The 55,154-nt window shown below is 68.9% G+C and carries 63 protein-coding genes and 1 tRNA gene (2 of these 64 running past the window's edge); 32 read left to right on the top strand and 32 right to left on the bottom strand.

From position 1 onward, the window contains the following. The 18 genes from AB0B72_RS25785 to AB0B72_RS25700 form a co-directional block, all read right to left on the bottom strand. On the bottom strand, positions 1–729 hold the beginning of the coding sequence (locus tag AB0B72_RS25785; RefSeq protein WP_367741515.1) for a sugar ABC transporter ATP-binding protein. It extends 924 nt beyond the left edge of the window; only the first 729 of its 1,653 coding nucleotides appear in the window; its start codon is at positions 727–729; its stop codon lies beyond the left edge, outside the window. 61 nt (positions 730–790) lie between these two features. Continuing rightward, on the bottom strand, positions 791–1,852 hold the full coding sequence (locus tag AB0B72_RS25780) for an ABC transporter substrate-binding protein (RefSeq protein WP_367741514.1): 1,062 nt from the start codon (positions 1,850–1,852) through the stop codon (positions 791–793). Positions 1,853–2,093: 241 nt separating this feature from the next. Next, positions 2,094–2,897, bottom strand: coding sequence for a DeoR/GlpR family DNA-binding transcription regulator (locus AB0B72_RS25775; protein ID WP_367741512.1), 804 nt, complete (start codon positions 2,895–2,897; stop codon positions 2,094–2,096). Next, positions 2,890–4,380 carry a rhamnulokinase family protein gene (locus tag AB0B72_RS25770; RefSeq protein ID WP_367741511.1) on the bottom strand — a complete coding sequence of 497 codons (1,491 nt, stop codon included), beginning with the start codon at positions 4,378–4,380 and terminating at the stop codon, positions 2,890–2,892. The genes AB0B72_RS25775 and AB0B72_RS25770 overlap by 8 nt, the downstream gene beginning before the upstream one ends. Before the next feature lie 45 nt (positions 4,381–4,425). Beyond that, a complete protein-coding gene (locus tag AB0B72_RS25765; RefSeq protein WP_367741510.1) occupies positions 4,426–5,430 on the bottom strand; it encodes an RNA polymerase subunit sigma-70 in 1,005 nt (334 codons plus the stop codon). A 25-nt stretch (positions 5,431–5,455) separates the two neighbouring features. Then, on the bottom strand, positions 5,456–6,247 hold the full coding sequence (locus AB0B72_RS25760; protein ID WP_367741509.1) for an SDR family NAD(P)-dependent oxidoreductase: 792 nt from the start codon (positions 6,245–6,247) through the stop codon (positions 5,456–5,458). Between the two features lie 84 nt (positions 6,248–6,331). Then, positions 6,332–6,901 (bottom strand): RDD family protein, encoded by a 570-nt coding sequence (locus AB0B72_RS25755; protein WP_367741508.1) that lies wholly within the window; start codon positions 6,899–6,901, stop codon positions 6,332–6,334. 295 nt (positions 6,902–7,196) lie between these two features. Further along, positions 7,197–8,039 (bottom strand): helix-turn-helix transcriptional regulator, encoded by an 843-nt coding sequence (locus AB0B72_RS25750; RefSeq protein ID WP_367741507.1) that lies wholly within the window; start codon positions 8,037–8,039, stop codon positions 7,197–7,199. A gap of 104 nt (positions 8,040–8,143) precedes the next feature. Beyond that, positions 8,144–9,742: an ABC transporter substrate-binding protein gene (locus AB0B72_RS25745; RefSeq protein ID WP_367741506.1), complete on the bottom strand. Its 1,599-nt coding sequence runs from the start codon at positions 9,740–9,742 to the stop codon at positions 8,144–8,146. A gap of 13 nt (positions 9,743–9,755) precedes the next feature. Further along, on the bottom strand, positions 9,756–10,556 hold the full coding sequence (locus tag AB0B72_RS25740; RefSeq protein ID WP_367741505.1) for an alpha/beta fold hydrolase: 801 nt from the start codon (positions 10,554–10,556) through the stop codon (positions 9,756–9,758). Between the two features lie 12 nt (positions 10,557–10,568). Beyond that, on the bottom strand, positions 10,569–11,576 hold the full coding sequence (locus AB0B72_RS25735) for an ABC transporter ATP-binding protein (protein WP_367741504.1): 1,008 nt from the start codon (positions 11,574–11,576) through the stop codon (positions 10,569–10,571). After that, positions 11,573–12,562, bottom strand: a complete 990-nt coding sequence (locus AB0B72_RS25730; RefSeq protein ID WP_367741503.1) for an ABC transporter ATP-binding protein — start codon at positions 12,560–12,562, stop codon at positions 11,573–11,575. The genes AB0B72_RS25735 and AB0B72_RS25730 overlap by 4 nt, the downstream gene beginning before the upstream one ends. After that, on the bottom strand, positions 12,559–13,419 hold the full coding sequence (locus AB0B72_RS25725; protein ID WP_367741502.1) for an ABC transporter permease: 861 nt from the start codon (positions 13,417–13,419) through the stop codon (positions 12,559–12,561). The genes AB0B72_RS25730 and AB0B72_RS25725 overlap by 4 nt, the downstream gene beginning before the upstream one ends. A 10-nt stretch (positions 13,420–13,429) precedes the next feature. After that, entirely contained in the window at positions 13,430–14,389 is a 960-nt protein-coding gene (locus AB0B72_RS25720; protein ID WP_367741501.1) for an ABC transporter permease, read from the bottom strand. Continuing rightward, entirely contained in the window at positions 14,386–15,177 is a 792-nt protein-coding gene (locus AB0B72_RS25715) for a FadR/GntR family transcriptional regulator (protein WP_367741499.1), read from the bottom strand. Before AB0B72_RS25715 ends, AB0B72_RS25720 begins: the two co-directional genes overlap by 4 nt. Next, positions 15,174–16,436 carry a M20/M25/M40 family metallo-hydrolase gene (locus tag AB0B72_RS25710; protein ID WP_367741498.1) on the bottom strand — a complete coding sequence of 421 codons (1,263 nt, stop codon included), beginning with the start codon at positions 16,434–16,436 and terminating at the stop codon, positions 15,174–15,176. The genes AB0B72_RS25715 and AB0B72_RS25710 overlap by 4 nt, the downstream gene beginning before the upstream one ends. Positions 16,437–16,642: 206 nt before the next feature. After that, the gene (locus AB0B72_RS25705) at positions 16,643–17,332 is read right to left on the bottom strand and encodes a response regulator (RefSeq protein ID WP_367741497.1); all 690 of its coding nucleotides are present in this window, start codon (positions 17,330–17,332) and stop codon (positions 16,643–16,645) included. Further along, on the bottom strand, positions 17,329–18,438 hold the full coding sequence (locus AB0B72_RS25700) for a sensor histidine kinase (RefSeq protein WP_367741495.1): 1,110 nt from the start codon (positions 18,436–18,438) through the stop codon (positions 17,329–17,331). The genes AB0B72_RS25705 and AB0B72_RS25700 overlap by 4 nt, the downstream gene beginning before the upstream one ends. 108 nt (positions 18,439–18,546) lie before the next feature. On the opposite strand from AB0B72_RS25700, the gene AB0B72_RS25695 reads away from it, so the two are divergent. Next, a complete protein-coding gene (locus tag AB0B72_RS25695) occupies positions 18,547–19,254 on the top strand; it encodes an ABC transporter ATP-binding protein (RefSeq protein WP_367741494.1) in 708 nt (235 codons plus the stop codon). After that, positions 19,251–20,024, top strand: coding sequence for a hypothetical protein (locus AB0B72_RS25690; protein ID WP_367741493.1), 774 nt, complete (start codon positions 19,251–19,253; stop codon positions 20,022–20,024). The genes AB0B72_RS25695 and AB0B72_RS25690 overlap by 4 nt, the downstream gene beginning before the upstream one ends. A gap of 213 nt (positions 20,025–20,237) precedes the next feature. Here the strand turns inward: AB0B72_RS25690 and AB0B72_RS25685 are convergent, their stop codons facing one another. Beyond that, positions 20,238–20,852, bottom strand: a complete 615-nt coding sequence (locus AB0B72_RS25685) for a hypothetical protein (protein WP_367741492.1) — start codon at positions 20,850–20,852, stop codon at positions 20,238–20,240. A gap of 76 nt (positions 20,853–20,928) precedes the next feature. Beyond that, positions 20,929–21,396, bottom strand: a complete 468-nt coding sequence (locus tag AB0B72_RS25680) for a MarR family winged helix-turn-helix transcriptional regulator (protein ID WP_367741490.1) — start codon at positions 21,394–21,396, stop codon at positions 20,929–20,931. 190 nt (positions 21,397–21,586) lie between these two features. On the opposite strand from AB0B72_RS25680, the gene AB0B72_RS25675 reads away from it, so the two are divergent. Beyond that, positions 21,587–22,045 (top strand): hypothetical protein, encoded by a 459-nt coding sequence (locus AB0B72_RS25675; protein ID WP_367741489.1) that lies wholly within the window; start codon positions 21,587–21,589, stop codon positions 22,043–22,045. 185 nt (positions 22,046–22,230) lie between these two features. Next, on the top strand, positions 22,231–22,911 hold the full coding sequence (locus AB0B72_RS25670; RefSeq protein WP_367741488.1) for a ThuA domain-containing protein: 681 nt from the start codon (positions 22,231–22,233) through the stop codon (positions 22,909–22,911). A gap of 55 nt (positions 22,912–22,966) precedes the next feature. Here the strand turns inward: AB0B72_RS25670 and AB0B72_RS25665 are convergent, their stop codons facing one another. Continuing rightward, positions 22,967–23,962 (bottom strand): sensor histidine kinase, encoded by a 996-nt coding sequence (locus tag AB0B72_RS25665; RefSeq protein ID WP_367741487.1) that lies wholly within the window; start codon positions 23,960–23,962, stop codon positions 22,967–22,969. Beyond that, positions 23,959–24,603 carry a response regulator transcription factor gene (locus tag AB0B72_RS25660; protein ID WP_367741486.1) on the bottom strand — a complete coding sequence of 215 codons (645 nt, stop codon included), beginning with the start codon at positions 24,601–24,603 and terminating at the stop codon, positions 23,959–23,961. The genes AB0B72_RS25665 and AB0B72_RS25660 overlap by 4 nt, the downstream gene beginning before the upstream one ends. Positions 24,604–24,688: 85 nt before the next feature. On the opposite strand from AB0B72_RS25660, the gene AB0B72_RS25655 reads away from it, so the two are divergent. The 7 genes from AB0B72_RS25655 to AB0B72_RS25625 all read left to right on the top strand — a co-directional run bounded on the left by AB0B72_RS25655 (position 24,689) and on the right by AB0B72_RS25625 (position 29,980). Then, positions 24,689–25,144: a hypothetical protein gene (locus tag AB0B72_RS25655; protein ID WP_367741485.1), complete on the top strand. Its 456-nt coding sequence runs from the start codon at positions 24,689–24,691 to the stop codon at positions 25,142–25,144. Further along, positions 25,141–26,154, top strand: a complete 1,014-nt coding sequence (locus AB0B72_RS25650) for a peptidoglycan-binding protein (protein WP_367741484.1) — start codon at positions 25,141–25,143, stop codon at positions 26,152–26,154. The genes AB0B72_RS25655 and AB0B72_RS25650 overlap by 4 nt, the downstream gene beginning before the upstream one ends. Continuing rightward, a complete protein-coding gene (locus tag AB0B72_RS25645; RefSeq protein ID WP_367741483.1) occupies positions 26,151–26,792 on the top strand; it encodes an ABC transporter ATP-binding protein in 642 nt (213 codons plus the stop codon). The genes AB0B72_RS25650 and AB0B72_RS25645 overlap by 4 nt, the downstream gene beginning before the upstream one ends. After that, complete coding sequence (locus tag AB0B72_RS25640) at positions 26,789–27,961, top strand: ABC transporter permease (protein ID WP_367741482.1); 1,173 nt, start codon at positions 26,789–26,791, stop codon at positions 27,959–27,961. The genes AB0B72_RS25645 and AB0B72_RS25640 overlap by 4 nt, the downstream gene beginning before the upstream one ends. Positions 27,962–28,041: 80 nt before the next feature. Then, the gene (locus AB0B72_RS25635; RefSeq protein WP_367741481.1) at positions 28,042–28,971 is read left to right on the top strand and encodes a hypothetical protein; all 930 of its coding nucleotides are present in this window, start codon (positions 28,042–28,044) and stop codon (positions 28,969–28,971) included. A 250-nt stretch (positions 28,972–29,221) separates the two neighbouring features. Continuing rightward, a complete protein-coding gene (locus tag AB0B72_RS25630; RefSeq protein ID WP_367741480.1) occupies positions 29,222–29,527 on the top strand; it encodes a VOC family protein in 306 nt (101 codons plus the stop codon). A gap of 99 nt (positions 29,528–29,626) precedes the next feature. Then, complete coding sequence (locus AB0B72_RS25625) at positions 29,627–29,980, top strand: ester cyclase (RefSeq protein WP_367741479.1); 354 nt, start codon at positions 29,627–29,629, stop codon at positions 29,978–29,980. Between the two features lie 464 nt (positions 29,981–30,444). Here the strand turns inward: AB0B72_RS25625 and AB0B72_RS25620 are convergent, their stop codons facing one another. The 5 genes from AB0B72_RS25620 to AB0B72_RS25600 form a co-directional block, all read right to left on the bottom strand. Then, the gene (locus AB0B72_RS25620; protein WP_367741478.1) at positions 30,445–31,845 is read right to left on the bottom strand and encodes an MFS transporter; all 1,401 of its coding nucleotides are present in this window, start codon (positions 31,843–31,845) and stop codon (positions 30,445–30,447) included. A 340-nt stretch (positions 31,846–32,185) separates the two neighbouring features. Further along, on the bottom strand, positions 32,186–33,109 hold the full coding sequence (locus tag AB0B72_RS25615) for an RNA polymerase sigma-70 factor (protein WP_367741476.1): 924 nt from the start codon (positions 33,107–33,109) through the stop codon (positions 32,186–32,188). A 150-nt stretch (positions 33,110–33,259) separates the two neighbouring features. Next, a complete protein-coding gene (locus AB0B72_RS25610; protein ID WP_367741475.1) occupies positions 33,260–33,733 on the bottom strand; it encodes a carboxymuconolactone decarboxylase family protein in 474 nt (157 codons plus the stop codon). Positions 33,734–33,904: 171 nt separating this feature from the next. Continuing rightward, a complete protein-coding gene (locus tag AB0B72_RS25605; protein WP_367741474.1) occupies positions 33,905–34,483 on the bottom strand; it encodes a hypothetical protein in 579 nt (192 codons plus the stop codon). A 20-nt stretch (positions 34,484–34,503) separates the two neighbouring features. Continuing rightward, the gene (locus AB0B72_RS25600; RefSeq protein ID WP_367741545.1) at positions 34,504–36,060 is read right to left on the bottom strand and encodes a carboxylesterase/lipase family protein; all 1,557 of its coding nucleotides are present in this window, start codon (positions 36,058–36,060) and stop codon (positions 34,504–34,506) included. A 699-nt stretch (positions 36,061–36,759) separates the two neighbouring features. On the opposite strand from AB0B72_RS25600, the gene AB0B72_RS25595 reads away from it, so the two are divergent. The 6 genes from AB0B72_RS25595 to AB0B72_RS25570 all read left to right on the top strand — a co-directional run bounded on the left by AB0B72_RS25595 (position 36,760) and on the right by AB0B72_RS25570 (position 39,478). Further along, the gene (locus AB0B72_RS25595; protein ID WP_367741473.1) at positions 36,760–36,951 is read left to right on the top strand and encodes a hypothetical protein; all 192 of its coding nucleotides are present in this window, start codon (positions 36,760–36,762) and stop codon (positions 36,949–36,951) included. A gap of 260 nt (positions 36,952–37,211) precedes the next feature. After that, entirely contained in the window at positions 37,212–37,520 is a 309-nt protein-coding gene (locus AB0B72_RS25590; RefSeq protein ID WP_367741472.1) for a hypothetical protein, read from the top strand. A gap of 133 nt (positions 37,521–37,653) precedes the next feature. Beyond that, positions 37,654–37,893, top strand: a complete 240-nt coding sequence (locus AB0B72_RS25585; RefSeq protein WP_367741471.1) for a hypothetical protein — start codon at positions 37,654–37,656, stop codon at positions 37,891–37,893. 35 nt (positions 37,894–37,928) lie between these two features. Next, entirely contained in the window at positions 37,929–38,249 is a 321-nt protein-coding gene (locus AB0B72_RS25580; RefSeq protein ID WP_367741469.1) for a hypothetical protein, read from the top strand. 302 nt (positions 38,250–38,551) lie between these two features. Further along, positions 38,552–39,163 carry a hypothetical protein gene (locus tag AB0B72_RS25575; protein WP_367741468.1) on the top strand — a complete coding sequence of 204 codons (612 nt, stop codon included), beginning with the start codon at positions 38,552–38,554 and terminating at the stop codon, positions 39,161–39,163. Between the two features lie 12 nt (positions 39,164–39,175). After that, positions 39,176–39,478 (top strand): tyrosine-type recombinase/integrase, encoded by a 303-nt coding sequence (locus AB0B72_RS25570; protein ID WP_367741467.1) that lies wholly within the window; start codon positions 39,176–39,178, stop codon positions 39,476–39,478. 575 nt (positions 39,479–40,053) lie between these two features. Here AB0B72_RS25570 and AB0B72_RS25565 read toward each other — a convergent pair. The 3 genes from AB0B72_RS25565 to AB0B72_RS25555 all read right to left on the bottom strand — a co-directional run bounded on the left by AB0B72_RS25565 (position 40,054) and on the right by AB0B72_RS25555 (position 43,436). Further along, complete coding sequence (locus AB0B72_RS25565; RefSeq protein ID WP_367741466.1) at positions 40,054–40,296, bottom strand: hypothetical protein; 243 nt, start codon at positions 40,294–40,296, stop codon at positions 40,054–40,056. Positions 40,297–40,497: 201 nt separating this feature from the next. Continuing rightward, positions 40,498–43,017, bottom strand: coding sequence for a tetratricopeptide repeat protein (locus AB0B72_RS25560; protein ID WP_367741465.1), 2,520 nt, complete (start codon positions 43,015–43,017; stop codon positions 40,498–40,500). Further along, the gene (locus tag AB0B72_RS25555) at positions 43,014–43,436 is read right to left on the bottom strand and encodes a hypothetical protein (protein ID WP_367741464.1); all 423 of its coding nucleotides are present in this window, start codon (positions 43,434–43,436) and stop codon (positions 43,014–43,016) included. Before AB0B72_RS25555 ends, AB0B72_RS25560 begins: the two co-directional genes overlap by 4 nt. 248 nt (positions 43,437–43,684) lie before the next feature. Here AB0B72_RS25555 and AB0B72_RS25550 point away from each other — a divergent pair, with 248 nt between their 5' ends. From AB0B72_RS25550 to AB0B72_RS25485, 14 genes are all read left to right on the top strand, one after another. Then, complete coding sequence (locus tag AB0B72_RS25550) at positions 43,685–44,527, top strand: Scr1 family TA system antitoxin-like transcriptional regulator (RefSeq protein ID WP_367741463.1); 843 nt, start codon at positions 43,685–43,687, stop codon at positions 44,525–44,527. A 97-nt stretch (positions 44,528–44,624) separates the two neighbouring features. Further along, positions 44,625–45,044: an ATP-binding protein gene (locus AB0B72_RS25545; RefSeq protein ID WP_367741462.1), complete on the top strand. Its 420-nt coding sequence runs from the start codon at positions 44,625–44,627 to the stop codon at positions 45,042–45,044. 89 nt (positions 45,045–45,133) lie between these two features. Continuing rightward, positions 45,134–45,316, top strand: coding sequence for a hypothetical protein (locus AB0B72_RS25540; protein ID WP_367741461.1), 183 nt, complete (start codon positions 45,134–45,136; stop codon positions 45,314–45,316). 154 nt (positions 45,317–45,470) lie between these two features. Beyond that, entirely contained in the window at positions 45,471–46,313 is an 843-nt protein-coding gene (locus AB0B72_RS25535; RefSeq protein WP_367741460.1) for a sigma factor-like helix-turn-helix DNA-binding protein, read from the top strand. Next, positions 46,313–47,137 carry an integrase gene (locus tag AB0B72_RS25530; RefSeq protein ID WP_367741459.1) on the top strand — a complete coding sequence of 275 codons (825 nt, stop codon included), beginning with the start codon at positions 46,313–46,315 and terminating at the stop codon, positions 47,135–47,137. The genes AB0B72_RS25535 and AB0B72_RS25530 overlap by 1 nt, the downstream gene beginning before the upstream one ends. Before the next feature lie 24 nt (positions 47,138–47,161). Next, the gene (locus AB0B72_RS25525; RefSeq protein WP_367741458.1) at positions 47,162–47,629 is read left to right on the top strand and encodes a hypothetical protein; all 468 of its coding nucleotides are present in this window, start codon (positions 47,162–47,164) and stop codon (positions 47,627–47,629) included. A gap of 173 nt (positions 47,630–47,802) precedes the next feature. Continuing rightward, entirely contained in the window at positions 47,803–48,213 is a 411-nt protein-coding gene (locus tag AB0B72_RS25520; RefSeq protein ID WP_367741457.1) for a plasmid replication, integration and excision activator, read from the top strand. After that, positions 48,213–48,482, top strand: a complete 270-nt coding sequence (locus tag AB0B72_RS25515) for a hypothetical protein (RefSeq protein ID WP_367741456.1) — start codon at positions 48,213–48,215, stop codon at positions 48,480–48,482. The genes AB0B72_RS25520 and AB0B72_RS25515 overlap by 1 nt, the downstream gene beginning before the upstream one ends. Next, positions 48,482–48,802 (top strand): hypothetical protein, encoded by a 321-nt coding sequence (locus AB0B72_RS25510; protein ID WP_367741455.1) that lies wholly within the window; start codon positions 48,482–48,484, stop codon positions 48,800–48,802. The genes AB0B72_RS25515 and AB0B72_RS25510 overlap by 1 nt, the downstream gene beginning before the upstream one ends. A gap of 87 nt (positions 48,803–48,889) precedes the next feature. Further along, positions 48,890–50,317, top strand: a complete 1,428-nt coding sequence (locus AB0B72_RS25505) for an FtsK/SpoIIIE domain-containing protein (RefSeq protein ID WP_367741454.1) — start codon at positions 48,890–48,892, stop codon at positions 50,315–50,317. Further along, a complete protein-coding gene (locus AB0B72_RS25500) occupies positions 50,314–50,475 on the top strand; it encodes a hypothetical protein (protein ID WP_367741453.1) in 162 nt (53 codons plus the stop codon). Before AB0B72_RS25505 ends, AB0B72_RS25500 begins: the two co-directional genes overlap by 4 nt. After that, positions 50,472–52,088: a replication initiator gene (locus AB0B72_RS25495; RefSeq protein WP_367741452.1), complete on the top strand. Its 1,617-nt coding sequence runs from the start codon at positions 50,472–50,474 to the stop codon at positions 52,086–52,088. Before AB0B72_RS25500 ends, AB0B72_RS25495 begins: the two co-directional genes overlap by 4 nt. Further along, a complete protein-coding gene (locus AB0B72_RS25490; protein WP_367741544.1) occupies positions 52,088–52,264 on the top strand; it encodes a helix-turn-helix domain-containing protein in 177 nt (58 codons plus the stop codon). The genes AB0B72_RS25495 and AB0B72_RS25490 overlap by 1 nt, the downstream gene beginning before the upstream one ends. After that, positions 52,264–53,613 carry a tyrosine-type recombinase/integrase gene (locus AB0B72_RS25485; protein WP_367741451.1) on the top strand — a complete coding sequence of 450 codons (1,350 nt, stop codon included), beginning with the start codon at positions 52,264–52,266 and terminating at the stop codon, positions 53,611–53,613. Before AB0B72_RS25490 ends, AB0B72_RS25485 begins: the two co-directional genes overlap by 1 nt. A 92-nt stretch (positions 53,614–53,705) precedes the next feature. On the opposite strand, the gene AB0B72_RS25480 is transcribed toward AB0B72_RS25485, so the two are convergent. Next, a tRNA-Ser gene (locus AB0B72_RS25480) sits at positions 53,706–53,798 on the bottom strand. A gap of 297 nt (positions 53,799–54,095) precedes the next feature. Beyond that, positions 54,096–54,659, bottom strand: coding sequence for a YceI family protein (locus AB0B72_RS25475; protein ID WP_367741450.1), 564 nt, complete (start codon positions 54,657–54,659; stop codon positions 54,096–54,098). 98 nt (positions 54,660–54,757) lie between these two features. Between AB0B72_RS25475 and AB0B72_RS25470 the strand changes: the two genes are divergently transcribed. Next, positions 54,758–55,154 carry the 5' portion of a MarR family winged helix-turn-helix transcriptional regulator gene (locus AB0B72_RS25470; RefSeq protein WP_367741449.1) on the top strand. 92 nt of this gene lie beyond the right edge of the window, so the window shows 397 of its 489 coding nt (coding positions 1–397); the start codon lies at positions 54,758–54,760; its stop codon lies beyond the right edge, outside the window.

Genomic DNA, 55,154 nt, shown 5'->3' with positions numbered 1-55,154 from the left:
CACGGGCCGGCCCAGCATGGTCGCGACCAGGCCGATCCTGGTGGTGCCGGACACAGGGCCGGTGTGGACCAGGCGCCCGTCACGCAGGACGCTCACCCGCCGGCAGACGCGGAAGACCTCGTCCAGCTTGTGGGTCACGTAGAGGACCGCGATGTCCTGCTCACGCAGCATGTCGATCACGCTCGTGAGCAGGTCCACCTCCCGTGGCGCCAGCGACGACGTGGGCTCATCCATGATCACCACCCGTGCCCGGGTGCTGACGGCCCTGGCGACGGCGACCATCTGCCGGATGCCGAGGCCCAGCTCGCGCAGCGGCCGGCGCACGTCGACGGTTACGCCGTACCGTGCGAGCAGCTCGGACGCCTCGCGCCGCATCCGGCCGTGATCGAGCAGCCCGAGCCGGTTGACCGGCTCCCTGCCCAGGAAGAGGTTGTGCGCCACGCTCAGCAGCGGCGCGAGGTTCACCTCCTGGTAGATGGTGCTGATCCCGGCCTCCTGCGCGTCGCGTGGCCGGGCGAACGAGACCGCGCGGCCGAGGTGGCGCACCGTGCCGCCGTCCGGCCGGTGCACCCCCGTGAGGATCTTGATCAGAGTGGACTTCCCTGCGCCGTTCTCACCCACGAGCGCGTGCGCCTCGCCGGCGTCGAGCCGCAAGGAGACACGGTCGAGGGCGAGGACGCCGCCGAACCGTTTCGAGATGTCGCGCACCTCGCACACCGGCTCATCCATGTGCCGCTCCCGGACGTCGTGGAGGCGGTCCCGTTCCCGGAGGTACGGCCGCCTCCGGGGCTCAGTAGGCGTTCGGCAGCTCGGCCTCGGCGTTCTCGGCGGTGTACTCCTTGTCGGAGATGATCGTCTTCGCCGGCACGCCCTTGCCCGCGTAGAAGTCCTCGAGCGCCTGGAACGCCAGCGGCCCGAACCGCGGGTTGGACTCGATGACCGCGGCGACCCAGCCGTCCACGATGCCCTGGACCGCGCCCCGGGTGCCGTCGATGGTCACGATCTTGACGTCTCCCGGCTTCCTGCCCGCCGCCTTGAGGGCCGCCACCGCGCCCAGCGCCATCTCGTCGTTCTCCGCGTATATGGCGTTGATGCCGGGGTTGGCGGAGATGAGCTGCTCGGTGACCGCGCGGCCCTTCTCCCGGGTGAAGTCACCGGTCTGCTCCGCCACCACCTTCAGCCCGCTGTTCTTCGCGGCGAGCCGGTCCTTGAACCCCTTCGTCCGGTCGACGGTCACGTTGACCCCTGACGCGCCGAGCAGGATCGCGACGTCGCCCTTGTCACCCGTCGCCTTGATCATCGCGTCTGCCGCCCGCGCCCCCTGCTTGACGAAGTCGGAGCCGATCCAGCCGATGTAGTCGGTGCAGGCCTTCTTGGTGGTGAGCAGCCGGTCGATCGTCATGATCGGCACCTTGGCGTCCTGGGCCGCCTTCAGCGCGGGGTCGAGCCCCTCGGAGTTGAGCGGGGAGATGATCAGCACCTTGGCGCCCTGGGCGATCATCCCCTGGATGTCGGCGATCTCCTTGTTGAGGTCCGACTGCGCGTTGGTGGTGATCAGCTTGATGCCGCGCTTGGCCGCCTCGTCCTTGACGGACCGCGTCTCGGTGATCCGGAACGGGTTCGCCTCCTTCTCCGACTGGGCGAATCCGACCGTGACCCCCTTCAGGTCCACCGTGGGAACCCCGCCGCCGTACGCCTTCGGAGTGCACAGCGACTCCCCGCCCGTGGTGGCCTGCACCTGTTGCCCCGCGGACGCGGGGGCGGCGGCGCCGTCGCCGACGGACTTGGCGCACCCGCCGAGTGTGAGAAGCAGCAGGCCGGCTACGGTCGCGGACGTCGTTCTCTTGGGCATCGGCTGACCTTCCCTCCGAGGGAATGAGCACGCTCCTGCCATGATTTGCTCGCTTTTGACAGGAACTTGAAGGGATCATAGCCCCGCGAAGAGATGGGATGTCAATGCCCGTCGTGCCCGCCGTCCACAGCCGACGATCACAAAGCACCATCCGAGCTGGGAAAACAGGTCGCCAATCAGGCCATACCTATTACCGTACGGTTACACGACGGAGCGCATCCGTGTCATATTGCGTCAGAAGTCACCGGTTGATGTCGGCGACCTGGACGTCGACCCGCGCCTCCGCGAGCCGCTCGATCATGACAGGATCGGCCTTCGGGTCCGTGACCAGCACGTTCATCCGCTCGACGGCCACGGTCTGGCACATCGTGTCGTGACCGATCTTGGAATGGTCGGCCAGGACGACGACCTCGCGCCCGGCGGCGGCGAAGGCCTGGTCGGTGGCGGCGGCGAAGACGTTGGGCGTGGTGAGGCCGCGCTCCGGGGTCACCCCGTCCCCGGACAGGAAGGTCTGCGCGCCGCGCAGGCCCTCCAGGTTCTGCTCGGTGATGGGCCCGACGAAGGCGTGGATGGACCGGCGCAGCGCCCCGCCCACGACGACGACCTCCACCTGGGGCGCGTCGATCAGAGCATCGACGACCCGGATCGAGTTGGTGACCACGGTGAGGGACGGCATCTCGGCGAGCCGCCGTGCCAGCGCGGCGGTGGTCCGCCCGGGGCCGAGCAGGATCGCGGTGCCGGGCTCGACGAGCGTGGCCGCGTGGGCCGCGATGGCCTCGCGCTCCGCCGCCACCACGTCACCCGCGGCCAGTGCGGCGTCGGCGGCCGGGAAGGGCGACGCGGCATTGGCCGTCTGGGCCACGCCGCCGCGCGTGGCGCGGAGCAGGCCCTCGCCGATCAGCGACCGCAGGTCCCGCCGGACCGTCGACTCCGACGTGCCCAAGGCGTCCGCGAGCTCCCGGAACGACGCGAACCCCCGCGAGTGCACGTGCTCCAGGATGCGTTGCCGCCGCTCTGCGATCAGCATGGAAGTGGGGTCACCCATCTGTCGTGAGGCTCGTCTGGGCTACTTTACTCCAGAAGCTGTCAATACCGGTCAGCAGCCGGAACCGCTCGTACGCCGCCTCGTACGGCTCCCGCCTGCCGTCGGGGACGAACGGCCGGGGCGGGAACGACCGGCGGACCACCTCGCGCAGGTCGGCGAGGGAGCCGAGGCCGCCGCAGGCCATGACCTGCACGAGCAGGTTGCCGATGCCGGTCGCCTCGACCGGCCCGGCGAGCACCGGCCGGCCGCCGAGGTCGGCCGTGAGCTGGCAGAGGGTGTCGCTGGCCGCGCCGCCTCCCACGAGATGCACGGCCTCCACCGGCAGGCCGGTGAGGGCCTCCGCCTGCTCCAGGGCCAGGCGGTAGGAGCACGCCAGGCTCTCCAATATGCAGCGCACCGTCTCGGCCCGGCCCTCGGGCACCGGCTGGCCGGTCGAGCGGCAGAAGGCCGCGACTCTGGCCGGCATGTCCCCCGGCTCCAGGAATCCCAGATGACCCGGGTCGATCAGGGGCCCGAAGGCGGGCGAGGTGGCGGCCTCCGCCACCAGGTCCGCGTAGGACGCCCGCGTCCCCCACGCCCGGCGGCACTCCTGGAGCAGCCACAGGCCGTTGAGGTTGCGCAGGAACCGCACGGTCCCCAGCACGCCGCCCTCGTTGGTGAAGCCGGCGAGCCTCGACTCCCGGGAGGTGATCGGCGCGCCGGTCTCCACACCGACCAGCGACCAGGTGCCGCAGGAGATGTACCCGGCGGATCCCGATGACGGTGTGACGGGGAGCGCCGCCACGGCCGACGCGGTGTCGTGACCGGCCACCGCCACCACGCGGGCCGCGCCGGGGCGGCCGGAGTCGTCCAGCAGCGGCCCGGCGACCGTGCCGGGCTCGACGACGTCGCCGCCGAACAGGCGCGTGGGAAGCCCGAGGCGGCTGATGAGGTCGCCCGCCCAGCGGCCGGTCCGGGCGTCCAGCAGCTGGCTGGTGCTCGCGATCGTCCGCTCGGTCAGCACCTCGCCGCTCAGCCAGAGGGTGAACAGGTCGGGCAGCATGACCAGCCGGTCGGCCGCCCCCAGCAGCGGTGACGTGACATGCGCCAGCAGCTGGCAGGCCGTGTTGATGGGCAGGGGCTGCACGCCGGTCACCTCGTACTGCTCCTGGGAGGAGACCAGATCGGTCAGGCCGGCGGTGTACGGATCGCGGTGGTGGCGGGGGTTGGCCAGGAGCCGGAGGTCACGGTCGACGAGCCCGAAGTCGTTGCCCCACGCGTCGACGCCGACGCTCGTGATCCGGCGGTCGGCCGCGACCCGCGCGATGCCGTCGCGGACGTCCGCCAGCAGGCGCAGGACGTCCCAGTGCAGGCCGCCGAGCACCCGTACCGGCACGTTGGCGAAGCGGTGCGCCTCGCTGACCGCGAGACGCTCACCGTCGAACTCCCCTGCGAGCACCCGGCCGCTGTCGGCCCCGAGATCCACGGCGACGTAGGTGGGCACAGGCCGAGCCTAACCCGCTTCCTCCGGCCGGATCCGCCCCTCACGTCACGGTTGTGAGGCGGTCAGGCCGTCCTCATGGCCCGGGTGAACGGGCGGCAGGCCGAACTGGGGGAAGAGGCTGTGGCCGAACGTGGTGATCTCCGCGACGACGCCGTCCTCGATCCGCAGGACGTCGAGCTTGAACGCCTTGAACTCCGTCTCGCCGTACGGACGCAGGTAGGTGGCCGCCGCCGGCATGCGGTTGGCGCGGGTGGGCGTGAGCAGCCAGTGGCCCGGCCCGCTCAGGCCGTCCTGGAGCAACGACTCGACGGCGGCCAGCCCGTCGAAGCGCATGGGCAGGGGCGGCATCGTGATCCGGATGTCCTCGCGCATCAGCGCGACCGCGGCCGCGACGTCGGCCTTCTCGTGCGCGTCGATGAGGCGCCGCAGCAGGTCACGCTCCACCTCGCTGGGCTGCGTCGCGGGCCTCGCCGGGCGCTGCTCCCTGACCGTGGCGCGCGCCCGCTGCAGCGCGCTGTTGGCCGAGGCCACCGTCATGTCCAGGGCCCCGGCGGTCTCGGCCGCCGGCCACTCCAGCACGTCACGCAGGATCAGGACGGCGCGCTGCTTGGGCGGCAGCATCTGGATCACCGCGAGGAAGGCGAGCTCGATCGTCTCCCTGCCGACCACGACCGCGTCGGGCTCGGCGTCGCTCGGCGCGACCTGGTCGAGCAGACGGTCCGGGTACGGCTGCAACCACGGGATGTCCGCGAAGGAGCTGATGGAGCGCGCCCTGTGCCGGGAATGGTCGATGCACGCGTTGGTCGCGATCTTGTACAGCCAGGCCCGGAAGAGCGTGCCGCCCTCGAACGTCTCCCGCCTGCGCCAGGCACGCAGGAACGTCTCCTGGACGAGGTCCTCGGCCTCCTCGAAGGAGCCGAGCATCCGGTAGCAGTGCACGTGCAGCTCCCGGCGGTGGCGCTCGACCACGGTCGCGAACGCCGACTCGTCGCCGGCCAGGGCCGCCGTGACGACCGCGTCCTCTTCGGTGTTGCTGGGAGCTGTCCGCACCGCACGAACACTAGGACAGCCGCGCCTATCCCGCCACCAGGCCACAGGTCACGTTGACGATCGTGCCGGTGATCCCGGCGGCCCGGTCGGAGGCCAGGAACGCCGCGGTGTCGGCGACCTGGGCCAGCCGGGGCGCCCGCTTCAGCATGGTCATCCCGGCCATCATCTGCTCGAACATCGCCGGGTCGAAATCGGACATCGCTTCGTTGACCTTGACGACCTTCTCCCGGGTCATGGTCTCGACGACCCCGGCCGTGTGCAGGCCGACGACGCGCACGCCGTTCGGCCCGACCTCGGCGGCCAGGTACCGCAGGAACGTCTCCACCGCCGCGTCGGCGGGGCCGGTGCTTCCCATCATCGGGGCGGCGCCGCGGGACGACCCGCTGGTGACGGTCAGGATGACGCCGGACCCCTGGGTGACCATGTGGCGGGCGGCGGCCCTGGCGGTGATGAAGCTCGTCAGCAGGCCGTTCGTGACCGCGGTCGTCAGGGCCGCCGCCGGCATCTCGATCAGCGGGTCGCCCTGCACGTCGCCTCGCGTGATCAGGTTGAAGGAGACGTCGAGGCTGCCCGCCTGGGAGACGACGGCCCGGGCATGCTCGTCGACGGCCCGCTCGTCGAGCGCGTCGACCTCGGCCACCTCGGCGAACCCGCCGGCGGCCGTGATGTCGGCGGCGACGGCCTCGAGCGGCTTACGGGTGCGCCCGGTGAGGAAGACCCGCGCGCCCTCCTGGGCGAAGGTACGGGCGACGCCGCCGCCGATCCCACCGCCGGCGCCGTAGATGATGACGTTCTTGTCCTGCAGAAGTCGTGTCATGCCGTATGTAACGGCCCCTCCGGCGCGAACTCATCGGTGCGGCCCGAGATCTTCGCTACGCAGGCCTCCGTCGTACGGCGGACATCACGTCGCCAGCAGTGTGGCGACCAGCACGAAGGCGACGAAGAGGGAGACGAGAATCCCTACGCCGAGCAGGAAACCGGATCCTTTTCTCTCGCGGTCGCGAAGGTCGATCACGACCGTTCCCGCGATGACGTCATGCAGGCATCGCCGCCGGCGGTCGCCGAATATCCACAGCAGGTCGACGAGGCTGAGGAGCACTCCGAGAAAGGGAACCGACGTCAGAAGCGGATGCACCAGAGCACGTATGCCCGCCTGCCGCATTCCCGGCGTCTGTCCGGCCGAGCCGGACATGACCTTCAAATGGCACAGGCGCTTGCCGGGCGTCTGGCCCCACAAAGCGTGCTGCACCCAGAAGTAGGCGGCGAACACGACGGACGCCGCCACCTGGATCGGCCAGCCGGAGCCCTCCCCATAGGGGGCGGCGATCCGTATGAGGGGCGATTGGCCTGTGCCTTCCTGCCCGGCCGCGAACGGCAGCCCGGTCAGGAACGTGGCGGCGAGGAAGATCAAACCGTCGATGAAGGCGGCGGCGAAACGATGCCGGCGGGCGGCCAGGACCGGCGTCGCCAACGCCTGGGGGGCTGTCATGCGAGCCAGTGTGGCGGATGCCCCGAACATCCGGATACACCCCGCAACCGCCAGGGTGAGAAGCCGAAAGCCGCTCAGGAGGCCGGTATCGGCACGGTCGTCAAGGACGGCAAATTCGCCTTCAAAGTCACCAAGCTCGGCTCCGCGACCAAGGCCGGAAACGAATTCCCGTGCACGACTCGGCCTTTTCCGGGGGCGTCAAGGTGGGCCTGGGATAACGGCGACCGCGACGGAAGCGCTCCCCGCATCGGGGGGCGCTTTCACTCTCCGTGCGTTCTCACCGGCGTGCCGGGCCGTCCGCCGTCATCAGGTCGCCCAGCCTGGCCAGAGCGTCCTCGGACGGGCTGCCCGGCTCCGCCACACCCACGAAGATGCACAGGCCGGAGGCGGCGTCGATGCTGAGGATCTCGAAGTCGAGGGTCATGTCACCGGTGACAGGGTGGTGCAGGCGCAGGCTCTTGCGTCTGTTGCCCCTGACCTCGTGGCGGGCCCAGAGCCGGCGGAAGTCCTCGCTGCCGTGGGAGAGCTCCTCCACCAGCTCGACGAGGGACGGGTCCTCCAGGTCGGCCCCCGCCTTGGCGCGCACGTAGGCCACCTTGAAGCGGGCCTCCTTGTCCCAGTCGACGTAGAGCTCCCGGGCCACGGGGTTGAGGAAGGTGAGCCGCAGCAGGTTGTCGTTGTGCTCCACTCCGTGGAAGAAGGCGGCGGCCTGCCGGTTCCGGGCGAGTACGTCCAACCGGCGGTTGACCACCACCGCGAACGCGCACTTCCAGCCGTCCACGAGCCGCAGCACCGTGGAGCTGACCTGGTCGCCCCCGTCGCGAATGGGCCCCCGCCTGCCCGCACGGGGGTGCGCGAGCTCGTAGAGGTGCTCCCTGGCGTCGGCGTCGAGCCGCAAGGCCCGCGCCAGGGCCTCCAGGACCTGCTCCGAGGGGCGGCGTTCCCTTCCCTGTTCCAGCCGGGTGTAGTAGTCGATGCTGACACCCGACAGCATGGCCACTTCCTCGCGACGCAGACCCGGCGTACGGCGCTGGCCGAGCTGCCGCACCCCCATCTGGTCGACGGCCGTGACCTGGCGCCTTGCCCGGAGAAACTCGCCAAGGGGTCTGTCGCGATCCATATTGACAAGCTACGGCGGATGTCCGTACGCAAGGTAGTCGTGTCACTGCCAGGCTGGGCCGCCGGCCGGGGGGCGCTCCACCCGGCCGGCCGCCGAGGAGAGGGTCAGCCGGCGGAGGCGACGTCCTCCAGGTTGAGCTCCAGCGTGGGGTTGACGACGGAGCCGGTCACGGTCTTCTGCATGAGGTAGTTGAGCGTCTCGTAGTGGACGAAGATCAGCGGGCTGTCGTCGCGCACGATCGCGCGGATCTGGGCGTACAGCTTCTTGCGGGCCTCCGTGTCGGTGCTCGACGCCGCCTGGTCGATGAGCGCGTCGACCTTCGGGTTGGAGTACTTCATCGCGTTGATCGAGCCGCCGGTCTTCACCACCAGCGAGTAGAAGTTGTCCGGGTCGATCGTCCGCTCCTGGTAGGCGCTGGTGATCTCGTAGTCGCCCTTGGAGTACCTGTCGAACCACACCGAGACGTCGACCTGTTCGATCTGCATCGTGATGCCGATCTGCTTGAGCTGGTCGGCCACGATCTGACCGGTCTTCAGCAGCTCCGGATACTGCGGCAGGCCGAGGTAGTGGATCGTCAGGCCGTCCGGGTAGCCGGCGGCGGCCATCAGCTGCTTGGCCTTGGCGATGTCGGGCCCGGCGGCGTACGGGTCGGCCCCGTCGAACCAGGGTGAACCGCTGGGCACCTCCTCCACACCGACCTCGCCCGACCCGAAGTAGGCGATCTGCCGGATGGCCTTCCGGTCGATGGCCCAGGCGATCGCCTGGCGCACCTCCTTCTTGTCGAAGGGCGCCTTGGCGACGTTCATCGCGAGGAAGTCGGGGATGCCGGCCACCGGGCTGGTCTCGTAGGTGAACCGGGGGTCCTTGCTCAGCGTGGGGAGCTGCTGCAACGGCACGGCGTCGGCCCAGTTGATCTCCCCGGCCGACAGGGCGTCGACGCGGCTCTGGTCGACCAGCAGGAAGCGGAAGTCGATCTCGTCCAGGTACGGGCGCCCGGAGCGGAAGTACTTGTCCCACTTCTTCAGCGTGATGTGGTCGCCCTGTACCCATTCGACGAACTGGAAGGGCCCGGTGCCGACGGGGTTGCGGGCCGGGTCCTTGCTCTCGATCGCCTTCTGGTTGACGATCTCGCCGTTGTTCGCGAGGTTCGTCAGGAACGGCCCGAACGACGACTTCAGGTGGAACACCACCTGGGTGGGCGAGACCACCTCGACGGCGTCGATGGGCGCGTAGAGCGGGGCGTACGCGCTGGCGGTCTTGGGGTCGAGGATCCGCTCGAAGGTGTACTTCACGTCGGCGCCGGTGAACTTCTCACCGTTGTGGAAGTACGCGTTGTCGACGAGGTCGAAGGTCCACGTCTTGTCGTCCTTGGGCGTCCACTTGGTGGCCAGCCGGGGGATGACCGTCCCGTCAGGGGCGAGGTCGACGAGCTTGCTGAAGATGCCGTCGTACACCTGGGCGCCGGTGTAGACGGAGGACACCGCCGGGTCGAGGCTGTCGGGCTCGCCGGTGAGCGCGGCCTTCAGCACGCCTCCCGCCTTCGGCGCGCCGGACGCCGCGCCCGCCGTGCCCGTGGACGCGCTGGAGGAGCAGGCCGACAGCAGCCCGGACGCGCCGCCGGCCCCGGCCACGGCCAGCCCGAGGAGGCCGGCGCGCTGGAGGAAGGACCGCCGCGGCAGGCCCTGCCCGGAGTTGAGGGTCATGGAGATCTCCTGGTCAGCCGGCGTGCGCGCGGACGAAGTCGATGAGGGTGGTGTTGAAGGGCTCGGGGGTCTCCCACAGGCAGGCGTGACCGCCGGGGACGGTCGCCCACCGGGCGTCCGGGACGGCCTCGTGCAGGCGCCGCGACAGCCGTACCGGGATGAGGATGTCCTCCTCGCCCGCGACCACGAGCGTCGGAGCGGTGATCTCCGCGAGCCGGGAGGTGGTGTCGTGCGTCTGGATCACGTTGAGCTGGGCCAGGTACGCCTCGACGGGCATGCTCAGCTGGGCCATCCCGGCGTCGTACTCCGCCGCCTCCTCCGGGCGCTCCTCGAAGAACGGCACGGTGAAGGCCCACAGCAGGACGTCACGCATGACGGCCGGCACGCCCATGTCCAGGGCCATGTCCGCCCACAGGGAGAACATCCGGGAGCAGAACGGCCCCGGCGCCGCGTACGTGCAGGCGAGGGTCAGGGACTTCAGGTCGCCGGGGTACGCCAGGGCGTACTCCTGGGCGATCATGCCGCCCATCGACACGCCCGCCAGGTGGATCCCCGTCAGGCCCAGGTGGTCGACGAGGGCCTTCGCGTCGTCGGCGAGCAGCCGGGACGTGTACGGCCCCGCCGGCTTGTCCGACGCGCCGATGCCGCGGTTGTCGAAACGCAGCACGCGCAGCCCGGCGTCCAGCAGCGCGGGCACCTGGTAGGCCCAGGTCTCCAGGTCGTCGGCCAGGCCGTTGACGAGCACGACCGTTTCCGGGCCGTCGCCCTCAAGCTCGTAGTTGATGGTGATGCCGTTGACGTGAGCGGTGGACACGGGACCTCCGGATCAGTTCTGCGCGGGAGAGGGGCCGGCCTGCGGTCTGGCCGCCAGGGCCACGGGGCAGGCGACGTGGTGGGCCGCGAGGTGGGACGCGACGGGCAGCAGGGCGGGACGTTCTCGCGAGCAGGAGTCGGCCCGCATCGGGCAGCGGGGATGGAACCGGCAGCCGGACGGAGGGTCGATCGGGCTGGGGATGTCGCCCGCCAGCGGCGCGTGGACCAGCCGGGCGTCGGGCTCCGGCACCGGGATCGCGTCCAGCAGGGCCCGGGTGTACGGGTGGACGGGGTCGGCGAACAGCTCCGCCCGCCCCCCGGTCTCCACGATGCCCCCGAGGTACATGACGCTGACCTCCTGGCTGACGTGCTCGACGACGCCGAGGTCGTGGCTGACGAACAGCACGGCGACGCCGAGGTCGCGCTGGAGCCTGGCCACCAGGTTGAGGATCTGGGCCTGCACGCTGACGTCCAGCGCGCTCACCGGCTCGTCGGCCACGATGAGGTCGGGGCCGCTGGCGAGCGCCGCGGCGATCCCCACGCGCTGGCGCTGGCCGCCGGACAGCTGCGCGGGGCTGCGGCCGGCGTGGTCCGGTGACAGCCCCACCAGGTCGAGCAGCTCCGACACCCGCCGGTCGCGGTCGAGGGGCGACCCCACGCCGAACGCGTCCAGCGACTCGCGCACGCTGCGGCCCACCGTCCACCGGGGGTCGAGGCTGCCCAGAGGATCCTGGAAGACCGGCTGGATCCGCCTGCGAATCTCGCGCAGCGCCCGTCCGCGAAGCCCGACGATCTCCGTGCCGTCGAAGACGACCGACCCCTCGTCCGGCTGTTGCAGCCCGAGGACGCAGCGGGCCAGCGTGCTCTTCCCGCTGCCCGACTCGCCGACCAGCCCGTGCGTCTGGCCGCGCCGTACGGTGAGGTCGACGCCGGACAGGGCGTGCACGCGCCGGCGGCGCAGCCCCGATCCGGGGGCGGGGAAGGTGACGACGAGCCCGCGCACGTCGAGCAGGGCCGTCATCGCGTCTCCTCGGCGGTGGCCGGAGCAGGGTGCAGCCAGCAGGCGACCCGCCCGCCGCTCGCCGTACGGACCTCGGGTGGGGCCGTGGCGCAGCGGTCGTGCGCCTGAGCGCAACGCTGGGCGAACCGGCAGCCGGCCGGCGGATCGGTGAGGTCGGGCACCCGGCCGGGGATGACGGGCAGGTCGCCGCTCCGGTGGTGGGCGGCCGGCTGGGAGTCGAGCAGCGCGCGGGTGTAGGGGTGCAGCGGACGGGCGAAGACCTCGCGGACCGTCCCCTGCTCGACCACCTGCCCCGCGTACATGACGGCGACCCGGTCGCAGACCTGGGCGACGACGCCGAGGTCATGGGTGATCAGCAGCACTCCCGTGCCGGTCCGCACGGTGAGGTCCCGCAGCAGGTGGAGGATCTGGGCCTGGATGGTCACGTCCAGCGCGGTGGTCGGCTCGTCGGCGATCAGCACCGCCGGGTCGTTGGCCAGCGCGGCGGCGATCACCACACGCTGCTTCATGCCGCCGGAGAAACGGTGCGGCGGGTCGGCGTACCTGGCGCGCGGATCGGGGATCCCGACGAGGCGGAGCAGATCGACGGCGCGTTCGCGCGCCGTCCGGCGGCTCACGTCGCGGTGGTTGCGTATCGCCTCGGCGACCTGGGCTCCAACGGGGTACGTCGGGTCGAGGCTGGCCGACGGGTCCTGGCTGACCAGGGCGATGTCGTCGCCCCGGATCTTCCGGTAGCCCTCCTCGCCGAGGCCCCGCAGGTCGTAGCCCCGCAGCAGCACCTGCCCGCCGACCCGCGATCCCACGGGCAGCAGGCCCATGACGGCGCCGCCGAGCGTCGACTTCCCGCATCCCGACTCGCCGACCAGGCCGACGATCTCGGACGCGCCGACCGCCAGCGTGACCCCGCCGACGGCCTCCACCCACCGGCCGCCTCCCACCGGGATCCGTACGGTCAGGTCGTCGAGCTCCAGCACGGCCCCGCTCACGAGACCACCCCCTGTGGGTCGAGGTGGCGGCGCAGCCCGTCACCGAGCAGATTGAAGGCCAAGACGATGAGCGCGATGGCCAGCCCGGGGAAGATCTCCACCCAGGGCGCCTGGGTGAGCACGTCCCGGCCGTCGGAGAGCATGAGCCCGAGCGACGCGGTCGGCGGCTGCGTGCCCAGGCCGAGGAAGCTCAGCGCCGCCTCGATCTGCACCGCGAATCCGGCCAGGATCGCCGCCTGGACCAGCAGGGGCCCGAGCGCGTTCGGCACGACGTGACGCCGCAGCACCGCGAAGGACGACCAGCCCCGGGCCCTGCCGCCCTCGACGAAACCCGCCTGCGAGACGACCAGGGACGACGCGCGCTGCACCCGCGCCAGGATCGGCAGGTAGATCAGCGCGATCGCCAGCGCCGCCACGAGGCTGCCCGGGCCGACGATGGCGATGAGGCTGATCGCCAGAAGAAGCGCGGGCAGCACGAGCAGCATGTCCAGCGGACGTGAGATGACCTGGTCCACCCAGCCGCCGAAGTAGCCGGCCAGCGTCCCCAGCGGCAGAGCGACGACGGAGGCGACGGCCACGGCCCCGAAGACGATCGACAGGCTGGTCCTGAAGGCGTAGATGGTGCGGCTGAGCACATCCCTGCCCAGAGCGTCCGATCCGAAGGGATGCGCCAGATCGGGCGCGCCGAGGACGCGTGCGGAGTCGATGGCGTTCGGATCGTGCGGGGCCAGCAGCGGCGCCAGGACGGCCACGACCGCCAGGGCCAGCAGGATGAGGGCGCCCGCCCGCGCCGAACGCGGCAGCGCCGCGACGGCCGACCGGCTCCGGCGTACGACCGACCCCGTGGTCGCGCTCATGACTGTCCCCTCATGACTGTCCCTTGTCGGAGACCCGCGGGTCGATGAACCCGACGACGAGGTCGGTCAGCAGGCTGACCAGGATGAACAGCGTGGCCACCACGAACAGCCCCGCCTGGACCACCGGATAGTTGCGCTGGTTGATGGCCGTGACGATCAGGCGGCCCACCCCGGGCAGCGCGAACAGCGTCTCCACGACGATCGCGCCGCCGAGCAGGACGCCGAACTGGATGCCGACGACCGTGGCGATGGGGGCCGCCGCGTTGCGCAGCGCGTGGCCGTACACGATGGAGCGTTCCGGAGTGCCCTTGGCCCTGAGATAGGTGATGAACGGACGGCCCATCACGCCCAGCATTGAACCGCGGGTCGTCCGGATGATGTACGCCGTCTCCGCGACCGCCAGCGTGAGAACCGGAAGGATCATGTACTGGAGGTTGCCGCCGGGGTCGGCGGTGAAGGCCACGTATCCCGAAGGGGGCAGCCACGTCATCGTGCCGGCGAACAGCAGCACGAGCATGATGCCGAGCCAGAAGTCGGGGACGCTGATGCCGAACACGACGAACCCCTCGGTCAGGCGGCGCGCCCACCGCCCTCCGACCGCCGCGCGCACTCCGAGCGGCACCCCGGCGGCCACGGCCAGCAGCATCGCCAGCAGCGTGAGCTCCAGCGTCACCGGGATCCGCTGCGCCAGCAGCTCGCTGAGCGGCGCCTTGCTCACGAAGTCCTGGCCGAAGCTGCCGTGCAGGACGCCGGTGATCCAGTCGCGGTACTGCTGCCACAGAGGGTCGTCGAGGTGCAGCTGACCCCTGACCTGCGCCACGCTCGCCGGGGTGGCCCGGAAGCCCAGCATGGTCCGCACGGGATCGCCCGGCACCAGCCGGATGATGAGGAAGATGAAGACGCTCATGACGAGCAGCACGGGGACCGTCAGTGCGAGCCGCCGGAGCACGAAGCGCAGTCGCGGGTTCATCCGCCGGCCTCCGTCGTGGCCGCCTCGCCGACCCGCGCCACCAGGTCGCGTACGACCCGCTCGGTGAGGCCGAAGTGCTCCAGGGCGATCGCCGAGGCACGCTCGGGGTCCTGCTCGATGACGGCCTCTGCGAGCTGTCCGTGCTGGACGGCGGCGACGCGGCGGATCTCCGGCGTGTACGGCTCCGCGCCCAGATCGAGGCTGATCCTCGTGCGGATCTGCGCGCTCAGGCCGACCAGCACCGGGTTGTGCGTCGACTCGGCCACCGCCCGGTGCACCCGCTCGTCGGCGACGTGGGACTGCTCGCGGTCGGTGGCCTCGCGGTAGTCGACGAGGGCCTGGGAGAGGGACGCCACGTCGCCGTCGTCGCGGCGGCGGGCGGCGGTCGCCGCGATCACGGGCTCCAGAAGCTGCCGCGCGTCGAACAGCGCCTCGAAGCGCGACCAGTTCGGCAGCAGGTGGCGCCGGATGAGGTCGGCCGAGGACGGCCGCCAGCCCTCCAGCACGAACGACCCGCCGTTGCGCCCGCGGCGCTGCTCGATGTAGCCGCTCTCCGTCATCCGGCGCAGGGCCTCCCGTACGGTCTGGCGCGAGACGCCGAGCAGCGTGGCGAGCTCGCGCTCGGGGGGAAGCGCCTGGCCGGGCACGTACACGCCCAGCGCGACCGCGGTGACGAGGCGCTCCACGATCTGCTCCGGCGCGTTGCGCACCACGATGGGCTGGGCCAGCGGGTCGGTGTTGTCGCGCTGCAGCTCGTTCAGCAGCGGCGTCTCGAAGATCTCGCTCATCCCCGGCGCTCCGGCTGGAACCATCGGTGGACGAACCTCGCGAGCACCTTGGCGCCGTCCACGATGCTCCGCAGGTCGACGCTCTCGTCGACCCCGTGCATGTCGTACGCCTGCGGGCCGTAGCAGAGCGCGGGGACGCCGAAGTCGTTCACGTAGAACCGGGCGTCGGTGGTGGCGCCGAGGACGAACGTGCGCGGGTCGGCGCCGTGGACCTCGCGGTGCGCCCGCGCCATCGCCGCCGACAGCGGGTGGCCGCCGGGGAGGGCGTACGCGGCCGCCCGGAACCCGGTGGCCGTGACCTGCGGCGCCGACGGGAAGCGGCCGTCGCGGGCCACGATGTCGTCGACGGCGGCGCGGACCCGCCGCTCGGCCTCGTCGGGAGACCAGCCCCGGGGGAAGCCCACGCGCAGCCGCACCAGCGCGCTGGTCGGCACGCTGGAGGGCCAGTCGCCGGCGGAGATCTGACCGAGGTTCACGTTGTACGGGCTGCCGAGCTCGGCGAACGCCTCGTCGGGCACCTCCTCGGGCAGCCCGTCGCACCAGTCCCGCAGCCCCCGGGCGAGGACCAGACACAGGTCGACCGGGTTGACGGCCAGATGCGCCGACTGGGCGTGCGCGGCTCGGCCGGTCACCCGCACGTCGAGCCAGAGCACGCCGACTCCGCCGGTGAGGATGCCGAGGTCGGTGGGTTCGAGCACGACGGCGGCGTCGGCGAGGACCCCGGCCCTCGCGGCGGAAAGGGTGCCGTTCCCGGTGCACTCCTCCTCGATGGCGCCGAGGAACGTCAGGCGGCCCGTGTCGAATCCGGGCGCCACCTGGTCGAGTGCCCGTACGGCCAGCAGGCCCATGGCGAACCCGCACTTCATGTCGCCCGCGCCCCGGCCGTAGAGCCGCCCGTCGCGGCGCTCCGGCCGGAACGGGGGGCTGGCCCACAGCTCGGGGGTGTCGGCCGGCACGACGTCGAGGTGGCCGTTCATCAGGAGGGAGCGGCCGTCTTCCCCGCCCCGGGTCCCGAGAACGTTGGCACGGCCCGAGTAGGACAGCTGGCCCACCCCGGCGAGGGAGTCGGAGACGATCTCCTCCGGGATCGGCAGCCGCTCGACGTCGAACCCGGAGGCGGCGAGCTCCGCCGCGAACACGTCGCAGGCCGCGGACTCCCGCCCGACGGTGCTCGGTGCCGCCACGAGCCGCTCGAGGAAGACGAACGCGTCCTCCGCCAGGGCGTCGACCGCGTCGTCCAGAGCCTCCCCGCTGAGCATGTGGTCTCCTTGGTATATGGTCCGGTCCATAGACCATAAAAGGGACGACCTTAAGCAGTCAACGGACGTCCAGAATGCGGGATTAGGACAGGCCGTAGGGGCAAGCGGAAGTCAAGGTTGTCCCCGCGTAAGGGCTGGCTCACGTGACGGGGAAGCACGGCGGATGACCGGAACCCGCCGGAAGACGGGGCGCCTACGGCGCGATGTCACCCATCGGAACGGCCGGGCGGCATGGCGGCCAGGCCGTGGTGGAAGGCGTACGTCACGGCCTGCGCGCGATCGCGGACGCCGGCCTTGGCGAAGAGCTTGTTGATGTGGGTCTTCACGGTCGCCGTCGTTATGTAGAGGGCCCGGGCGATCTCGGCGTTCGACCTGCCCTCGGCGATCAGGCGCAGCACCTCGGCCTCCCGCGGCGTGAGCCCGTCCGGCAGCTCGTCCCCGTGCGGCTGGTCGCGGGTCACGGCCTCGGCGAGCCGCCGCTGGACCGCCGGGTCGAACTGCGCGTCGCCCCTCCGTACGCTGGCGATGGCCTGGGCGATGTCGCCGGCCCGCGCGTCCTTGGTGAGATAGCCGCGCGCGCCCGCCCGCAGCGCCGCGAACACCGAGGCGTCGCCCGCGAAGGTCGTCAGCACGACGACCTGGGTGCCGGGGTGCTCGGCCCGGATGCGCCGGGTGGCCTCCACCCCGTCCATCCGGGGCATGCGAAGGTCCATCAGCACCACGTGGGGGCGCTCCCTGGCGACCAGGCGCAACGCCTCCTCGCCGTCGGCCGCCGCCCCGGCCACCTCGATGCCCAGCAGCAGGCCGAGCAGCAGCACCAGGCCCTCGCGTACGACGGTCTGGTCGTCGGCGACGACCACCCGGACGGGCCCCGCCGCCTCGTCCTCCGCGCTCACGCGGGCACCCGCAGGCGCACCGCGAACCCCTCGCCGTCCGGTCCGGCGCTCAGGCTGCCCCCGAGCAGCTCGGCGCGTTCCCGCATCCCGGTCAGGCCGTAGCCGTTCCCGCTGGCCGCCAGCTGTCCGCGCGTCCCGCCCATGTCGCGCACCTCCAGTTCGCACCAGCGCTCCCCGCAGCGCAGCTCCATGACGACCTCGGCGTACGAGGCGTGCTTGTGCACGTTGGTCAGGGCTTCCTGCGCGGTGCGCACCACCGCCAGGCGGGCCTCAGGCGGCAGCCGCCCGGGATCGCCGGAGACGGTCACGGTGCACGGCGCGCCGGATGCCGCGCGGAACTCCCCCGCCAGCCGTTCGAGCTGGTCGGTCAGGCGGATCTCGTCACCCCGGAGGGCCGCCACGGCGCGCCTGCTCTCCTCCAGGCCCGCACGCGCCATGTCGCCCGCGCGGGCGACGCGTTCCAGGGCGGGCCCGTGGTCGCCGCGCTCCAGCAGCAGGCGGGCTCCTTCGAGGTGCACGATCTGGGCGGACAGCGAGTGCGCGAGGATGTCGTGGATCTCGCGGGCCAGCCGTTCCCTCTCCCCCATCACGGCCTCGCGCGCACGCGCCGCCGCCACCACCGCCGCCTGCCTTCTGGTCACGGCGAGCTGGTTGACGACCGCGGCGAAGAACATGGCCCAGCCGAGACCTGCCGCGATCCCGAACGTGGCGTCGCTCGGCCGCGAGGCGGCCCACGACATCAGGACGAAGGCGCCGGAGGCCACGGCCGACAGCGCGACCGCCTGCCACAGCCGTATCCGGAAGGGGGCCAGCCAGACGACGAAAAACAGGATGGCGGTGCCGGCGTAGGCGGTCATCGCCTCCGTCCACAGCGCCACCGCGACGGCGGCCGTGAGCAGGACGGCCCGTCCCCCCGCGCGCTCCCACTTCAGCGTCGCGGCGCAGCACGCCGCCGCCGCGACGTACAGGACGGCGTTGAGCGCCCCGGCCGCCCAGCCCCGCGTGGCAGCGGCGTCGACCGTCCCGCCGACCAGGGCCGACAGCAGATAGGCGATCACCACCATGGCGATCGCATACGTCCACCAGGGCCGCCGCTGCCGGGTCACGCGAGAACCGTACCTCCGCCGCGTCGCCCGATGCCTCCACCCGGAGGTGGACGGCTCTCAACCCCCGGCATCACGACTTCGGGTGACGGCTCGGGCCACAGTCGGTGCATGCCAGCGATCACCGTCACCGACATCGGCAAGGCCTTCGGCTCCGTCCGTGCCGTCGAGAAGCTGTCGTTCACAGCCGAGCCAGGCCGCGTCACCGGTTTCCTCGGGCCGAACGGTGCCGGGAAGACCACGACCCTCCGCATGATCCTCGGGCTCGTACGGCCCAGCGCGGGCACCGCCCTGATCGGCGGCCGCGCGTACGCCAACCTCCCTTCACCGCTCACCACGGTGGGCGCGGTGCTGGAGGCCGCGGCCTTCCATCCGGGACGCACGGCCAGGATCCACCTGCTCGCGCTGTGCACGGCCGCGGGCATCCCCACCGGCCGTGTCGAGCGGGTGCTCGAACTCGTCGATCTGGCGGGAGCCGCCGACCGGCGGGCCGGCGGGTTCTCGCTGGGCATGCGCCAGCGTCTCGCGCTGGCCTCGTCGCTCCTCGGCGATCCTCCGGTGCTCATCCTGGACGAGCCCGCCAACGGCCTCGACCCGGAGGGCATCCACTGGCTGCGGGTGCTCCTGCGCGGCCTCAGCGCCGAGGGGCGCACCGTACTCCTGTCCAGCCACCTCCTTGCCGAGATGGAGCAGACGGCGGACGACCTGATCATCATCAGCGGCGGGCGGCTGGTGGCCGCCGGCACCGTGGACGAACTGATCGGCGGGCGCGGCGGCCTGGAGCAGACCTACCTCGAACTTCTCAGGGGGACCCGATGATCGGCCTGGTCAGAGCCGAGCTGCTGAAGGCCCGCGCCACCCGCTCGGTCTGGGGCCTCGCGGCCACAGGCGTGGCCTTCGCCGTCGCATGGGCGGTCGTCGACGTCCTGGTCCTCATGCCGCTCAGCGGCGGATCGGGGCCCGCCGACGGGAAGATCCGGGACGCCTACAGCATGGCGCAGCAGGGGTACCTGCTCGCGCTCATCCTCGGCATCGTCGTGATGGCGGGCGAGTACCGCCACAAGACCATCACGTGGGCCTTCCTGGCCACCCCCAGGCGCGGCGCGGTGATCACGGCGAAGCTGGTGGCGTGCGGCGTCATCGGCCTCGCGCTCGGTGTCGCGTCGGCTCTCCTGACCGGCATCGTCGTGGCCGTCCTCCTGACCGCGGCCGGGCGCCCGGCCGGCGCGCCCGGCATCCCGTTCGTGCTCGCCGGCTCGGTGCTCAGCACGGCCCTGTGGGGAGTGTTCGGAGCCGCGCTCGGGGCGCTCATCCGCAACCAGGTCGCCGCGATCACCGTCGCCTTCCTGTGGTTCTTCTACGCCGAGTGGTTCCTCGTCATGCTGGCCCCCGCCGTGGGCCGCTGGGTGCCGACGGGCGTGGCCAAGTCGGTCAGCGGATGGAGCCGTGACGGGATGGTCGGCTTCGACGGGCAACCCGTCCCCGGAGCCCTTCTCCCCGTCTGGGCCGGCGGCCTGGTCTTCCTCGGGTACGCCCTCGCCGCGGCGTTCGCCGCCCGTGTCGTCAGCGTCCGGCGCGACGTGACCTGACGCCGCCGGCCGCCGTACGGGCCGGTCATCTGGGACAGGGGCCGGACAGGGCGCCGTGCTGGTCGCGGGGGCGCGGCACGGCGGCCACCGTACGGCGTCCGGCGGACACGGCGCGGGCGCGCGCGGCGAGCACCGTACGGCACCGGCGGACACGGGCGCGCGGCGAGCACCGTATACGGCGTCCGGTCCTCACGGGCGCGTCTGCCCGGGTGATCACTTCTTGACGCACACCCCGGGCAGGCCGCACACCTTCTTCGCCATCTTCTTCCCCTGGCCGGCGAGCAGCTTGGCGCCCGCCGAGACGTCGTCGTTGTAGAGGAACAGCGCGGTGCCCCGGCGCCCCACGAACCATATCTCGGCGGCCTCGCGTTTCCTCGCCTTCGTGAAATAGCCGGCGACCGACATGGCCTCGTCCCCGATGCTCGACGGCTTGAGCACGTAGACGTACGCGGAGCCCCTGTGGCAACGCTTCAGGTCCGCCTGGAGCGTGCGGTACGCGGCATGGGCCGACTTCGCGCTCCGGTAGAGCACGAGTTGCTCGCTGCTGTAGCCGGGCCCGCTTGTCAGATGGGTGATGGTGCGCATGGCGGAGCGGCCGTCGCGGGGTTTCGCCGTCCTACGGCAGGGATTGAGCTCCAGTTGCCGCGACGTGCCGTCGATGATCTTCCACCACTCCTCGTCGGCGAACTCCGGAAGGGGCGGCGTTCTCGCCTCGGCCTCCGTCAGCAGGAAGCCGCGGGGGATCGTGGTGGTCCCGGCGACGGCCACCGCGGCCCCTCCCAGGACCATGCCGGCCACCGAGGTCATCGTGGCGATAAGTCTGATCATGCGACATGAGACGACGACCGACCGGGGGAAGTTCGCCCGCCGGCATGATGAACAGCACGGAAGGCCGCACGTACGCCTACCGGGCCGACGGGCAGTCGGCCGTGGCGAAGCGCTGCAGCGCGCCGGCGAGCTGGACCAGATCGACCCCTTCGAGCTGGTCGAGGATGTGCCGGCGCACGCTGGCCAGATGGGCCGGCCGCGCCTGCTCCAGCCGGGCGAGGCCGGCGTCGGTGAGAAAGGCGTTCAACCCGCGGGCGTCCTCGTCGCAGGCGACCCGGTCGACCAGGCCCTGCGCCTCCAGGCGGGTGACGATGCGGGTCATGCCGCTCAGCGAGACTTCGCAGGCGGCCGCGAGATCGGTCATCCTCATGTGCCGCCCCGGCGCCTCCGACAGACGCGTCAGGACGGTGTATCCGACGAGCGGCAGATCCCCTTCGCGCTGAATGTCGGCGTCGATGGCGCGGGGCAGCACATGCATCACGCGGGCGAAGGCACGGACCACCATTTCCTCGTCAGGAGTGAGTGGCCGAAACGCTGTGCTCATGCGCCAACTCTACTTGCTTGACAAAGCAAACGGCAGTGAGATGACCCTGCGATCTCCTTGATCGGAGCACGACTACAGTGCGCGTATGCAACGTATGACCGGAATGTTAATCGGTGCCCTGTTCGGAGCAGTGTTTGTGATCGCCAACGCCCACGCTCCTCTGAACACGGCGATCACCATCCTTCTCCGCGTGATCGCCGTCGTCGGTCTGTGCGGTGTCATCGTCCTCGGCAGGCGGGGAAGAGGGACGCGGACTCAGCCGGCCGCCGGCCAAGGTGCGGGCGGCATGTTCGGCCGGGGTCACTGGCTGATCGTCGCCGCCGAGGCCGTCCTGCTCTTCGGCGGGATCGCGTTGCTCCGCTCGTGGGACGCGCCCGAGCAGGCGAACGTCGCCTGGATCGCGGTCGTCGTCGGCGTCCACTTCATCGTGCTGGCCCCGATCTGGAAGCAGACCAGCATCCTCGTGCCCGGTGTGATCCTGACCCTGCTCGGGGTCGCCGGGCTCGTCATGGCGAACACCTCCGCCGTCGCGTGGGTGCCGATAGTCAGCGGCGTCCTGTCCGGACTGACGCTTCTGGTGGGTTGCGTCTGCGCCGCCTGGCTGGGGATGTCGCGAGCCACCCCGAAGGGGCTCACTCACCAGGCGTAAGACCCCGTACCGGCGCTTGTGCCCCACGCCGGCCGCCGCCAGGTCGTCGTCTTCAGCCACAAGGGGCTTCACCGGGAAGAGCTTCGGACCGATCATCCTGATTACGGTGGTGGACGACGAGGAGGCGATCACCCTCCCGGAGTAAAAACGCGGGCATGGCAGACCTGACCACGAACATACGAGAGGTGAGCGAGTTGAGCGGAAGTGGGCGCGAGCGCAGGGCACTCATCGTCCGTGGCGGCTGGGAGGGCCACGTCCCGGTCGAGGCGACCGAACTGTTCCTGCCGTCTCTGGCGGAGGCCGGCTTCGCCGTCAAGATCAGCGAGGACCTGGACGTCTACGGGGACCGGGAACTGCTGGCGGCGACCGACCTGATCGTCCAGTGCTGGTCGATGGGGACGCTGACCGATGAGCAGTCGGCCGGCCTGGTCTCCGCAGTGCACGCGGGCACGGGGTTCGCCGGGTGGCACGGCGGCATCGTGAGCACGTTCAACAAGAGCCTCGACTATCTGCGGATGGTCGGAGGGCTGTTCCTGCACCACCCGCCGGGCTTCCAGGACTACCGGGTCACGATCGTCCCCGAGCACGCCGGCCACCCGATCGTCGCGGGGCTGGACGACTTCGACGTCACGACCGAGCAGTACTGGATGCTCACCGACTCCCTGAGCACCGTGCTGGCCCGCACCCGGATCGAGCCCGGGAACGGCGGCCACGGAGGTGATCCCGTGGACATGCCCGTGGTCTGGACCCGCCGCTGGGGCGCCGGGAAGATCTTCTTCTCCGCCATCGGCCACCGGGTCGCCGACCTCACGCCGCCCACGGTCCGTACGCTCACCGAGCGCGGCCTGGTGTGGGCCTCCCGATGAGCGCCGCCGATCACGGCGTGGGTGCTCGCACTTGCGCGGGCGCCCCCTGCACCAGTCAGCCCGGCAGCGTCACGGTGACGGTCAAGCCGCCCTCTTGCCGCGCCAGAGCGATGACCGTGCCGTTGTGGGCGGCGACGATCTGGGCGACGATCGCCAGGCCGAGGCCGTGGCCCGCGACGCCGGTGCGCTCGGCCGATCGGCGGAACGGCTCGAACAGGCCGGGCACCGCTTCCGGATCGATCACGGGACCTGTGTTGCCGACCATGAGCACGGCCCTCCCGTTCAGGCGTCCGGTCTCCACCCAGACCTCGCCGCCGGGAATATTGTGCCGGATCGCGTTCTCGACGAGATTGGCGACCAGACGCTCAAGGGTGACGGGGTCGCCCAACGTGGGGGCCACCTCCAAGCGTGTGTGGACGGCCTGCCCGGCGGCGTCGATCACGTCTTCGGCGATCGTCGCCAGGTCCACCTCCTCGCGCGCCGGCGGCCGTTCCGTGCGAGCCAGCGTCAGCAACCCGTCGATCAGCCCCTCCGCTTGCTGCACCGCTGCGGCCACTTCGTGTCCCATGCCCGTCAGCTCACCGTTCGTGGGGGCGCGTTTGGCCAGCACGACGTCGACGGCCGTGCGCATCACGGTCAGCGGGGTGCGCAGTTCGTGCGCGGCGTTGGCGACGAAGCGGCGCTGCGCCGCGTGCGCGGCCTCGACCGGGCGCAGCGCACGGCTGGCCACCAGCCATCCGGCGGCGGCCGACAGCGCGATCGTGGCCAGCAAGGTCAGCGTTGAATACTGGAGCAGATTGTCCAGTGTGAGCTGCCGCTGGCTCTCCGCTCCAGCGGCCAGGCCCTCCTGGTAGGGCCGGTCACAGGCGAGGCCGGCGGTGTGCCCCATGTCTTGGCATCTGGCCGGAGAGTCGGCAGGGCGGACACCGGTTTCCCCTGACGATGGGGGCAGCCCCGCGACCATGCCGTACGTGATGGTGACCACGACGGCGCCGCAGACGGTGAACAGCGCGACGTACAGCAGGGTCAGCCGGGCCCGGACACTGCTCACAACCGGTAACCCCGGCCAACGACGGTCTCGATCACAGGGGGCGGCCCGAGCTTGCGGCGCAGCCGGGCCATCGTGACCGACACGATGTTGCTGAACGGGTCGGCGTACGCGTCCCAGACATGTTCCAGCAGGTCCTCGGCGCTGACGACGGCGCCTTCCGCGGCCACCAGCATCTCCAGCACGCCGAACTCCTTGCGTGTCAGCGACAGCGCGCGATGGCCGCGGGCGGCCCGGTGACGGGCGCGGTCGACGGTCAGGTCGCCCACGCGCACCACGGGCGGTGCCGACGGCGCGCGCCTGCCCAGCGCCCTGACGCGCGCGACCAGCTCATGGAAGGCGAACGGCTTACCCAGGTAGTCGTCCGCGCCGAGTTCCAGGCCGTCCACGCGGTCGTCGACCGAGGCGGCGGCGGTCAGCATGAGGATGCGCGGCCCGCGCCCGGCGAGTGTGCGGCACACACGGTCGCCGTGCACCACAGGCAGGTCCCGGTCCAGCACAATCACGTCGTACGCCGCGTCGTCCGCGGCTTCGAGCGCCGCCGCGCCGTCGCCGGCCACGTCGACGGCCAGGCCGGCGTCGCGCAGCCCTTCCGCCAGGCGGGCCGCGAGCACCTCATGGTCCTCGACCACCAAGACACGCATGCTCACATTGTGCGTGGAGCGCATGACATCCGTCCGACATCGGCGGTAGCGGCCGTATCACCACTGTGCCGCTAGTTCTTGGCCCATGAGACGGATCGCGTTACTTCTTCTGCTGGTGACCGCCGGGTGCGGTGCGCCCTCGACGGGTACGCCGTCGCCGCCTCCGAGCGCGGGGTCGCTGTCCGCGTACGCCGCGTGCATGCGCCGCCAAGGTCATCCGCTACCGGAACCGATCGACGTTGACCACCTGCCGGCCGACGCGCAGGCCGCGGCCGTGAAGTGCCGTCCGCTGCTGCCCGGCGGCGAAGCCGAGCGCCAGGTGCACCCCCCGGCCGAGGACATGGCCAAGCTGCGTGCCTTCGCCCAGTGCATGCGCGCCCACCAGATCCAGATGTCCGATCCGCTGCCCGACGGCAACATGCGCATCCTCGGCCGTATGCAGCAGATGAACCGCCGGCAGCTCAACGCCGACCCCGCCTACAAGGCCGCGCTCGCCGCCTGCCGTGATCGGCTGCCCGAGGAAGAGGGGAAGAAGGGGTGAAACGCGCTTTCGTGCTGAGCGCCGGAGCGCTGGCGTGCGCGGGCGCGATAGCGGCGACGGCTGCCGGGTTCGGGGGCGAAACCACTGCCCCGCCGGTCGTGCGGCAGGCCGTCGAGCCGGTCGTCCGCCAGACGCTGACCAGGACAGAGCCGGTCAACGGAGTCCTGGGTTATGGCACACCGATCCCGGTGCCGGGCGCCGGCCAGGGCACGATCACCTGGCTGCCCGCTCCCGGGACCATGCTGCGCCGGGGCCGCGCCGTCTTCCGGGCCGACGACCGGCCGGTCCCGCTGTTCTACGGTTCGCTGCCGCTCTACCGGACGCTCCGCGCGGGCTTGTCCGGCCGCGACGTACGCCTGGTCGAGCGCAACCTGTGGGCGCTCGGGTATCGCGGCTTCACCGTGGACGACCACTTCAGCCTGTCCACCTCGACTGCGGTACGCGTTTGGCAGCGGAAGCTGCACCTGCCGCGCACCGGTGCCGTGGAGCCTTCGAACGTCGTGGTCGCCCATGGAGCCGTCCGGGTGGCGGCGGTGAGTGCGCATCTCGGCGATCCGGCGTCCGGGCCGGTGTTGTCGTACTCGGGGACCACGCGGGTCGTGACGGTCGCCCTCGACGTGGCGCTGCAGGAACTCGCCGTACGCGGTTCGGCGGCCGAGATCACGCTGCCCGGTGGCCGGACCGTACGGGGCCGGGTGACCAAGGTCGGACGGGTGGCGAGCGCGGCCCAGCAGGAGGGGGGGCCCGCGACGATCACGGTCACCATCACGATCCGCGGCCAGAAGGCCCTCGGGCGGCTCGACCAGGCTCCGGTCGTCGTCGGACTGCGCGGCGCGAAGGCCGAGAACGTGCTCACGGTTCCGGTGACCGCGCTGCTCGCCCGGCCCGGCGGCGGCTACGCGGTCCGGGTGGCGGGGCGTCAGGTGCCGGTCGAGCTGGGCCTGTTCGCCGACGGCCGGGTCGAGGTGCGCGGCGTGTCCGAAGGCACTCTGGTCGGGGTGCCCTCATGATCGTCTTCGAGGATGTGCGCAAGGAGTACCCCGGCGTGGTCGCGCTCGACAGGGTCAGCCTCCGCATCGAGCCGGGCGAACAGGTCGCCGTGGTCGGCCCCTCCGGCTCGGGCAAGTCCACGCTGCTGCACCTCATGGGCGCGCTCGACGTCCCCACCTCCGGCGCGGTCAGCCTGGCCGGCCACCCGCTGCGCGGCCTGCCGGACGCGACGCTGTCGGCGCTGCGAGGCCACGTGATCGGCTTCGTGTTCCAGCGCTTTCACCTGACCGCCGGCGTACGGGCGGTGGACCTCGTGGCCGACGGACTGCTCTACCGTGGCGTACCCGCCGGGACCAGGAGGGAACGAGCCGCCGAGGCACTGCGCCGGGTCGGTCTCGGCGACCGGCTCGCCCACAGGCCGCACGAGATGTCCGGCGGCGAACGCCAGCGAGTCGCGGTCGCACGCGCGGTCGTCGGCGACCCCGAGGTGCTGCTGGCCGACGAACCCACCGGCAACCTCGACTCGGCCTCCGGTGCGAACGTGCTGCGCCTGCTGCGCGGCCTGTGCCCCACCGTCGTGGTCATCACGCACGACCGCGACGTCGCCGCCGCCTTGGAACGCCGGATCGAGTTGCGTGACGGGCGGGTGGTCGCATGAGGTCACGTCTGCTGCCCCGCGATGTGCTGCGTACGGGCGCCGCCGGGGTGCGCGCCCGCCCGGGACGGATGACGCTCGCCGCGATCGGCATCGCGATCGGCATCGCGGCCATGGTCTGCGTCGTCGGGGTGACCGCCTCCAGCACCGAGAACCTGAACCGGCGGCTCGCCGTCCTGGGCACCAACCTGCTGACCGTCGCCCCCGGTCCGTCGATGGACGGCAGTCCCACCCATCTTCCGGTGGAGGCGCCCTCGATGATCGCGGGAATTCCCTCGGTGACCGCGGCGACCGCGACCGGCACGGTGACGGCATCGGTGTACCGCAGCGACCTGATCCCGCCGATCCAGACCGGCAGCCTCGCCGTCTTGGCCACCCACCCCGATCTGCCGGAGACGTTGCGCGCCACCCTCGCCCGAGGTGCGTTCCTCAATGCGGCCACGGCGCGCTTCCCGGTCACCGTGCTCGGCTCCTCGGCCGCCGTACGGCTGAACGTGGCGGCCCCCGGCGAACGGGTGTGGCTGGGCGGCCACTGGTTCACGGTCGCCGGCATCCTCACTCCCACCGCGCTGGCCCCCGAGCTCGACTCGGCCGCCCTCATCGGCTGGGACGTCGCCGAACGCCTGCTCCGCTTCGATGGTCGCCCGACGACCGTGTACACGCGCACCTACGACGACGCGGTCGAATCGGTGCGCGCGGTCCTGGCCGGCACGGCCGACCCCGAGACACCCGACGAGGTCCAGGTCTCGCGGCCTTCGGACGCGCTGATCGCCAAGCGCGCCGCCGGCGACACGCTGACGGGGCTGCTGCTCAGTCTCGGAGCGGTGGCGCTGCTCGTCGGCGGGGTCGGAGTGGCCAACACGATGATCGTGTCGGTCCTCGAAAGGCGATCGGAGATCGGGCTGCGCCGTTCACTGGGGGCGACCCGGCGGCACATCCGGCTACAGTTCCTGGCCGAGTCGCTCGCCCTCTCGGGCGTCGGCGGGCTGAGCGGTGTCCTTTTCGGGGCGGCGTTGAGCTCGGCATACGCACTCAATGAGGGCTGGCCGGTGGTGATCCCGCTCTGGGCGGCCGGCACCGGGCTGACCGCCGCCATGCTCATCGGGGCCGTCGCGGGCGGGTACCCCGCCTGGCGGGCCGCCAGGGTCTCACCGACCGAGGCACTTCACTGAGCCCATGCGCCGGGGTGCCAAGACGGGGCGGCCGTCCGCCATAATGATCGTTCCCCTCGGGCTCACAAGAAACGATCAGGATGAAACCACTGGTGGCCGCCGCGGCGGCGTTGCTGCTCGCCGGAGCTCCCTCGGCCGCCGAGGCGCGGACCGCCGCGCCGGACCCGCTCAAGACGGTTCTCGCTCTGCTCGCGAAGGGCGGCAGCGCGAAGATCGAGACACTCGCCGGGGTGTCGACCGATCAGTACGAGAAGGACGAGGCCGCCCATACGTACTGGACCGGCGGCTACGAGCTGAGCGGCACCGGACGGCTCCAGGTGGGCCCGAAGGGCGTGGTGGCGGCGGAGATGACGCGGAAGCTGGCCTTCGGCACGAAGGCACGGCAGTTGATGGCCCGCGACGCGCGGACCGACCGCTACTGCGCCTGGGTGCTCGCCTCCGAGGGCATCACGCGGACGGTCAGTGTGAAGGGCCGGCAGTACCAGTCGCCGCCGAAGGCCGGCAAGTGGGTCGACCTCGGCAGGAGCAGCGGCGCGGCGGCGGCCTACGGCGACCAGGTGATCAACGTGTTCGAGCCAGCCACGCTGCGCAAACTGCTGTCGGGCGTCGACAAGCGCAGTGCGTCGGACTGGTACAAGGATCGGACGACGGGCCGCAGGCAGCGCATCTACACCCTGAGCGGGAACATCACCTTCGCCGAGTTGTACAAGGTGTCGCCGAGCTTCCGGGAGGCGGCGGGGGCGAACACGAACGGCGCGGTGGAGGTGACATGGACGTATATGTACGACGACCGCGGCCTACCGTACAGGGTCGGCTGGCGGTTCTACGCACTTCCCCAGAAGAACCAGGGCATCGGGCAGGGCCGCATCACCAGGCTGTACCTGGCCACGCAGTACAGGGGATGGGGCACGAACACGTCCATCAGGGCCCCGAAGGCGGCACCGGGCGAAGGCCTGGCCGCCGACGAGATCCTCGACATCCTGCGCGCCCCGCAGCGGCGTCCGTCTTAGCGGGGCGGTTGCCGGTCCACCTTGGCTTACCTGCGTGGATTTCGCCAGGTAGCCCCGCCACAGATCCGCCGCGCGTCCGGGCGGGAGCGCGATCACGCCTGGCACGACCCGTTCGAGGCCGCCTCCCGCCTTGCTTTCGGCTGACCATGTTCGATCGGGGCGATGCATCGTGCGCAGTCGAGGCCGTGACACCCGTGACGGGAGGATTGAGCCTCCAGGGGCGCGCTCTCAAGCAACCATCGGAGCCGGAATGATCCTCATCGTCATCTACACCGAGCGGCTGGACGAGGTTCGCGACTTCTACGCCGAGCTCGGCCTGACCTTCACCAAGGAGCAACATGGAGGCGGCCCCGTCCACTACGCCACCACGATCGACACCACCGTGATCGAGCTGTACCCCGCGGGGGACCGGCCGCCGACCGGCCGCCTACGTCTTGGCCTGACCATCCCGGCCGGCGCCTCCCGGAAGCCTCTCCCCGTAGGTGAGCACGTGCTGAGCGACCCCGACGGCCGCGCCGTGGCCATCACCGTCACTGAAGATCATCCCATGACCTAGATGGCCCGCCCTTCGCGCCGTACCACCTGAGCCGGCGTTCGTCCGCCGTCGCAGCGAGGCATGTGAAGATCTCGCGACCCACGGCTGCGGTACCGCAGAATGCGCTACATGAACACGACGTCATCCCAGCAGATCGTGACCCGCTATTTCGACATGTGGAACACCGGAGACACGTCCGCGGCGGCCGACATCCTCGGCCCCGACTGGCTTGACCATGCGCATCCCGAGGTGGAAGGCCCAGAGGGGGTGCGGCAATCGGTCGATCGAGTACGGGGGGCCCGGCCTGACCTCCGTTTCCGGATCGATGCCCTGCTCGGTGACGGCGACCTCGTCGCCGCTGTCGGCGCCGTCGAGCCAGGGGCCGGCGCTCCGGCAACCCGGCTGATCTGGCTGACCCGCGTGCGGGACGGCCGGATGGCCGAGATGTGGACCTATCACGGCGACACCCGATGACCTGGATGCGCCCTCTCGCGGAGGTCACTCGCACCGCCCGGGAGGCGGAGACGGCGGGACCGGGCGAGTAGCGCCGTCCCCGAACCGGCCATCGGAGGCCCCGTAGAGATCAAAAGCCCCTCTCAGCCAAGACGGCGAGGGGGGCTTCCGTGTCGGCTCCAGATGCGGTGGGTCTCAAGTGCCACTTGTGGCCCGTGGCTTCCGCTCCGCGGCATCCCGGGCCGGAACGTCCCGGCCGGATGCGGGCTGACGGTTCCGCTACGTCTGGGACCGGACGTTCGGTGTTCGCCGTTCGACTTCCGTCTTCGCAAGTCGGTCGTGAAGCGTTCGGCCATCGGAGTCGAGGAGTGCCCACAGACCGTCCAGGAGGAAAAACAAAACGGTCCTTCCACGGGCTCGGCATGCACCTTAGCGATCTTTCGACGGTGTGCGCCGTGGTTTCCGTCCGAGGTCGGCTGTGGCAGTCAGGGGGTTGTCGCAGGCGCACGGCGGGTGGTGTCCGCCCTCCTGTGGTTGCGCAGTTCCGCGAACGTGACGATTGCCGCCACGATCACCAGTACGGCGAGCACGTAGAGGGCCAGCCGGTACCCGGCCGCCAGAGCCTGCCCGTGCGCGACGCCCTCCCCCTCCAGCACGCTGGTCCGGCTGGACGCCAGCGACAGCAGCACGGCGACACCGAGAGCGATGCCGAACTGGAAGGAGGTCTGCCGCACGCCTGCCGCCAAGCCCTGCTCGCGAGGCGTGACCCCCGCCGTGGCCGCGAGGGTGGAGGCGACCGTGGTGGCGAGGATCGACATGCCCATGGGGAAGAGCACGAGCCCGAACAGCACCAGGTTCTGCGCCACCGCGACCTGCGACGCGACCAGGGCGACGAGCAGCCCGGCGGACACGGTGGCACCGGTGAGCGAGACCACCAGGCCGATACGCGGGATCAGCCGTCCGAGGACCACGCCGAACAGGACGTTCACCAGACCGATGGGCGCCACGATCAGCCCCGCCTGCACGGGCGTACAGCCCATGACCTCCTGCAGGTACAGGGTGACCAGGAGATACGCCGAACCGGACAGCAGTCCCGAGGCCAGCGTCACGACGTTGGCGGCCCGCAGCATGCCGGACCGGAACAGGCCGAGACGGACCAGCGGATCGGGGTGGCGGCGTTCCACGACCACGAAGAGCGCGAGCGCGCAGAGCCCGGCGACCAGAGGGACGACGCACTGAGGCGAGGTCCATCCCCGAGCGCTTCCCTGAGTAGGCGCGACGACGACCAGCGCGACCCCCATGGTGATCAACACCGCGCCCAGCACGTCGAGCCCGCCAGGCCGCGCGGCCACTGGAGCGGACGGGATGAGACGGGGGATCAGGACCGCGACCAGGACGCCGACCGGCACCGTGACGTAGAAGACGCTCTGCCAGCCGAGCGAGTCCACCAGCAGACCGCTGCACACCAGGCCGCCGACGAATCCGAGCACGGTGGCGATGCCGAACCTGCTCATCGCCCTGGCTCTCGCCGGCCCCTCAGGAAACACGTCGGCCAGCAGGGCCAACGCGGTGGGAGCGATGACCGCCGCCGAGAGGCCCTGCAGCACACGGCAGGCCACGAGCATGGCGGCGTCCACGGACAGGCTGCACAGCAACGAGGACAGCGCGAACCCGGCCATGCCCAGCATGAAGACGCGGCGCCGTCCGAAAAGGTCCCCCACCCTGCCGCCGAGGATGAGCGCACCCCCGAACGCGACGTTGTAGGCGGTGACGACGGCTTGCACCCCTGACGCGGAGAAGCCCAGCTCATGCTGGATGTCCGGCAATGCGACCGTGACGATCGACGCATCCAACATGATCACGAACTGGGCCGACAGGACGACCATCCATCCCCGTCCACCTCGTCCACCTCGTCCGCCAACGGGCAACCGCGGCCGCATCGAACTCCCCCATTCGCCACTCGGGGAGGACAGACCTTCCGATCGGAGGTCCGGAGTCGCCGGCCCGCCCGCCATAGGGCAGCCATGCTTCCGCTCTCTACGCTCCGAGCACTGGCGGGAATCGGCCTTCGCGACACACGTCATGGGCCGACATGTCCGGGTCGCGTTCAGCCGCGTTCGCACCGCGGGTCGCCCCCGAGCAGCGGGTCGGCGTCAATCGCCGGCTCTCCATGCGGGTCACCCGGTGGGCCGGAGCCGAGGAACGAAGTCTCGGACCGGGGTGCGGTTACTCCGTGGACCGGCGTGCCTGCCTTACTTCGCGGTCGATTGCCCAGGCGTCCGCTACTGGGCCCACGTGCCCGAGCTTGTCGGGGTTGATCACCGAGCGGATCGTCTGGATCTGCCCGTCGAGCACATCGAGCGCCAGGGTGTTGAGCACCTTGCCGTCCCGGTCGCGGAAGATCGCGCCCGGCTGGCCGTTGACATCGTGCGGCTCGAACGTCACGTCGATCCGGGCCATCTGGAGGAAGACCGAGGCAAGCAGCCGGGCCACATTGCCGGCGCCGACGACGGCCTTGGCCAGCTGCGGAGCCTTGCCGCCACCGTCGCCGACCATCGACACGTCGGCGGCGAGCAGCTCCTGCAGAGCGGCCACGTCGCCTTCGCGGAGGGCGCCGAAGAACCGCGACGCCAGTTCCTCCCGCTCTTTGCGGACCGCTTCGAAGCGCGGCCGCCCGGACTCCATATGCCGCCGTGCCCGAACCAGCAGCTGCCGGCACGCCGCCTCGGACCGCCCCACCGCCGCGGCCACCTCGTCGAACCCGAAGCCGAACACCTCCCGCAGTACGAACACCGCCCGCTCCAGCGGGCTGAGCCGCTCCAGCAGCAGCAGCGCCGCCATCGACACGGAGTCGGCCAGCTCCACCGACCGCGCCGGATCCTGATACGGATCGCTCAGCAGCGGCTCGGGAAACCACGGGCCCACGTACTCCTCCCGCCGCACCCGTGCGGAACGCAGCACATCGATGGAGATCCGCGTCACCGCGGCGGACAGAAGAGCCTTGGTCGACGTGGGCCGGGTCGCCGAGCCGTCAAAGCGCAGCCATGTCTCCTGCACCGCGTCCTCGGCCTCACTCACACTGCCCAGAATCCGATAGGCGATCGAGAACAGCAGCGGCCGCAGCTCCTCGAACTCTTCGACCTTGCTCACGCGCGGTCCCCTCCCTTTGAAGCCCCGGCCGTACTCACTGGCGCGGGCAGCTTCTGTTGAAGATTCCGGCCACAAGCAGGCCGGAGCAACGCCCCCGAGCCCGGGGGCCCGGAGCCCGCAGCCGGACTCCGAGCCGGTGGCTGATGCCGTTCAGTGGAACTGCCCGGGCTCGTAGTCGCCGGCCGGCTGCCGGGTGATGATGTTCAGCCGGTTAACCGTGTTCATGAGGGAGATCAGGATGACCAGGGCGGTAAGTTGCTCCTTGTCGTAGTGCTTGGCGGCGTACGCCCACACCTCGTCGCTGACCCCGTCGGCGGCATCCGCGACCCGGGTGCCCTTTTCCGCCAGCTCCAGCGCGGCACGCTCGGCCTCGGTGAAGACCGTGGCTTCCCGCCACGCCGCGACCAGGTTCAGTCGGACCGAGGTCTCGCCGGCAGCGGCGGCCTCTTTGGTGTGCATGTCGATGCAGACGGCGCAGCCGTTGATCTGACTTACGCGAAGCGCCACCAGCTCCTGTGTGGCGGTCGGCAGCGGCGAGTCCTTGAGCGCCTTGCCCGCTGACATGAAGTGCTTGAGAATCCTGCCGGCGGTCGGGTCGGCGAAGTAGTCCAGTCGCGCGTCCATGGCGTGCTCCTCTGTGGTCGTCGGTGGCTACACCTCCTGAGACGAGGCAGCCCGGCCTCCTGTGACACGGGTGCATGTGACCTGCGTCTCCCGGCTGCCGGCGCACGTCAGTCGACGAATTCGACTCACCCGTCTATCGACACCTCGACAAGCAGCCTGGGGTGCGATCTCTCACCGCTCCTGCCCGCCGCGACGCCGGGACGACGGCATCGTCCGGCCGAAGGGCTTGTAGTAGCTGAGCAGGATGGTCACGAGCAGCACCCCGGATGCTCCCCCGGAGTCCTTGACCAGCCCGTACGTATCCGCGGGAACTCCCCCGGCCAGTGCCACGCCGGCGGCTGCGGAGAGCGTGGGCACGAGAACGAACACGGCCAGCAGCGTGCCGCCTGCGGTGAAGACCAGCGAGATGAGCACCCACCAGTAGCGCAGCAGTCCCCACGGGGTGAGCAAGCCCAAGGCGATGCCGGTGAAGAGGGCAAGCAGCGCCAGGGGCAGCACGAGGAACTCGCCGAGCATGTATCCGGCCGGATAGACGGTCAGCGGGTTCGACCCCTGCCACCCAGCGACGGCCAGAGCGAGCACAGCGGCGTCGGCACCCAGCAGCCCCAGCGAGGCGACCACATGCACGATCCGCAGGGCCTTGCGCCAAGGCGGTGACAGCCGCGCCCTGGGCCGGCCACGGGGCTCACGCCTGCCTGCCGGCCGACCTCCCGCACGCTCCGGAAACCGTTGGTCGGCGGTGCTGTTCACTGGAGGTCCTTCCTGGTCGGTCACGGCACGGGCTGCAGGCGGCGCCAGAAGGCGCAGTTGTGACTGCTCACGAAGCTCACCGGATGCACATTCTGTGGACCGGACGCGAGCGAGAGGACCGTACCGCCGGGGTGATAGGCCGCCCAGCGGGGCAGCCCAGGCAGGTTGGGATCGCCGGTCGCGGCGAAACGCGTCCAGTAAGCGATCATGTCGCGCGACAGCCTCTCCTGCGCGGGAGAGAGCGCCGGCGACGAGCCAGGGCCCTCCATGAGGTACGGCAACTCGGCCGCGTGCCCGGCACCGAGCGGCAAGCCGACGATCCCCTGCCCCGAGCTCTCGGCGAACTCGAAGGCATAGACGGGGGCACGCCGGGCCGCCGCGTCGTCCGCCGGAAGCTGCGAGCAGGCGCCCAGTTTCGCGCCCCAGTCAGTCAGTACGGTGGCCAGTGCGAGGCTCGGTGTGGGGAAGCCGGCGACCGGATAACGATCGAGCACGGCTTCGGTGTCGTCCCCGAAGAGGTGGGCGAGAATCTCCGGATACTGCTGTGCCGTCACGGGTCGGCCCTGCGCGTCGAACTGCACCGCCACGAAGGGCCGCATCTCGTCATGGGTAGCGCCCTGGAGGAGAGGGACCGGCGCGGCCAGGCCGCGGCGCAACGCCTCCAGCGGCTGTGCCGGCAGCGCGGGCGTGCCCGCCGTGAAGATCCAGGGCATGTCCCCGATGCGGGCGGTCGCGGTGAAGACCTGATCGGAGCCGATGGGAAGCAGTTCGGCCACGGGCTTGGCCCGCAGGCACGCCGCCGTCCGGGTGGCGCACCCGAGGTCGGCGGCGATCTTCGTGGCCCGCGCCCGCGCCACCGCCCGGGTGACGAAGGCGTTGCCGCAGGGACCGCTCTCCACGATCGCCTTCTGGAACAGGCCGCGCGATCCAGGCGCTGCCAGGTGGGCGCACACGCTGAAACCGCCGGCCGATTGACCGAAGATCGTCACGTTGGCGGGGTCGCCGCCGAAGGCCGCGATGTTGCGCCGCACCCAGCGCAGTGCCGCCTGCTGGTCGGCGAGCGCGTAGTTGCCCTCGTACGGGTCGCCCATGGCCGGATGGTCCAGGTAGCCCAGGGCTCCCAGCCGGTAGTTGAGTGTCACCGTGACGACCCTCCCCTGGGTGGCCATCCGGCTCAGGTCGTACTCGCTGCCCGCGCCCGCCACGAACCCGCCGCCGTGGATCCAGACCATGACGGGAAGCCGCTCGGCCGGCTGGGAGGCAGGCGTAGTGACGTTGAGGAACAGGCAGTCCTCATCGCCGAGCGGCTGCGGTGGCCGATCAGGGCCGCCTCCGTCGAGCTGGGGGCAGGGGCTGCCGGGTTCGGTGGCGTCACGCACGCCTGCCCATGTCGGCGCGGGGCCTGGTGCCCTCCATCGCCGATCACCGGTAGGCGGCGCCGCGTACGGGATCCCAGAGAAGGTCCGGTGGTCGGAGCCGGCAAGACCGTGCACGGCGCCCTGGGCTGTTCGTACGAGGGCCAGATCCTGATCCCCGGCCACCCGTGCGTGGGCCACGCCTCCGCCCAGCGGAACCATCACGGCGGCGAGGACAAGCCACAGCGGTCTTATACGCATGCGGCCAGACTTTCGGCTTCCGGGTCATTCCGCGTCGCCTCTTAGGCGGTCCCGCGACTACGTCTCCTGTCGTACGCGCTTCGTGTGCCGATCCGCTCTCGCTCGGCAAAGAAGATCAAAAGGCCCTCGTCCCGACGGCGGGAGAGGGCCTTTGACGTGCGGAGGCTCGGGGCTTTGAACCCCGGATGGGCTGTCGACCCAAACCGCAGTAGCAGTCGGATCGTGGCCAGGTCGGAGCCGTACTCTTGGGCCAGCCGACGACGCAGCCGCAAGTCGACGTCGTTCATGACCGACTGCCTCAGCAGGACGTCACAGTTGCGGTGGCCACGATACGACGCATGGCCAAACGTGCGGGTGGCAGTTGCTCTGGTGGGAGATCAACTACGCCGCGGAGGGCGACTTTGACGCCTCCGGCGTGATGCAAGCCAGGATGCGTACCCCGTAACGACAGTTCCGATGCCAACCAAGAAGCCGCCCGCAGCGGTGATTATGGCAGCGCCACCGTTACCGCCTTCGTCTCCTTTGCTATCGACGGCGATTGCGATAGACGAGGGAAAAACCACTTGCACAGGAGGGCCGAGCGTCTCGGTAACAGTGACGACGGCCCCCGGACGAGCCGAAGGCGAGGTGCTAGTCGATGGGCTGGGGGTGACAGATATAGTGGACGAAGCGGTCGGCGACGACGGCAACATGGTGGAGTTTTGGTTAATCCAGGCAACCATGACCGTGATTAGCGCGGTGATTATCGTCGCCGCACCAGAAATCGCGGCAGCAATAACAGTGGTCCGTTGCCCTGCATTCCGCTTTCCTGGAACGTTGTCCTCGTTGTCCTTATCCATATGGGCAAAATAGTCGTTGACTCCTCTCATGTCTGGGGAATCGCATCATCATCCACGACTATTCGAGCCACGATCGCCCCACGCCGCGGCAAGCATCTAAGAGCTCAAGCGACGGCGCGAGAGACTGGTCTGGTCTGCCCCCAGGCTCAAGGTGGGACGCCATCCCATTCCTCGCACGGGCGTTCGATACTGGGCGGGTGATCCTCGCATCTGAGATGTGCTCCCGCCGACATCGTGACCGCCCGCCGATGCTGGCCGACGTCACCGCCCGCCATGAACACGCCGATCAGCGTGCACCCGCCCCGCGCGGTCGAGGTGCTCATGGACGACGGCACGTGGGCGCATGCCACCGTGCAGGCGTGGGCGCGTACCGGCCAGGAGTGGCAGGTCCTGCTCCACTGGCGGTCGGTCGACCGGCTGCGGGGCTACCACAAGCAGTTGTCTGCCCGCGGCTGGAAGAAGAATGAACCAGTGCGGGTCGGCCACGAGGAGCCGATTTTGGTCCGCAAGCTCCTTTCGCTGCGGTACGGGTCCCACATCTCAGACAGAAGATCGCCGACGCCGTTGGCATTCATGCCATGACGCTTCGGTCGCTGGCCCCTGTAATGAAGGCGGCCTGACCGGCGAGATGGTAGGCGAAGCCCCGCCCCTCCGCGAGGGGACGGGGCCACGGCAATTTTCCAGCCCTTGACCTGCCGTTTCCTATCCTGCCGTCATGTCACGGTGGGTCGGGGTCGGCGGGTGGGAGGTCGACGCCGTCGTGCTCGGCGGCCGGCAACTGCTCCGGGTCCGGCACCTCGGCTACCACATCGCCAACTGCCGCACCGTGCGTGAGGTGGCCGCGCATGTGGACCTTGCCGACCTCGTCGAGGTGGTCCAGCTAGCGCCGGCATTCCTCGGCACAGGCCGCACCCACTACCGGCTTCGGCAACTTCGCGGCCCGGGCCCCACGTGACCGGAAGGCGCAAGCCAAGGTTGTGGAAGATCGCCGTGGCAGAGAGCGAGGAGATCCTCGAGCTGGTCGCCCAGTTGGTGCAAGCGGTCGAAGACGTGGGTAGACGGTCGGCTTCCCGCGCTCCGATGATCACCTGCGCTGAGCTGGCCAAGCTGGTGCGCTGCTCGCCCCGGGACCGCGCGCAAGAACGACCCCCCGCCGGTGTATGGCCCAGCCACTACGTCGCTGAGCGGTACCTGTTCGACGAGGACCAGGTCGCTCAGATCTGGGAGCTTGACCCGAACCCCGCCGCAGCCGCCCGCCGCGCAGCCCAGCCCCGCGTACCCTCCGCCCAGGCGGCGTACCCGCGCGGCTGACCGTGTCGCCCCGCCGCCTCTGGGCTCCACCGCACGGCGTCTCGTCGCGAAATACCCGAAGGAGGGATCATCGTGATCCGCTGCGGAGTGAAGGAATCGCGATCGGAAGGCGGCCCGGGGGCGGGCATCCTGCTGTGGCGCTATACGACACCCCACGCGCGACACCGCAGCTCAGGGCCACTTTTTGGGAAGTCCCGAAAATGATCCAAATGCCGTACAGCGGCGTCCGCATCCGGCCACGAGGTAACCGCCGCTGGGCCATCGCGCGTCTCTCATGAGCCCCCCACGCCCCTGGAGATGCCGTGTCTCACCCGCCCCTGTACGACGAGCGGCCTGCCCAGCGACGGCGAGGCCGCAGTAGCGAGCGTTCGGTCGCGGTGATCGCCGTCGTCGTGGCAATCGTCGCGGTGCTGGTCGCCGTGGTACTCGGCGTGCTCCTCGTCATGAAACCCAGCGGGACCGCGACGACGCCGGCGGCCGCGGCCGCCAGTGCCCCGGCGGCCCGGCCGACATCGGCACCCAGCCGGCGCCCGGTGCAGCCGAAGACGCGGGGCGGCGCCCGGGCGGCCGCGCAGAAAGCGTTCGACCTGTACACCACCGGCCAGTACGGCCCGTTCTGGGATCGGTGGACGAGCGGCGCGCAGCGGCTGGTCTCCCGCCGCGACTACGTCCGGCGGTTCAAGCTCTGCCCGAACGTGGCCGAGGGTCTGCGCTTCACGATCTCGGCGGTATCGGTGACCGGCAACCATGCGAAGGTCACGGCCGCCAGGAGCATCGCGACGTTCGTGTTCGACTTCCTGTACGAGCGCGGCGCCTGGCGGTATCTGCCGCCTGCGGACCAGCAGCAGGAGTACCAGACCAAGAGCGTGGACCAAATCGTCCGCGAGGAGCGTGCGGCCGGCACGTGCGGCTAAAAGGAGGCCTGGATGGACTCCGGGCGCGTGTTCACCCGGGACAACGGCGAGCCGTTGCGGCCCGAATGGGTGTCGGAGCGGTTTCTCGCGCTGTGTGCCCGGGCCAGCCTGCCGCCCGTGCGCTTCCACGACCTTCGGCACGGCGCGGCCACGATGCTCCTGGCGGCCTGCATGCCCATCAAGATCATCTCAGAGATCCTCGGTCACGCGACGGCCGCGTTCGCATCTAATGTCTACACCTCGGTTGCCGAGGAGCTTGCCGAGCAGGCGGCCGTGGCGATCGCCGCGTTGGTGCCGCGCAGGAACCGAGCCTGACCGCATGTGCCAGCACTGTGCCATCAGGAGGCAGAACGTGATTCCTGGAACGACGAAGGGAGTCCGCGATATCTCGCGAACTCCCTGGTCACTGGGCGGAGGCTCGGGGATTTGAACCCCGGATGGGCTGTAGACCCAAACCGCATTAGCAGCTCGGCTCTCGGCCGTCCCGATCCGTTCCACCTGGACCAACATCGCCCGGCGGTCCTCCTGGAACGGCCCGGGACGGCGGGGAACTGCAACTAAAACTGCAACTAGAGCGGGGCTCGTGACCTGCGCGGACGCGCGCGCCTGGCCCTCCGCGCATCCCGTATGCCGTCGACCCACCGCGAAGCGGTAGCGGGTCGGCGAGGGAGGGGCAAGCCCGTCTTTGCGTGTACCTTAGCCCGTCGCCGTTCCTCGGCCATTGGACGCCGAGAGTCACAGACGGGCTTGAGCCGGAGGAGCCGGCCTGCTGGGCTTGCCTGGGTCGATGGCAGAAGGGATGCGCGGCTCCCACCTCAGCCATCTGCGGCCGCGCTCTCCAGCTCGACGCCATCCCGGAGCCGGAGGCCCCTGCCGGAGGCATGTCTTGGTCAGCCGCGGATGAATGACACCTGTCTTACTGAGAGGTCGGGCCTCGCCAGGTAGCCGACATCGAGCCATACGGCCTGTGTGTGCTTGGGGTCGCTGGCCCACCAGGCTGAGTACTTGTAGGCGCTGGCAGGTAGCTCCTCGCCGATCAGGCGAGCGACCTGGGCGAAGGTCATTTCGACGTGCTCGCGTCCGTCTTGTTGGAGATGGCAGGCCAGGCGTTCGTACTGTTCTCGGGCGACCACGCCCTCAGTGTGTGGGCCAAGTGGGCGCTTGTCACGAGCGGCCGGAGCTGCCGCCGGTCGGGACCGGCCCCCAGGCCGCACGCCCGGCCGGCGAGCGAGCGACGGCCCGCGAGGCGGCGCGCAGCGCCGCCGCCTTGACTTTCATAGGGGCAATTCGGCAATGCACAGACATGGTCTCATCGCTGCATAGGAAGCAAGGCACTACTTCCGCCGCCTTCGCTTCTTCTGCTTGTCACGGGAGGCCTGTTTGTAACTCCCTCCGGCCTGAGCAGTTCTACGTTCCTTGACAATCCTGTGCCAATACGCCGCTTTTCTCCCCTGACCTGATTTCGCATAAAAAAGCTCCAACATTTCTGCAGCATGCCGGTGCCCAGCTTCAAATGCTTTGATATATAAGTCTTCAACTTCATCGTACATATGGCGATCTTCCAGCGTGGACGCAAGAAAGCAGGCCGCATGCGCGTGCCCGTGATCAATAGCACGCCGCAGCCATAATTGATATGAATCGAGCTCGCCAAGCGTATACAACAACTTACCGAGACTGCACATGGCTATAGGATCGTTAGCTTCCGCCGCGACCTCTAGGGACGACCGTGCTTCCGCAAATCGATTTCCCTGGATTAGGGTTTCACCAAGCGCAGTTGCCGACTCTTTATTCCCAGCGTCAATCCCTTTCCTCCACCAACTTTCAGCTTCCTCTAAATTGCCTCTGCCGTTCGCCAATACACCTAAGTGATAGAATGCGGTCGGGGAATTTCCAGCTGCAGCCTGCTCCCACAACACTTTAGCTTCATCGATATGTCCTTGACCCGCCAGCAGGCCTGCTAGTCGCGAGGAAGCAGATGAGCTACCTTGTTCAGCAGCTAATCGCCAAAACTCCTGCGCTTGGGGCCATTTATTCTGCCGCGCGAAAAATAGTCCCAGATTGTTTGCCGCAACGACATGCCCTGCTGCGAAAGCTTCACGCCAGGCTTCTTCGGCCTCTGTATTGCGATTGGCATATGCGTAGAAGATGCCGAGATAGACTAACTGACCAAGATCACCTTCGGCAATTTCTCTTTTTAGTCGCCTTTCTGTTTCTATTGGATTTCTAACCTCGTTTAAAGCGATCTCAAGATCAGTCAGGTCTCTGTCCTCTGCAGCGGCTTGAGCTAGCCAAGTTTTCGCCTCGGCGTTACGGCCTGCCATTTGTAGCAACTCGGCGAGGTGGAAGGCTGCATGGCTATCACCAGCCTTCGCCGCCTTTTTAAAAAGGAACTCTGCTTCTCTGATCTTCCCGTGCATCTGCAGCTGTACACCGAGGTCAACCGCTGCATCATTATTCCCGACTTCGGCAGCTTGCCTCAGCAATTGAATAGCTTCCGCTTCCCGCCCCTGTCGAACATAGAGGCGCCCAAGCGCCCGCATAGCGAATGAATCTCCACCGTCAGAAAGCTGCTTCCATGCTCTCTCTGCGACAGCTTCATTGGATTGCGAGATCGCAGCGTAACCAACTTCAAATAGGTCACTAGCGGAAATTTCCTGATACGACAGGACCGCTTCCCATATATGAGAAGGCACACTGTGAGCTTTCGGATCCCTTGCTACGAAGTCTTGCAGATAATCAAAAACGTGATAGGCCTTGTTGCCGCTGGCTGTAGGCATGAAGATACTAGTCACGCCATAACGACGAGTCAGGGCCCAGGCTAGTCCCTGAGTGAAGGATTCCGGGCGAAGTAAATGCCCACCTTCATCCCGTAGATAGACTTCATGCGTTACTTCTATTAATTTTTCTGGGACTGCCTTATCCAACCCAGCGCGACCCAGATCAATAGCAGCAGCTACCATCGCAGCCCCGCGAGGGTTTCCTTCGACCGCCCACGCTAAGCGCCATTCAGTTAAAAGCTTAGGACCTGCAGCAAGGTACTCAGCGATCCCATAAGAACCTTTATGCTCCAGAGCGTCCCTTACCCGTTCATCTAGTGACGACTTGGCCCGCTCTATCTCAGCGATTGTCCAGAGTCGGGGGATGATGATGGGATCTACTTGCTCTAGGAACTGCGCCTCAACAATCGCCGTGTGATCGTGCAGCCGACCGCTGGCATCTATGGCCCAACCATCATCGGGTACTTGTGTTAACTTTCGATAGCGCTCACTTCTTATAGTGCTCAGTATGGTGATCCCGTTTGCTTGGAGGCGAGAAAAGATACTCGACGTCAAGCCTTCCGGCCCTACAAAGCGCTCTAAATTATCGAGCCAGATTATAAAAGGATCACCCGAACTGACAACAGACATCAAGGATCCTCGAAACTCAACTGCAGTGCTCGGCGCGAATAGCCTATGATCTGGTGCCATCATGTTCATGGCCTCGTACGCGCTACGAGACTTCCCCGTGGTTGAGTCACCGACCACTAGGACCATGCCGCCGTCTTCGATCGCCTTTGCCAGATAACTCCGGAGCTGGTACTCGAAATCTCTCTCTATGTATTCCGGTACTGCATTACCCGCATCCAGTGACGCTCTGTGAACGCCCAACTGCAGAGGAGTTAGGTCTCTAACTTTTGGCCATATGAACTCTGCGCTTCTCGCATCGTCTGGACTCTGCGCGGTGCCGAAGTATGCCTTTTCCACGACAAACTGGTTGCCGCGCCCCTGTTGATAGACGCGACCATGATGCGTGGAGCGGGCACGTAGAGTGAGCTCGTCCGACTGCTGTGCAAACTCTCCGCTATCTGAAATCATTTGTTATATTGAGTTCCCTGTCCTTGCTGATAAACGCGACCCCCGCTTGATGCTTCACCATGCATCTCGATTCTGCCAATACGTGGCCTCGAACTATCGGGTAGTTCTGCGGCAAATTCCTCCACGATCTCTCGGAAGGCAGCCAAAGCATCAGGGTTCGCCACTAGAAATCTCCGCAGTTTTCCTTGCCACTGGAGGCGAAGTTCTCTTTCAGTCTCAGAGTCTGAAGTATCCTGCGCCGAAGCGAGTTCGACTCGCGACTCTTCTAACTCCAGCTCGACGAGCTCTTTAGAGCTCGGCTTGTAGGTGGCATAGAGTGATGCAATTCTTGCTTTGAAGGCGCTCCAGGCATCCGTCGCCATAAGACCGACTATCGTACCTGCGCCAGACATAGCCAAGGTCGCTATTTCTGCATCCATGGGACCTCTCATTACAGTTCGGGAAAACTCTAACTTCTCAGCTTAGCTCGTCATCCGGCCCGTGTCCGGCGTTTCGTTGCATAGGTACCAAGAAGAGGATAGGGGTTCTTGGAGCGACAGATTGTTCCTAGGAGGACGCGAGCCAACTCTGCCTTTAGCTTTGAGACCAGAGGCTCGCGCATGGTAGCCAACTAGTTCGATCACCTCCAGACTCAGGATGACCTGGTCATTCGTGGTAGAACGTTCACGTGGAGGAGCGGCGGGATCGGTTGCGGGAGCTGGGTGAGCTGCTACGTCGGCTGCGCAAGGATGCAGGGCTGACGGGCAAGGAGCTGGCGCAGCGAGCGGGGGTGGCTCAACCGACGATCTCGCGGATGGAGACAGGTCGTCTACTGCCGACGCCCGAGACGGTTGAGCGGGTGTCCGCCGCTCTCGACCTTGACGAGCATGCGCGGCACGAGTTGAACGCGCTTCTCATGCGGCTACGTGATGAGGTGTCTCGGCTCCGTGGTGGGCTGGCCGGCCGGGAGGCGGCGAACGTTGCTCGTATTCGTTCAGCTCAGTGGTTGGCGGTGTTCTCCTCGGCGATGGTTCCGCCGTTGTTGCAGACGGCGGAGTATGCGCGGCTCGCGTTGGCGCTGGGCCGGGATGTGGACGAAGACGACGCGGCCAAGGCGGCGGCTGTCCGGGTGGAGGCGCAGGCCGTGCTGTTCGAGCAGGGCCGGAAGTTCGCCTTCGTGCTGACGGAGGGTGCGGTACGGACGTGGCCGGGGTCGCCGTCGTTGATGCTGGCGCAGCTCGACCGTTTGGCTCAGGTGTCCACGCTGCCTCATGTCCGGCTCGGCGTCGTCCCCTGGAAGACAGAGGCGTCAACCTTCCCGTTACATGGGTTCACGATCTTCGATGGAACGGTGAGCGTAGTTGAGAGCCTGACGGGTGATCTCACGCTGACGGAGTCGGCCGAGATCGACGCCCATGAAGAGACCTTCGAGGCCTTCGCTGCTGCGGCCATGTACGGCGACGACCTGCGGGATGTTCTCGCCCATATCGGGGCGGACTACCGGGCCTTGGCCAGGCAGCTCCAGGAGTGACGCATTTATGCGTCGTATACCTTGAGATACTCATAGCATCGGTCATACGCTCGGGTCTCCTGCATGTATAGCCCCCTATACAACCGGAGCGTGACCCATGCCACCATGGCGCCTGGCCCGGCACTTCCTCGGCTCTCCCGCCTCCGTCACCGAAGCCCGCCGCTTCATCACCATCTTCCTCAGCCAGTGGACCATCGTGGAAGCGGCCGAGCTGATCGTGAGCGAACTGGCCACCAACGCCGTCCGGCACACCGCCTCCGGCCGGTTCGGAGGCCGCTTCTTGGTCAGCATCCAAGCCGAACCTGATCAGGTCTGGCTCGGCGTCATCGACGAGGGCGGCCCCTTCGCTCCTACCGTCATGCCGGCCTCGGATGAAGAGGGCGGGCGCGGGTTGCTGTTGGTCTCCTGCCTGGCCGACTCCTGGGGTGTGTACGGCGACGAGACCGGCCGTACCGTCTGGGCGCTGCTCAAGGTCGACCCGATCGTCTCCTCGCGGAGGGCGGCCGTCCGGCGATGAGGGACTGCCTCAGCCCACATCTCCCCCGCCTACAGGCCAGCTGCAAGCGGTTGGTTTGGCTGAACCCACGTGGCGGGGAACGCCTGCGCGTGATCGCCTGGACCTGCGACTGCCGCAGCTCGGTATATGAGCTGTGCCATGCGGGCGGGGTCGCCTTCCTGCGCCGCACCCGTCGCAGCGACGCAGGCACGACCGAGCACGAGACCCACCGCTGGTGCCTGCATCAAGGCGACGAGGTGTGGGCCGCGTTGTTGACTGGCACGGCGCGGTGAACCGGTGAGCCCGCGCGGAGTCCCCAACCGGCGCTCAGCGATCCGGGCCGTGGACCCAACAACCGGCAAATCACTCCAAACCGTACTGTCAAGAGGGATAGACGGCATTTCGTCTAGGGCCCTAGACTCGGCTGTGCACCACCAAGGAGGAACCGTGCCACCGAGCGACCTGGACAAAATCGCCGCCATCGATGATCCCTACCTGCTGCTCCGGGTCGCCACCGAACGACTCAACACCGCCCAGCAAGAAGTCACCGAACTCGCCCGGCTGCGCCGCCGCGTCATCCAAGAGCTTCACGCCCAGGGCATGTCGTATGCGCAGATCGCCGAGAAGGCCGGCCTGTCCCGGGGGCGTATTCACCAGATTCGTCACACTGGCCCCGCTCCTGAGGGCGCGTTCCTCGGCGTCGGGTCGGTAACCGTGGTGACCCCGCTGCGGCACGACGCGGCGACCGGTCGCTCCATGGTCGCCCTTGACGACATGCGCGCCGGTAAGCGCTTGGAAGACCTCGCGCGGACCTTCGGCCTGACCGTGGCAACCGACAACGTCACGGTCGACGGGCAGATCGACCTCAACCGGCCCGGCCTGCTCGTCATCTGCGGCCCCCGCATGTCGGAGGCGATGCGGCAGGCGTACGACGCCGATCCGGTCATCCGCTGGGACCGCAGCGACACCGGCTGGAAGCTCGTCGACACACGCACCGGACAGGAGTACCGCTCCGGCTCCCAGCTCGACCCACAGCAGCCGACCGACTCGGCCTTCCTCGGCCGGTTGCCCCGCCCAGACGGCAACGGGTACTTCCTGGCCATCGCCGGCATCCATCCCAACGGCTCCCTCGGCGTCATCCACCTACTCTCCAGCGAGATCGCCACCTTGTGGGGACAGGTCGGCGACCACCGCTTCTCCTGCGTGGTCGCCGTCGAATACGACCCGCAAACCGGGGAACCAGTGCGAGCGGAACTGGCCAGCCCGCTCTACCGGCACGAGGACACCTGATGCGCGTCGCCTTCGCCAGCGAACCCGCCTACCCCGACCGGCCCAACGAAGACTTCATCGGCGCCACCGCCGACGCCGTCGTCCTCCTCGACGGCGCCAGCATCCCACCAGGCTTCACCTCGGCTTGCTCGCACAGCGTGCGCTGGTACTCCCACACCCTCGGCTCCACCCTGCTCGCCGAGATGACCCAAAGCGCCGGCCCCCTGCCCGAACTCCTCGCCCAGGGCATCAAGCACGTCACCTCACTACACGACTTCACCTGCGACCTGACCCACGGCGGCTCCCCCTCCGCCACCGTCATCATGCTCCGCCAGATCGCCGACCGCCTCGACTGGCTTGCCCTCGGCGACAGCACGCTGATCCTCGATACGGGTGCGCCCGAGCCGATGGTGATCTGCGACGACCGGCTAGAACAGGTCGCCGCACCCCACCGCACCCGACTCGACAGCCTGCCCGGCCGCACACCCCAACATGCCGAAGCCCGCCGCGAGTACGTCGAAACCCTCGGCGCCTACCGCAACCGCGACGGCGGCTTCTGGGTCGCCTCTACCGACCCTCTCGCCGCCGACCAAGCCCTCACTGGCACCATCCCCACCAACCAGGTACACGCCGCGGCCGTGCTGACCGACGGAGCGGCCGACGCCGTCAGCCGCTACCGGCTCATCGCCTGGCGGCAGCTCCTCGACGTCATGACACAGGACGGTCCGAGTGCACTAATCCGCAGGGTTCGCGAAGCCGAGCATTCCGACCCCCACGGCGAACGCTGGCCACGCAGCAAGACCCACGACGACGCAACAGCGGTTAACGTCATGGTCCATGGATGAGGTAGGGGCGAATCGAGTAGGTCTGTGAGCGACGACATCCTGTCGATCATTCCGATTGATCCGCACTGGCAGCCCGCACGGGACGCGGCCGAACGCGCTGCGGCAATCGTGGCCGACCTGGCCTCGGGCGAGCCAGGCGGCATGGATGCCGAAGTAGACGTGACGTGGCACGACAACGTCGCCGTCATCACCAGTGGCGCGAACCTGGAAAGGATCGGCTGCCCACACTGCGGCACCTCGATCGACACCGAATGGTGGCAAGATCTCCTAGAAGCCCAATTCGACGAGGGCTTTGCGAACCTCGCCGTCAAGGCCCCTTGCTGTGGTGCCGACTCATCGCTCGATGCCCTGGAATACGACTGGCCCTGCGGCTTCGCCCGCTTCGAGATTGCCGTCTGGAATCCCCAACGTGACTGGTTCAGCGACGAGGAACTAGCGGTCCTCGGTGCCGCGCTCGGATATCCCGTGCGACAGATTCGCGCCCATATCTGAGATTCTTATCGGACCCCACGCTGCTGGCCTACAACCTCCCTCACGGCTTTCGTTTACCCCCCTAGACAGTTGCGGCACTCCTGAGCTATCGTCGTATGCATAGCCCCCTAGACAGTTCGCATAGCGGATCGGCCGCCGATGTCTAGGGGGGTTGACAGAGGAGGTGGTGTGACATGGCATTGCAAGGACCCATCCCGATCCGGTTCGAGCTGCTGTTCCCGTACGGCTGCTACGTCGTGGGGGAGGTGCAGGCGGCCAAGGACTTCGACGCCAAGCGGGACGTCCAGGCCAAGGACAAGCTGACCGGCCTTCCGGTCTGGCAGGTCCCGGTGATGGACGCCGACCCTTCGCTCAAGGCCGCGCAGAAGACGGTGACCGTCAAGATCCTGGCCGAGGTTCAGCCTGTCGTCCCGCCCTCACTGCCGGGCGTGCCGCTGTCCCCGGCGGAGTTCGACGGTCTGGAGGTCAAGCCGTACGTCCACCAGGCGACCGGGCGGCTGGCCTACTCGATCTCGGCTCGGGTGATGCGGGCTCCCCGCTCGGGGGCCGGCAAGCCTGCTGCTCCTGCGAAGGACGCGGCCTGATGGCGCGGCGTACGGTACGCCCGTCGAGCGTGATCAGCCTCAACACCGGATGCGGCGCCACGGCCAAGGCCATGCCATACCCGTTGCGGACGCCGGTGCTGTCGCTGGACTTCGGCTCTACCTCGGTTCTGCTGACTACCTCGGCCAGTGACCAGGTGACAGCGGTCGATGTGGAGTTCGCCCGGCAGCTCGCCCGTGAGGCGGCCTCGTTCGCCCGGTCGGTCGAGCGCCGCTTTCACGGCCTGGCCAACGGTCGTGGGGTGGCGTGATGACTCGCGCGCCCTACACGTTCGTGAACATGTCGATGGACCCGGGCCAGCGGCCCCGGATCAGCGTCTCGTTCTACACCTCCGGCCTGCGATTGCGGGCTCGGGTGCTGGAGTCGGGGCGGCCGTACCTGGCGCTGGAGTCCGACGAGGTGGAGGTGTCGGTCTCAACCACTGGGGCCGGTCCGGTCACCACGGCCGATGTCGAGGTCGCGCGGCAAATCTTCAACGCCGCCGCCCGGTACCTCGCCGACTGCCAACGGCTGCATGCCGAGTCTCCCGAACTGTCCGACTCCGACGCCCAGGCCGGCAACGCGGCCTGAGGTAAGCGGGGCCGCTGGAAGCGGCAACTTCCGGCGGCCCCTCGGTCTCTCCCTGACTGCGAAATCACGAGAAGAGGAGTTCAGCTTATGCTCAAGCGCCTACCCGGTGGCGAGGTCCACAGCCTCGTGTCCACCACCCCCGATACGGCGGTCGTGTTCAAACCGGCCGTCGTCCGAACCCCGGCGATCATCACCATCCTGGTCTTCCTCGGCCGTCTGATCGCCGGGCTGTTCCGTACCCTCGTCGTCCACCCCGTCGCCGTGGCGATGCTCGCCGTTCCCGGTGTGATCTGGGTCCGGTACGGCTGGCCCGTCGCGGTTTCCGTCATCACCCTTCCCGGCTCGCTGCTCATCGGCTGGGCGGTAGCCGACCGGGCATCATTCGCCCGCTGGATCGGCTGGCGGCTGCTGGCCTTTTGGCGCCGGTTCTGGATCTACCGGCGGCATTGGCAACCCGTGATGATCGTCTCCGGTCTCGGGCGGCACATCCGGGGCCGCGACTACCTGCCCCGCCTGGTCCAGGTTGAGTGCGACGGCTGGGCCGACCGCGTGACGGTGCGAATGCTGTCCGGGCAGGCCGTCAAGGACTGGGCCGACCGCATCGACCATCTCGCCCACGGCTTCGGCGCCCTCTCTTGCAGCGTCGCCATCGCCAAGGCTGGGCGGCTGGTGCTGACCTTTCCCCGCCGTGACCCGCTCGCCGCTCCCTTGTCGGCCGTCCCGGTACCGGAGTCGGCGGAGGTCGAGCCGGTGGAAGTCGGCCAGTGCGAGGACGGCACGCCGTACCGGCTCAAAGTCCACGGCACACATGTCCTGATCGCGGGCGCGACCGGGGCCGGCAAGGGCTCCTGGCTGTGGTCGACCATCCGCGGTCTGCTCCCCGCGATGCGCGCGGGCCTGGTCCAGGTGTGGGCGCTCGATCCGAAACGGATGGAGCTGTCGTTCGGGCGGGCGCTGTTCGGTGCCCGGTACGCGGCGGACCCGAAGGAGTGCGCCGACCTTCTCGACGAGGCGGTCAGCGTGATGCAGGAGCGGGCCGACCGGTTCGCCGGCCTCCAGCGCTCCCACACCCCCACCGTCGATGACCCGTTCGTCCTGGTGCTCGTCGACGAGGTCGCATTCCTGACCGCCTACCAGTCGGACAAGGGTCTTCGCCAGCGCATCACAGCGGCCCTTGCCACGCTCACCACGCAAGGGCGCGCGGTCGGCGTCGGCGTGATGGCCGCGCTCCAGGACCCGCGCAAAGAGGTCATGAACATCCGCAACCTGTTCCCCGACAAGATCGCGCTCCGGCTGGATGAGTCCGAACAAGTGGACATGGTCCTCGGCGACGGAGCACGCGACCGGGGAGCACTCGCCGACCACATCTCACCCATCCCCGAGCTCGGCGCCGGGGTCGGCTACGTCCGTTTGGAGACTTCGCCCGATCCGGTGCGCGTGCGCGCGGCCTACGTCTCCGACGCCGACATTCGGGCGATGGTCGCCGAGTACGGCCAGGGAAGCGAGGCCGCATGAGGGGCCTGGCTCACTTCCTCGACGGGCTGCGCTGCTCGGTCTGCGGAGTGCTCAACGTGCTGTGGCTCGACCCCGTTCGAGGGATGGTCGAGTGCCACGAGTGCGGCCAGAAAGCCGCCGTCCTGGTCGACCCGATCGACTGCGGGGGCGACTGGTGAGCGACGCCAACGACAGGTCGACTCCTCGGGCTGTGCGGATGGCGATGCCGCTCGCACGGGATGTCGTCGAGCAGATCGCCGTGCAGTACGGAGTGTGCATCCACCCGGTCCCGATCAAGCGACTCGACGTCCTCACCGGACAGACCGAGATCGTCGATGTGCCGTGCGGGGCGACGCTGGAGGGCAAGTGCCCGCCGTGCGCCAAGAGGAACCGGCAACTCCGCCGCGCGCAGTGCCGGGAGGGCTGGCACCTCGACCACGAGCCGGTCAACACCCCCGACGAGGCCGACGAACACCAGCGGCACCTCGTCGAGCTGCGGGCCGACGCCCAAGCCTGGCGCGATGACGCCGAGACCGCCGGCCAGGACATCACCGACCTTGATGCCGCTATCGGCGACCTGGACGAGGAGATCAACCAGGCGGGCATGCGCGGCCACGTCCTCGGCCGTACCTCCGGGAAGCGGTCACGCTCGACGAGGCGGCGGCAGGACGCCCCGGACCTGCCCAAGCGGCAGATGACCAAGACGACACTCGGGCGGACCTTCACCGGCTCGGACGGCAAGACCTACCGGCCGTCCATGTTCGTCACCCTCACCTTGCCCTCCTACGGGCGGGTGCTGGAGGGTGCGCCGCTCGATCCGGATCGGTATGACTACGCGCAGGCGGCTCGGGACGCGCTGCACTTCTCCAAGCTCGTGGACCGGTTCGTGCAGAACCTTCGCCGGGTCGCCGGATACGACGTGCAGTACTTCGCCACGGTCGAGCCTCAGAAGCGGCTCGCGCCGCATCTGCACATGGCGATCCGCGGCACGCTGCCCCGAGCGGAGCTGCGGCAGATCATCGCGGCCACGTATCACCAGGTGTGGTGGCCCTCGACTGACCACGTGCGGTTCGAGGGAGACCGTCTGCCGGTGTGGGAGGACGGGGTCGGCTACCTCGACCCCGACACCGGGGAAGTCCTGCCGACTTGGGAACAGGCCCTCGACGCTCTCGACGCCGACGAGGACGCCGAACCCCTGCATGTGCTCCGCTTCGGCGACCAGCTCGACATTCAAAGCGTGCTCGCCGGAACCCCGGACGCCGACCAGCTCATCCAGTACCTGTCGAAGTATCTGACCAAGAGCCTCGGCGATGCCCTCGGCACGGATGATCCTCGTCGGAAGGCTCATGCGGAACGGTTGCTGGAGGCGCTGCGGTTCGAGCCGTGCTCTCCGACCTGCCCGAACTGGCTGCGGTACGGGGTGCAGCCCAAGGGCGCCAAGCCCGGCATGGTTCCCGGCCGGTGCAAGGGCAAGGCGCACAAGCCCGACCACCTCGGCTACGCGGGCCGTCGCGTCCTGGTGTCCCGCAAGTGGTCCAACAAGACCCTGACCGAGCACAAGCAGGACCGCCGCACCTGGGTCCTGGAAGCGCTCGGCGTCCAAGACGAGCCGGTCGACCCCCACCGCTACATCTGGCGACCCGTCAAGCCCGGAGATCCTGAACTCGCGCCGATCGGCGTACGCCTTCTGCGCTCGGTCCACGAACGCCAGCGCTGGCGTAACCACCTGGCCCGGCTCGAAGCCGAGGCAGACGGACAAGATTTTTCGGCAACTGAAGGGAGGGCAGCGTGATGGACAGACTCTTCTACCGGCCCAAAGACGCGGCGGTCGTCCTCGGCATGAGCCGTACGGCGGTCTTCCGGCTGATCAAGAGCGGTGAGCTTCGCTCGGTGAAGTACGAGGGCTACCGCCTCGTCCCGGCTGACGCTCTTCAGGAGTTCGCCCGGCGTCTGGCGAAGGCGGCGTGATGGCCGACCGCAAACCGAACGGGCGATCCTCGATCTACCTCGGCCGGGACGGCTACTGGCACGGCTGGGTCACCGTGGGAATCAAGCCGGACGGCTCCCCTGATCGTCGTCACCGGATGGGGCAGACGGAGGCGGAGGTCACCCGCAAGGTCCGGGAGTTGGAGGGGAAGCGCGAGACCGGGCATGTCGCGAAGCCGGGCAAGGTCCCGACCGTCGCGGAGTGGATGACCGAATACCTCGACGTGATCTGTGACCGGCTCGTCGCGTCGGGCAAGATGGCGCCTCGGACACTCGACGACTACCAGTCCAAGACCCGTCACTGGATCATTCCGCTGCTCGGCCGTCACCGCCTCGACCGGCTCGCCCCCGAACACCTGGACAAGGCGTACGCGACGATGCTGGAGCAGGGCCGCTCGTCGAGCACGGTCCTCAAGGTTCACCGCATCCTGTCGCGCGCCCTGAAGATCGCTGTACGCCGGAACAAGGTCACGAAGAACGTCGCCACGCTCGTGGATGCGCCGGTCGCCGCTGACCCTGACCTGGAGCCGCTGACGCGGAACGAGGCGCGCAAGATCCTTGAGGCGGCCAAGTCGCGCCGGAACGCGGCCCGCTGGTCGGTGGCGCTGTCCCTCGGTATCCGTCAGGGCGAGGCGCTCGGCCTCCGGTGGTCCTTCGTCGACCTGGACACCGGGGTGATCAAAGCCTGGTACCAGGCGCAGCGGTCACCGTGGAAGCACGGGTGCGACGACCCCCAGGAATGCGGCAAGGAGTGGCACCGCTGGCCGTGCAAGCCGCGGTGCAAGACCCACAAGCACGATCCCGACTGCCCGCAAGGCTGCAAGAAGCACGGCCACGTCTGCCCGACGCGGACATGCGCGAAAGAGTGCATGGGCCACGCGGACCGCTGCCCAAAGCGCACGGGCGGCGGCATCATCTTTCGGCAACGCAAGGGCCGTAGCAGGCTGACCCTCCAGTGCCCGCCTGAACTGCTTCCGATCCTCCGTGAGCACAAGCAGCGCCAGGACACCGAACGGGCTGAGGCCGGCGACCTCTGGGAGGATCACGACCTTCTCTTCCCGACTCGCCGGGGGCGGCCGATGGAGCGCAGCGAGGACTACAAGATGTGGAAGGCGCTCCTCCGGCAGGCCGGAGTGAGGGAAGCCCGCCTCCATGACGCCCGCCACACCGCTGGAACGCTTCTCGTCGAGCAGGGCGTCCACATCCGCGTAGTCCAAGAGATCCTTGGGCACGCGCGGGTGACCACGACCGAGCGATACACCCACGTGGCCAGCCTTCAAGTGAAGGACGCGAGCGAGCGCATGGGGGCTGCTCTCTGGGGCGACGAGTGACAACTGCAACTAGAACTGCAACTGAGAGCACCGTAGAGATCAAAAAGGCCCCCGCCCGATCATCTCGGGTGGGGGCCTTTTCGCTGCTCAGCTGGCGGAGGCTCGGGGATTTGAACCCCGGATGGGCTGTAGACCCAAACCGCATTAGCAGTGCGGCGCCATAGACCTGACTAGGCGAAGCCTCCTGGTGCTCACGACAGCGTACCGGCGATCGCGCAGGGCGGCAAAGCGGATCCGCGTCGGGCGCGTCACGGCATCCGGCGCGGGCCGCCGGTCACTTGTGGTGACCGTGCAGCGCCGCCCCCGGCACTCAGGGTGACCGGCCCCCCTCCGGCCATCGGCCGCTTGTGGCGTCCGTATGGCCGGGCCCCCGCGAACGGGGGACGTGATCAATACACAGCCCTTGTCCACAGGGTGTGGATAAGGGCTGTGTGCAAGCTGTGGATGCCTGTCCGCTCTCGGTACGGCATGAACGTCCGCGCTCAGGCCTGGCGGACGGCCTCGCCCTCGATCTCAATCTTGATCTTCTTGCCGACGAGGACGCCGCCGGTCTCCAGCGCCTGGTTCCAGGTCAGGCCGAACTCCTCGCGGTCGATCTCGGTGACGGCGGTGAAGCCGAAGAGCTCCTGGCCCCACGGGTTGGTGTTGGCGCCGCCGAACTCGACCTTGAGCGTGACCTGCTTGGTGACGTCACGGATCGTGAGGTCGCCGACGAGCGTGAACTCGTCACCGGAGTGGGAGGCTACCCGGGTGCTGCGGAAGGTGATCTCGGGGAACTTGTCGGCGCTGAGGAAGTCGTCGCTCTTCAGGTGACCGTCGCGGTCAGCGGCACCGGTCTCGATGGAGGCGGTCTTGATGGCGGCCTCGACGCTCGTGTCGAGCGGGTTCTCGCCGATCACGATGGTGCCTTCGAACTCGCCGAAGTGGCCGCGGACCTTGCTCACCATCATGTGCTTGGCGACGAAGCCGACGCGCGTGTGCGCCTTGTCCAGCGCGAAGGTGCCGGCGACCGGGATCTGGAGGCCTTCCCAGTTACGGATGCTCATGCTGCTCTCCCAAGAAGTTGCGGTGCGGATGTTTTAGTTAGCAACTTTCTACCCGCAAAGTATTCCCCACGTCAACAACTTTCGCGTAGGCTTTGCCCATGGACACCTTCGACGACCCCCGCCTCACCGCGATGGGCCTGTTCGCCGAGGTCTTCGCCGGGATCACGAGCAAGACCAGCCGCACGCTGGCCCAGGGCGGTCTCTCGGAGGTCGACTTCGAAACGTTGATACGGCTGGCACGTTCGCCTGCGCACAGGCTCCGGATGAGCGACCTGGCAGCCCAGACATCACTGTCCACGAGCGGGATCACCCGGGTCGTGGACCGGCTGGAGCGGGACGGCCTCGTCGAGCGTCACGCCTGTGCCAGCGACCGCCGCGCCTCGTACGCCGTCCTCAGCGAGGCGGGGGCCGAGCGCATGCGAAGCCTGCTGCCGCAGCACATCGAGGACATCGAGACCTGGTTCACCGGCCTCCTCACGCCGGAGCAGCTCACCG

It is taken from the genome of Microbispora sp. NPDC049125, from assembly GCF_040802045.1.
Taxonomy (GTDB): Bacteria; Actinomycetota; Actinomycetes; order Streptosporangiales; family Streptosporangiaceae; genus Microbispora.
Note: the sequence above shows the minus strand (reverse complement) of the source record. Positions and strands in the feature narration are given on the sequence as shown.

Excerpts from the sequence above, each read along its gene's own strand:
- AB0B72_RS25780 (WP_367741514.1), bottom strand. The coding sequence starts at position 1,852 with ATGCCCAAGAGAACGACGTCCGCGACCGTAGCCGGCCTGCTGCTTCTC.
- AB0B72_RS25775 (WP_367741512.1), bottom strand. The coding sequence starts at position 2,897 with ATGGGTGACCCCACTTCCATGCTGATCGCAGAGCGGCGGCAACGCATC.
- AB0B72_RS25760 (WP_367741509.1), bottom strand. The coding sequence starts at position 6,247 with ATGACACGACTTCTGCAGGACAAGAACGTCATCATCTACGGCGCCGGC.
- AB0B72_RS25750 (WP_367741507.1), bottom strand. The coding sequence starts at position 8,039 with ATGGATCGCGACAGACCCCTTGGCGAGTTTCTCCGGGCAAGGCGCCAG.
- AB0B72_RS25745 (WP_367741506.1), bottom strand. The coding sequence starts at position 9,742 with ATGACCCTCAACTCCGGGCAGGGCCTGCCGCGGCGGTCCTTCCTCCAG.
- AB0B72_RS25735 (WP_367741504.1), bottom strand. The coding sequence starts at position 11,576 with ATGACGGCCCTGCTCGACGTGCGCGGGCTCGTCGTCACCTTCCCCGCC.
- AB0B72_RS25725 (WP_367741502.1), bottom strand. The coding sequence starts at position 13,419 with ATGAGCGCGACCACGGGGTCGGTCGTACGCCGGAGCCGGTCGGCCGTC.
- AB0B72_RS25720 (WP_367741501.1), bottom strand. The coding sequence starts at position 14,389 with ATGAACCCGCGACTGCGCTTCGTGCTCCGGCGGCTCGCACTGACGGTC.
- AB0B72_RS25715 (WP_367741499.1), bottom strand. The coding sequence starts at position 15,177 with ATGAGCGAGATCTTCGAGACGCCGCTGCTGAACGAGCTGCAGCGCGAC.
- AB0B72_RS25710 (WP_367741498.1), bottom strand. The coding sequence starts at position 16,436 with ATGCTCAGCGGGGAGGCTCTGGACGACGCGGTCGACGCCCTGGCGGAG.
- AB0B72_RS25695 (WP_367741494.1), top strand. The coding sequence starts at position 18,547 with ATGCCAGCGATCACCGTCACCGACATCGGCAAGGCCTTCGGCTCCGTC.
- AB0B72_RS25690 (WP_367741493.1), top strand. The coding sequence starts at position 19,251 with ATGATCGGCCTGGTCAGAGCCGAGCTGCTGAAGGCCCGCGCCACCCGC.
- AB0B72_RS25685 (WP_367741492.1), bottom strand. The coding sequence starts at position 20,852 with ATGATCAGACTTATCGCCACGATGACCTCGGTGGCCGGCATGGTCCTG.
- AB0B72_RS25680 (WP_367741490.1), bottom strand. The coding sequence starts at position 21,396 with ATGAGCACAGCGTTTCGGCCACTCACTCCTGACGAGGAAATGGTGGTC.
- AB0B72_RS25660 (WP_367741486.1), bottom strand. The coding sequence starts at position 24,603 with ATGCGTGTCTTGGTGGTCGAGGACCATGAGGTGCTCGCGGCCCGCCTG.
- AB0B72_RS25655 (WP_367741485.1), top strand. The coding sequence starts at position 24,689 with ATGAGACGGATCGCGTTACTTCTTCTGCTGGTGACCGCCGGGTGCGGT.
- AB0B72_RS25645 (WP_367741483.1), top strand. The coding sequence starts at position 26,151 with ATGATCGTCTTCGAGGATGTGCGCAAGGAGTACCCCGGCGTGGTCGCG.
- AB0B72_RS25640 (WP_367741482.1), top strand. The coding sequence starts at position 26,789 with ATGAGGTCACGTCTGCTGCCCCGCGATGTGCTGCGTACGGGCGCCGCC.
- AB0B72_RS25635 (WP_367741481.1), top strand. The coding sequence starts at position 28,042 with ATGAAACCACTGGTGGCCGCCGCGGCGGCGTTGCTGCTCGCCGGAGCT.
- AB0B72_RS25630 (WP_367741480.1), top strand. The coding sequence starts at position 29,222 with ATGATCCTCATCGTCATCTACACCGAGCGGCTGGACGAGGTTCGCGAC.
- AB0B72_RS25625 (WP_367741479.1), top strand. The coding sequence starts at position 29,627 with ATGCGCTACATGAACACGACGTCATCCCAGCAGATCGTGACCCGCTAT.
- AB0B72_RS25620 (WP_367741478.1), bottom strand. The coding sequence starts at position 31,845 with ATGGTCGTCCTGTCGGCCCAGTTCGTGATCATGTTGGATGCGTCGATC.
- AB0B72_RS25610 (WP_367741475.1), bottom strand. The coding sequence starts at position 33,733 with ATGGACGCGCGACTGGACTACTTCGCCGACCCGACCGCCGGCAGGATT.
- AB0B72_RS25600 (WP_367741545.1), bottom strand. The coding sequence starts at position 36,060 with ATGGTTCCGCTGGGCGGAGGCGTGGCCCACGCACGGGTGGCCGGGGAT.
- AB0B72_RS25590 (WP_367741472.1), top strand. The coding sequence starts at position 37,212 with ATGAACACGCCGATCAGCGTGCACCCGCCCCGCGCGGTCGAGGTGCTC.
- AB0B72_RS25585 (WP_367741471.1), top strand. The coding sequence starts at position 37,654 with ATGTCACGGTGGGTCGGGGTCGGCGGGTGGGAGGTCGACGCCGTCGTG.
- AB0B72_RS25570 (WP_367741467.1), top strand. The coding sequence starts at position 39,176 with ATGGACTCCGGGCGCGTGTTCACCCGGGACAACGGCGAGCCGTTGCGG.
- AB0B72_RS25560 (WP_367741465.1), bottom strand. The coding sequence starts at position 43,017 with ATGATTTCAGATAGCGGAGAGTTTGCACAGCAGTCGGACGAGCTCACT.
- AB0B72_RS25555 (WP_367741464.1), bottom strand. The coding sequence starts at position 43,436 with ATGGATGCAGAAATAGCGACCTTGGCTATGTCTGGCGCAGGTACGATA.
- AB0B72_RS25545 (WP_367741462.1), top strand. The coding sequence starts at position 44,625 with ATGCCACCATGGCGCCTGGCCCGGCACTTCCTCGGCTCTCCCGCCTCC.
- AB0B72_RS25530 (WP_367741459.1), top strand. The coding sequence starts at position 46,313 with ATGCGCGTCGCCTTCGCCAGCGAACCCGCCTACCCCGACCGGCCCAAC.
- AB0B72_RS25520 (WP_367741457.1), top strand. The coding sequence starts at position 47,803 with ATGGCATTGCAAGGACCCATCCCGATCCGGTTCGAGCTGCTGTTCCCG.
- AB0B72_RS25515 (WP_367741456.1), top strand. The coding sequence starts at position 48,213 with ATGGCGCGGCGTACGGTACGCCCGTCGAGCGTGATCAGCCTCAACACC.
- AB0B72_RS25510 (WP_367741455.1), top strand. The coding sequence starts at position 48,482 with ATGACTCGCGCGCCCTACACGTTCGTGAACATGTCGATGGACCCGGGC.
- AB0B72_RS25505 (WP_367741454.1), top strand. The coding sequence starts at position 48,890 with ATGCTCAAGCGCCTACCCGGTGGCGAGGTCCACAGCCTCGTGTCCACC.
- AB0B72_RS25500 (WP_367741453.1), top strand. The coding sequence starts at position 50,314 with ATGAGGGGCCTGGCTCACTTCCTCGACGGGCTGCGCTGCTCGGTCTGC.
- AB0B72_RS25490 (WP_367741544.1), top strand. The coding sequence starts at position 52,088 with ATGGACAGACTCTTCTACCGGCCCAAAGACGCGGCGGTCGTCCTCGGC.
- AB0B72_RS25485 (WP_367741451.1), top strand. The coding sequence starts at position 52,264 with ATGGCCGACCGCAAACCGAACGGGCGATCCTCGATCTACCTCGGCCGG.
- AB0B72_RS25475 (WP_367741450.1), bottom strand. The coding sequence starts at position 54,659 with ATGAGCATCCGTAACTGGGAAGGCCTCCAGATCCCGGTCGCCGGCACC.